General features: G+C 38.1%; 42 protein-coding genes (1 of these 42 only partly in view). 28 read left to right on the top strand and 14 right to left on the bottom strand.

The features are described from left to right. A partial coding sequence (locus tag HHL23_RS22485; protein ID WP_228464675.1) for a hypothetical protein occupies positions 1-184 on the top strand: 184 nt, incomplete at its 5' end. Between the two features lie 13 nt (positions 185-197). Beyond that, a complete protein-coding gene (locus HHL23_RS08910; RefSeq protein ID WP_169234460.1) occupies positions 198-1,577 on the top strand; it encodes an aspartate kinase in 1,380 nt (459 codons plus the stop codon). 185 nt (positions 1,578-1,762) lie between these two features. Here HHL23_RS08910 and HHL23_RS08905 read toward each other — a convergent pair whose 3' ends face one another. After that, positions 1,763-3,454: a DUF6909 family protein gene (locus HHL23_RS08905; protein WP_169234459.1), complete on the bottom strand. Its 1,692-nt coding sequence runs from the start codon at positions 3,452-3,454 to the stop codon at positions 1,763-1,765. Between the two features lie 290 nt (positions 3,455-3,744). Here HHL23_RS08905 and HHL23_RS08900 point away from each other — a divergent pair, with 290 nt between their 5' ends. Together HHL23_RS08900 and HHL23_RS08895 are read left to right on the top strand one after the other, a co-directional pair. After that, positions 3,745-5,940: a glutamine synthetase III family protein gene (locus HHL23_RS08900; RefSeq protein ID WP_169234458.1), complete on the top strand. Its 2,196-nt coding sequence runs from the start codon at positions 3,745-3,747 to the stop codon at positions 5,938-5,940. A 339-nt stretch (positions 5,941-6,279) separates the two neighbouring features. After that, positions 6,280-6,990, top strand: coding sequence for a C40 family peptidase (locus tag HHL23_RS08895; protein ID WP_169234457.1), 711 nt, complete (start codon positions 6,280-6,282; stop codon positions 6,988-6,990). Positions 6,991-7,354: 364 nt separating this feature from the next. On the opposite strand, the gene HHL23_RS08890 is transcribed toward HHL23_RS08895, so the two are convergent. The 6 genes from HHL23_RS08890 to HHL23_RS08865 all read right to left on the bottom strand — a co-directional run bounded on the left by HHL23_RS08890 (position 7,355) and on the right by HHL23_RS08865 (position 13,682). After that, on the bottom strand, positions 7,355-7,933 hold the full coding sequence (locus tag HHL23_RS08890) for a pentapeptide repeat-containing protein (RefSeq protein WP_169234456.1): 579 nt from the start codon (positions 7,931-7,933) through the stop codon (positions 7,355-7,357). Positions 7,934-8,045: 112 nt separating this feature from the next. After that, positions 8,046-9,275 carry a rod shape-determining protein RodA gene (rodA, locus tag HHL23_RS08885; protein WP_169234455.1) on the bottom strand — a complete coding sequence of 410 codons (1,230 nt, stop codon included), beginning with the start codon at positions 9,273-9,275 and terminating at the stop codon, positions 8,046-8,048. Further along, positions 9,272-11,278 carry a penicillin-binding transpeptidase domain-containing protein gene (locus HHL23_RS08880; protein ID WP_169234454.1) on the bottom strand — a complete coding sequence of 669 codons (2,007 nt, stop codon included), beginning with the start codon at positions 11,276-11,278 and terminating at the stop codon, positions 9,272-9,274. Before HHL23_RS08880 ends, rodA begins: the two co-directional genes overlap by 4 nt. Beyond that, positions 11,275-11,781, bottom strand: coding sequence for a rod shape-determining protein MreD (gene mreD / locus HHL23_RS08875; RefSeq protein WP_169234453.1), 507 nt, complete (start codon positions 11,779-11,781; stop codon positions 11,275-11,277). Before mreD ends, HHL23_RS08880 begins: the two co-directional genes overlap by 4 nt. Then, positions 11,774-12,628 carry a rod shape-determining protein MreC gene (gene mreC / locus HHL23_RS08870; protein WP_169234452.1) on the bottom strand — a complete coding sequence of 285 codons (855 nt, stop codon included), beginning with the start codon at positions 12,626-12,628 and terminating at the stop codon, positions 11,774-11,776. Before mreC ends, mreD begins: the two co-directional genes overlap by 8 nt. Positions 12,629-12,656: 28 nt before the next feature. Then, a complete protein-coding gene (locus HHL23_RS08865; RefSeq protein ID WP_034700899.1) occupies positions 12,657-13,682 on the bottom strand; it encodes a rod shape-determining protein in 1,026 nt (341 codons plus the stop codon). Between the two features lie 401 nt (positions 13,683-14,083). Between HHL23_RS08865 and hemA the strand changes: the two genes are divergently transcribed. The 6 genes from hemA (at position 14,084) to hemE (ending at position 19,316) form a co-directional block, all read left to right on the top strand. Further along, positions 14,084-15,358: a glutamyl-tRNA reductase gene (gene hemA, locus HHL23_RS08860; RefSeq protein ID WP_169234451.1), complete on the top strand. Its 1,275-nt coding sequence runs from the start codon at positions 14,084-14,086 to the stop codon at positions 15,356-15,358. Continuing rightward, positions 15,345-16,253 carry a hydroxymethylbilane synthase gene (gene hemC / locus HHL23_RS08855; RefSeq protein ID WP_169234450.1) on the top strand — a complete coding sequence of 303 codons (909 nt, stop codon included), beginning with the start codon at positions 15,345-15,347 and terminating at the stop codon, positions 16,251-16,253. Before hemA ends, hemC begins: the two co-directional genes overlap by 14 nt. Positions 16,254-16,298: 45 nt before the next feature. Beyond that, the gene (locus HHL23_RS08850; RefSeq protein WP_169234449.1) at positions 16,299-16,880 is read left to right on the top strand and encodes a DUF1287 domain-containing protein; all 582 of its coding nucleotides are present in this window, start codon (positions 16,299-16,301) and stop codon (positions 16,878-16,880) included. A 10-nt stretch (positions 16,881-16,890) separates the two neighbouring features. Beyond that, positions 16,891-17,547 carry a peptidoglycan recognition protein family protein gene (locus HHL23_RS08845; RefSeq protein ID WP_169234448.1) on the top strand — a complete coding sequence of 219 codons (657 nt, stop codon included), beginning with the start codon at positions 16,891-16,893 and terminating at the stop codon, positions 17,545-17,547. After that, positions 17,547-18,218: a uroporphyrinogen-III synthase gene (locus HHL23_RS08840; RefSeq protein WP_169234447.1), complete on the top strand. Its 672-nt coding sequence runs from the start codon at positions 17,547-17,549 to the stop codon at positions 18,216-18,218. The genes HHL23_RS08845 and HHL23_RS08840 overlap by 1 nt, the downstream gene beginning before the upstream one ends. Before the next feature lie 66 nt (positions 18,219-18,284). Next, positions 18,285-19,316, top strand: a complete 1,032-nt coding sequence (hemE, locus tag HHL23_RS08835; RefSeq protein WP_169234446.1) for a uroporphyrinogen decarboxylase — start codon at positions 18,285-18,287, stop codon at positions 19,314-19,316. Between the two features lie 71 nt (positions 19,317-19,387). Here the strand turns inward: hemE and HHL23_RS08830 are convergent, their stop codons facing one another. Further along, positions 19,388-20,020 carry an NAD(P)H-dependent oxidoreductase gene (locus tag HHL23_RS08830; RefSeq protein WP_169234445.1) on the bottom strand — a complete coding sequence of 211 codons (633 nt, stop codon included), beginning with the start codon at positions 20,018-20,020 and terminating at the stop codon, positions 19,388-19,390. A gap of 217 nt (positions 20,021-20,237) precedes the next feature. Between HHL23_RS08830 and HHL23_RS08825 the strand changes: the two genes are divergently transcribed. Next, positions 20,238-20,363 carry a GNAT family acetyltransferase gene (locus HHL23_RS08825; protein ID WP_169234444.1) on the top strand — a complete coding sequence of 42 codons (126 nt, stop codon included), beginning with the start codon at positions 20,238-20,240 and terminating at the stop codon, positions 20,361-20,363. A gap of 39 nt (positions 20,364-20,402) precedes the next feature. Here the strand turns inward: HHL23_RS08825 and HHL23_RS08820 are convergent, their stop codons facing one another. From HHL23_RS08820 to HHL23_RS08800, 5 genes are all read right to left on the bottom strand, one after another. Further along, positions 20,403-21,623, bottom strand: coding sequence for a cysteine desulfurase (locus tag HHL23_RS08820; protein ID WP_169234443.1), 1,221 nt, complete (start codon positions 21,621-21,623; stop codon positions 20,403-20,405). Between the two features lie 218 nt (positions 21,624-21,841). Further along, the gene (locus HHL23_RS08815; RefSeq protein WP_169234442.1) at positions 21,842-22,477 is read right to left on the bottom strand and encodes a 50S ribosomal protein L25/general stress protein Ctc; all 636 of its coding nucleotides are present in this window, start codon (positions 22,475-22,477) and stop codon (positions 21,842-21,844) included. Between the two features lie 55 nt (positions 22,478-22,532). Beyond that, positions 22,533-23,471, bottom strand: coding sequence for a ribose-phosphate pyrophosphokinase (locus HHL23_RS08810; protein ID WP_169234441.1), 939 nt, complete (start codon positions 23,469-23,471; stop codon positions 22,533-22,535). An 85-nt stretch (positions 23,472-23,556) separates the two neighbouring features. Then, complete coding sequence (locus HHL23_RS08805; RefSeq protein WP_169234440.1) at positions 23,557-25,119, bottom strand: SGNH/GDSL hydrolase family protein; 1,563 nt, start codon at positions 25,117-25,119, stop codon at positions 23,557-23,559. Between the two features lie 10 nt (positions 25,120-25,129). Beyond that, positions 25,130-26,371, bottom strand: coding sequence for an OmpP1/FadL family transporter (locus HHL23_RS08800; RefSeq protein ID WP_169234439.1), 1,242 nt, complete (start codon positions 26,369-26,371; stop codon positions 25,130-25,132). 280 nt (positions 26,372-26,651) lie between these two features. Here HHL23_RS08800 and HHL23_RS08795 point away from each other — a divergent pair, with 280 nt between their 5' ends. From HHL23_RS08795 to HHL23_RS08770, 6 genes are all read left to right on the top strand, one after another. Then, positions 26,652-28,052 carry a PSP1 domain-containing protein gene (locus tag HHL23_RS08795; RefSeq protein WP_169234438.1) on the top strand — a complete coding sequence of 467 codons (1,401 nt, stop codon included), beginning with the start codon at positions 26,652-26,654 and terminating at the stop codon, positions 28,050-28,052. Beyond that, on the top strand, positions 28,045-28,509 hold the full coding sequence (locus HHL23_RS08790) for a gliding motility lipoprotein GldH (RefSeq protein WP_169234437.1): 465 nt from the start codon (positions 28,045-28,047) through the stop codon (positions 28,507-28,509). The genes HHL23_RS08795 and HHL23_RS08790 overlap by 8 nt, the downstream gene beginning before the upstream one ends. Before the next feature lie 6 nt (positions 28,510-28,515). Further along, positions 28,516-30,894: a transglycosylase domain-containing protein gene (locus HHL23_RS08785; RefSeq protein ID WP_169234436.1), complete on the top strand. Its 2,379-nt coding sequence runs from the start codon at positions 28,516-28,518 to the stop codon at positions 30,892-30,894. Positions 30,895-30,969: 75 nt separating this feature from the next. After that, positions 30,970-32,511, top strand: a complete 1,542-nt coding sequence (locus tag HHL23_RS08780) for a protein adenylyltransferase SelO (protein ID WP_169234435.1) — start codon at positions 30,970-30,972, stop codon at positions 32,509-32,511. Between the two features lie 90 nt (positions 32,512-32,601). Further along, positions 32,602-33,561 (top strand): T9SS-dependent choice-of-anchor J family protein, encoded by a 960-nt coding sequence (locus HHL23_RS08775; RefSeq protein ID WP_169234434.1) that lies wholly within the window; start codon positions 32,602-32,604, stop codon positions 33,559-33,561. A gap of 74 nt (positions 33,562-33,635) precedes the next feature. Continuing rightward, entirely contained in the window at positions 33,636-34,913 is a 1,278-nt protein-coding gene (locus HHL23_RS08770) for a DUF6080 domain-containing protein (RefSeq protein WP_317174678.1), read from the top strand. A gap of 46 nt (positions 34,914-34,959) precedes the next feature. Here the strand turns inward: HHL23_RS08770 and HHL23_RS08765 are convergent, their stop codons facing one another. Beyond that, entirely contained in the window at positions 34,960-35,517 is a 558-nt protein-coding gene (locus HHL23_RS08765) for an SPOR domain-containing protein (protein ID WP_169234433.1), read from the bottom strand. 182 nt (positions 35,518-35,699) lie between these two features. Between HHL23_RS08765 and HHL23_RS08760 the strand changes: the two genes are divergently transcribed. From HHL23_RS08760 to ribH, 11 genes are all read left to right on the top strand, one after another. Continuing rightward, the gene (locus tag HHL23_RS08760) at positions 35,700-37,061 is read left to right on the top strand and encodes a c-type cytochrome (protein ID WP_169234432.1); all 1,362 of its coding nucleotides are present in this window, start codon (positions 35,700-35,702) and stop codon (positions 37,059-37,061) included. A gap of 23 nt (positions 37,062-37,084) precedes the next feature. Next, entirely contained in the window at positions 37,085-40,150 is a 3,066-nt protein-coding gene (locus tag HHL23_RS08755; RefSeq protein ID WP_169234431.1) for a TAT-variant-translocated molybdopterin oxidoreductase, read from the top strand. A 25-nt stretch (positions 40,151-40,175) separates the two neighbouring features. Beyond that, positions 40,176-41,573, top strand: a complete 1,398-nt coding sequence (gene nrfD / locus HHL23_RS08750) for an NrfD/PsrC family molybdoenzyme membrane anchor subunit (protein WP_073336711.1) — start codon at positions 40,176-40,178, stop codon at positions 41,571-41,573. Beyond that, positions 41,560-42,081 carry a DUF3341 domain-containing protein gene (locus tag HHL23_RS08745; protein ID WP_047398786.1) on the top strand — a complete coding sequence of 174 codons (522 nt, stop codon included), beginning with the start codon at positions 41,560-41,562 and terminating at the stop codon, positions 42,079-42,081. The genes nrfD and HHL23_RS08745 overlap by 14 nt, the downstream gene beginning before the upstream one ends. Before the next feature lies 1 nt (position 42,082). Continuing rightward, positions 42,083-42,784 carry a c-type cytochrome gene (locus tag HHL23_RS08740; protein ID WP_169234430.1) on the top strand — a complete coding sequence of 234 codons (702 nt, stop codon included), beginning with the start codon at positions 42,083-42,085 and terminating at the stop codon, positions 42,782-42,784. A gap of 8 nt (positions 42,785-42,792) precedes the next feature. After that, a complete protein-coding gene (locus tag HHL23_RS08735) occupies positions 42,793-44,124 on the top strand; it encodes a quinol:cytochrome C oxidoreductase (RefSeq protein ID WP_169234429.1) in 1,332 nt (443 codons plus the stop codon). A gap of 167 nt (positions 44,125-44,291) precedes the next feature. Beyond that, the gene (locus tag HHL23_RS08730) at positions 44,292-45,308 is read left to right on the top strand and encodes a hypothetical protein (protein WP_169234428.1); all 1,017 of its coding nucleotides are present in this window, start codon (positions 44,292-44,294) and stop codon (positions 45,306-45,308) included. A gap of 160 nt (positions 45,309-45,468) precedes the next feature. Further along, positions 45,469-46,665 carry a hypothetical protein gene (locus tag HHL23_RS08725; RefSeq protein WP_169234427.1) on the top strand — a complete coding sequence of 399 codons (1,197 nt, stop codon included), beginning with the start codon at positions 45,469-45,471 and terminating at the stop codon, positions 46,663-46,665. After that, a complete protein-coding gene (locus HHL23_RS08720) occupies positions 46,665-47,201 on the top strand; it encodes an adenine phosphoribosyltransferase (protein WP_169234426.1) in 537 nt (178 codons plus the stop codon). The genes HHL23_RS08725 and HHL23_RS08720 overlap by 1 nt, the downstream gene beginning before the upstream one ends. Positions 47,202-47,368: 167 nt before the next feature. Beyond that, positions 47,369-48,076, top strand: coding sequence for a YfgM family protein (locus tag HHL23_RS08715; RefSeq protein ID WP_169234425.1), 708 nt, complete (start codon positions 47,369-47,371; stop codon positions 48,074-48,076). A 3-nt stretch (positions 48,077-48,079) separates the two neighbouring features. After that, positions 48,080-48,256, top strand: partial view of a 6,7-dimethyl-8-ribityllumazine synthase gene (gene ribH / locus HHL23_RS08710; RefSeq protein ID WP_169234424.1) — the 5' portion only. 342 nt of this gene lie beyond the right edge of the window; the window shows 177 of its 519 coding nt (coding positions 1-177); it begins with the start codon at positions 48,080-48,082; the stop codon falls past the right edge of the window.

Genomic DNA, 48,256 nt, shown 5'->3' with positions numbered 1-48,256 from the left:
TCATAGTAATAATTCATTTAAATATTTGAATGTCAGAAACTTAAATATACGAATTATTACTTTTTCTTACAAATTTTTATCAGTTGCTTATCCCGAACTCAGGTTAATTTATGATGCGTTTGCCCTGGCCGACTTACAGATCAGTATCTCCAATCATCTTTATTTTCTTATTTTCGCAGATTAAATAAAGTTTTATAATGCTGACCGTAGAAAAAATAGGAGGAACTTCCATGTCTCAGTTTCATGATGTTCTTTACAATATAGTTATTGGAAAAAGAAAGGAAGGAGAATTTTATAATAGGGTTTTTGTAGTTTCAGCCTATAATAATGTCACCAACTGGCTATTGGAACACAAAAAAACAAATGAGCCTGGTGTGTATCAAAAATTTTTGAACAGTGAAGACTATAAAGCTGATCTCGATAAGGTATGCCAAAAACTGATTTCCATTAATGAAGGATTGGAAAATGTTGGCCTTCAGCTTTCTGAAGCTAATGAATTTATAACAAACAGAGTGGAGCAGGCAAAAACGATGCTTAGCAGCCTGAGTAAGGTTTTGGCATCGGGATATGTAAATGCACACGATATTCATCTTGCAGCAAGGGAAATTTTAGCTTCTATTGGGGAAGCGCATTCTGCGTGGAATTCTACTAATATTATCAACAATAAAGGAATTCATGCAAAATTTGTGGATTTATGCGGATTTGATGACAACGAAGCCCTTACTATTGATGAAAGAATTACAAAAGAATTCAGCGGAATAGATTTTAAAAATGTGATTTGTGTAGCAACCGGATACACTAAAGGAACTGAAGGAATTATGAGAGTTTTTGATCGTGGATATTCCGAAGTTACCTTCAGTAAGGCCGCTGTAGATATAAAGGCTGATGAGGCGGTTATCCATAAAGAATATCACTTATCAAGCGCAGACCCAAATATCGTGGGTGTGGAAAACTGTGTTCCAGTGGGACTGACCAATTATATCATTGCAGACCAGCTGGCTGATATAGGTATGGAAGCCATTCACCCAAAGGCAGCAAAACCATTAGAACTCTCCGGAATTAATATTCGTATTAAAAATACATTCGATCCGGATCATATCGGCACCTTGATTTCAAAGAATTATGTATCTCCTGACGCTCGTGTTGAGATTGTTTCCGGATCAAAAAAAATGCTGGCCATAGAAATTCATGATCCGCTTATGGTAAGTGAAGTGGGTTATGATGCCCAAATCATGACCTATTTCCAAAAGTATAATATAAGTTATGTGTTGAAATCTACAAACGCAAACTCAATAACAATGGTGATTTGGGAAAATAATGCCTCGGAAAAGCTTTTGGAAGAACTTAAACAAAATTTCTATCAGGTAACGGGAGTTCCGGTTGCATTAGTCTGTGCAATGGGAACCAATATTGCTACACCCGGATTCTTATATCGTGCGGCAAAAGCCCTGTATGAGAATAATATTAATATCGAATGCTATGCACAGTCCATCATGCAGGTTAACATGCAGTTTGTAGTAAAAAGGGAGCATTATGAGAAAGCTATTATAGCTTTGAACCAAGCATTATGCAATTAAGCATTTTCTGAGAACATATAAAAGCACCCCTAAACAGAGCGGTTTTAAGGCTTTTGGTCGCTTATGATAATTCCCTCAGATTTTAAGCACAATTTTTCCGTGAGACCTGTACAATCTGCGGGAAGTCTAAAATAAAAAACCTCAAATGCAATACATCTGAGGTTTCAATATGACTTAAAATCAAATTATTTTTTAGCCAGAATTTCTTTTTTTCCGCTTTGTAAGATCTTTTCAAGGATTCTCAAAGTAATCAGATAAGTAGGCTTTACTCCTGTAAGGCCTAAACCTCCTGAAGAAAGTGTACTTCCCGTTTCCAATGGATTATCTGAAGCATAGTAAGCGTAACATACAAACAGGTCCGGTGCAATGTGATGTCTGATCTTAGAAGCTACCTGAATCGCTTTCTGGTAATGCGCTCCTTCCATTTCAAGACCGATTGCCTTCCATGAAGTGTTCATAAAGTACGATAAGATATCTCTGTTCTGAAGTGATGTTCCTAATACAGTAATCATCGGGCCTTCAAATGCCTTCAGTTCGTCGTCTTTAAAATCATCCAGTTTCAAAGCATTTTCAAAAGGATAGTTATCTGCCGTTCCTTCAAAAAGATGGGATGTAGGGATCATAATATCTCCTTTTCCTCCGGCAAGAATTCCGGCTTTACCCATAATGGAAACAGATTTCACTTTCATCATATACACCTCTCCTTTGTGTTCGAAAGGTCTCAACAATTCGTCCATTACTTCAAAAGCCTGTTCTCCGAACGCATAGTCAAAAACCATGATCACATCGTCTCCACCGTATTTTATACCGTTGAATGGTGTGTTTTTAAGGTCTGTTTTGCTTAAATCAATAATCTGAACATCAATATTACTTCCGCTCTTATCATTAATATAAATCAATCCTTCTTCCAAAGCATATTTTGAAACTTTGTCGCGAAGTTCTTTTTTATCAGAAATCTCTCCGTAAAGTTTATAATCTACTTCTTTGTTGTCTTTTTTCTTTAAGGCATCATTTCCATACAGCATATTTTTCACGGAGTGCATGTTGGCAGAAATGATATGAAGCGGACGCATGTGAAGATTGTTTTCAAATAAAACCTCTTTCACTTTATTGGCCCATTTTTCGCCGAAGTAATGGTGTCCTACTCTTTCCTTTAATATAGCACTGAAATGAATTTCTCTTTCTCTCGTCTGTTTTGCGTCTTCAAGGCTTACTTTTCCTAAGTTGTAGATGATTTTAAATAAACGGTCAGGATTGTTGTCATCCCCGAAAGAATTATAAGCATTCAGTGTTTCTTCAAAAGTTCTTCCTATTAAAGAAGATAAATGAATAAGAGCAACCTCTTTTTCTTTTCTGCTGAATTTCTTTTCCCCTTTTACTACTTCTTCGATAATTTTGAAGGCACGTGTAGGCTTCCAGTTTTCATCCTGAATAAAAGCCAGATTTCTCACTTTATCGGCTTCTATAAATAAAAAGGTAAGGTGGGTAAGAATATCATAAATTTCAGAACGTCCCAAAAGAACTTCAATATTCATTTGGTGTTCGTCTATCCTGTAACAGTTTCTTCTTCTCTTTTTAGGGACAATGGGTTCGAAACTTCCTTTATCAAAACCCTCATCTGATGTAAGATGAATAAAAGCACATTCTTCAATTCCTTCCGGAAGTCTGTCTAAAACATACATCAAACCATCTAATTCCAATTTGTTAGGAATATTCATGGTACCATAAATCTCTGGATTGATCGTCTTTAACAAACTTCTGATACTTTCTCCAGAAACACCGGCAGGTTTAAAAAAACCTCTGTAAAAGAGGTGTCTCATAGAAATATACAATCTTTCAATTGCTTCCGTTGTTTCTCTAGCTCTAGAATTTGTCATAAAATAAATTTCACACAAATATACAAAATCTTTGCGCATTCTATTTTAAGTATCTTTTAACAAGCAGTTTAAATTTGTATCTTTAAAGATTGTGAATCGTACCTCATAAAATGAATTATGGTACTGTTATAAGGCCAAACATTACATTTCAAGAGTTACCTACCCCTATTAAAAAAGTTAAACCGCCGTTTATATTTATAAAACTTAACAATAACCCCTAAAAAAATTAGGGGTAAATCATTTTCAATTCATTTTTTTCGTAAATTTGCCCCACAAAATACAACCTTAATATGTCAACTTTAAGATTCAAAGCGTTAGAAACTTTACCATTTAAGGACTTCAGAAGAGATAATTCTGTTGAGGTTCCCGGAAAACTGTCAGAATTATTCTGCCAGAATGTTTTCTCAGAAGAGACCATGAGAGCATATCTGACAAAGGAAGCATTCCAGTCTATTATGGATGCTATTAAAAAAGGAACAAAAATCCAGAGACACATTGCAGACCAGGTAGCTGTAGCTATGAAAGACTGGGCAATGAGCAAAGGAGCCACTCACTACACTCACTGGTTTCAACCTTTGACAGGAACTACTGCAGAAAAGCATGATTCCTTCTTTACCCCTATTGAAGGAGGCAGAGCCATCGAAAGATTCAGCGGAAACTTATTGATCCAGCAGGAGCCTGATGCTTCTTCTTTCCCGAACGGAGGAATCAGAAATACTTTCGAAGCAAGAGGTTATACAGCATGGGATCCTACTTCTCCTGCATTTATCATGGGAACTACTTTATGTATTCCTTCTATCTTCATTTCTTATACAGGGGAAACTTTAGATTATAAAGCACCTCTTTTAAGAGCTTTGAACGCTGTAGATGAAGCTGCAACCAACGTAATGCAGTATTTTGACAAAAACGTAACGAAAGTAACTCCCACTTTGGGCTGGGAGCAAGAATATTTCTTAGTTGATTCCGCATTATTCCAATCTCGTCCAGACCTTGTTTTAACAGGAAAGACTTTATTAGGACATTCTCCTGCGAAAGGACAGCAGCTGGACGACCACTATTTCGGTTCTATCCCGACAAGGGTAATGAACTTCATGAAAGAGTTGGAAATCGAATGTATGAAACTGGGAATCCCTGTAACAACAAGACATAACGAGGTGGCACCTAACCAGTTTGAGCTTGCCCCAATGTTTGAAGAAGTAAACGTTGCCGTAGACCACAACTCTTTGTTGATGGACATCATGGCAAGAATTGCTCACAAACATCATTTCCACATTTTATTCCATGAGAAACCATTCGCAGGAGTTAATGGAAGCGGAAAGCACAACAACTGGTCTTTAGCAACCGATACAGGTGAAAACTTATTAAGCCCGGGAAAAAACCCTAAGAAAAACTTACAGTTCTTAACCTTCTTCGTTAATACCATTAAAGCAGTTTACGAATATGCTGATCTTTTAAGAGCAAGCATCGCTTCTGCGAGCAACGACCACAGACTGGGTGCCAACGAAGCTCCACCGGCAATTATCTCCGTTTTCATCGGAAGCCAGCTATTCAGAGTATTGGAAGAACTGGAAAAGGTAACAGAAGGGAAACTTTCTCCGGATGAAAAAACAGATCTAAAACTAAACGTTGTTGGAAAAATCCCTGAAATCCTTTTAGATAACACGGATAGAAACAGAACTTCTCCATTTGCATTTACAGGAAATAAATTTGAGATCAGAGCAGTAGGATCTTCTGCCAACTGTGCAGAGTCTATGACTGTAATGAACACGATCGCTGCAAAACAATTGATCGATTTCAAAAAAGAAGTTGATGCCCTTATCGAAACAGGACTGAAGAAAGATGAAGCGATCTTCAATGTATTGAGAGAGTACATCAAGCAGTGCAAGAGCATTATGTTTGAAGGTGACGGATATTCTGATGACTGGGCAAAAGAAGCTAAAAAGAGAGGTTTGAATAACTTAAAAACCACACCTGAAGCGCTTAAGCAGGAAATGGATAAAAAATTCGTTGCTCTTTATGAAGAAATCGGAGTATTCACTCACAGAGAGGTTGAGGCCAGAAACGAAATTAAATTAGAAAAATATTCTACTGTTATTGATATTGAAGCAAGAGTTTTAAGTGACATCGCAAGAAACCACATCATTCCTTCTGCTTTAAATTACCAAAACAGATTGATCGAGAACGTAAAAGGTCTTAAAGAAATATTCCCGGACAAAGAATTCAAAACATTGGCGAAAGAGCAAATGAGCTTAATCACTAATATCTCTGAGAATGTTTCCAAGATCAAACTTGGCGTTGAGGATCTTATTAAAGCGAGAGAAGCGGCGAAAGCCGTATCCAATAGTCAGAAGCAGGCAGAAACTTACTGCAGCAAAGTAATCCCTTTATTTGATGTGATCAGAGAAGCTTCTGATGATCTTGAAATGATGGTGGATGATGAGCTTTGGCCAATGACTAAATATAGAGAAATGTTATTTACAAAATAACATCTGTAAAGTTCCATATTAGTTAAGCTCCCTGGTTTTTCCGGGGAGTTTTTTTTGATTTATTAACAGCCTTGAAAATTAGAGTTGTGAATCTTAAAATCCGATAAATAAAGGAAACGCCTTTTATTTTGTTAAAGAATCATAATAAAAAAAACCGCGGACTCACCAAAAATAGGCGGTTGCGGTTTGTTTTTCTTTAACATACTTAAATAATATGTTAAAATGTGTTAAATAAAGAAGCTGACAATAATCATATCAGGGGTCTTTTGCTCGGAATCTCTACTTTTGTAATGCTTTGAGAAAATAAATATTCCTTTTAACACGGATAATCAAATATATATGAAGAAAAGAGTTTTGTTTTATTTAGTTGCTTTAGTGTCTACAGTATCAGTTCAATCATGCGCTACAAATTATGTAGTTTCACAACCAGCAACTTATGCTAAAGAATACAAAACAGATGCCAAACTAGCTTCTCTTGACAACAAGAAAATGGAGCAGGATAAGCAAAGACTTATCGATTCTTTTCTAGCTGAAAAGGCGGCATCTATAGCCAATGCAAAAAAATCCATTAAGAATTCTGAGATTGCAAAAGCAGTCAAATACAATAAAACGATCGATAATATCCTAACAGAAGCTGAAACATACCTTGGAACTCCATACAGATACGGAGGAATGACCAGAAGAGGTATTGATTGTTCAGCTTTCGTTCTTTCTGTATTCGGAGCAGCAGCAGGGCTTAGCTTACCAAGAGTAGCAGCATCTCAGGCTCAGGAAGGAGAAAGTATTGATAAAGGAGACCTTCAGAAAGGAGACCTGATCTTCTTTTCACACGGAAGAAGAATCTCTCACGTAGGTATCGTAGAAAGTGTAACTGAAGAAGGTGAAATCAAATTCATCCACGCAGCCACTTCTAAAGGGGTAATGATCTCATCGCTGAATGACTCTTACTGGGGACCGAAATTCAGGTTCGCAAAAAGAGTGATCAACGAGAACGGAGACGCTTATAACAATTTAGCTTCTTCTACTCCATCCGCAGCGACAAGTTTTTAATTTTAAATAATTGATTTAAATAATGAAGCCATCAGAATCTGATGGCTTTTTTATTTTCTGGCTGCTGTATATTTCTTGAGGAGTGTTTTACTACCCCGTCTTTTTTCTGAGCAAAAATCCACCCCTTCAGAGAAAGGGAATGGTCTGTACGTAACATGAATTTAGTCCCTTATTACAGAAGGGAGGGGCTAAGATCTGTTTAGTAGGCAGGAATAATAAGTTTTGGCTAAAGCCTTACTCTTGAACATTGAAATACAAAGGCGGGTTAAAACCCGCCTCTATTGAATTACTTAGTTATGAGTTTTCAGAATAAAAGAAGTTCTCACGACGTCCACCCTAACTTCTAATATCTAATATCTAATATCTAATCCCTATCAATTTCAATATCCAGCTTATACAGGAGTCCATGTACTTCGGAAAGTGAAAATTTAGCCTTTTTAAGACGATTTACGGAAGGATCTATAGAATAGTTGAAGGAAGTTCTCAGATCTGCTTTTTCAAGGTTTGTCCGGTCGAAAATAGCTCCGGAAAGATCGCAACCTTTGAGCACTGAATTGGAGAGATCACATTCTGCAAAATCGGTTTCAATCAATCTTGAATTTTTGAATATGGTCTTTTTAACCGATGTATTGTAGAACACAGAATTATTGAGGGCACAGTCGTCAAAAGTAAATGAAAGACCAAAACCGTTACAGTCATTAAACTGAAGTCCGAACATTTTACATTCTTTGAAACGGATACCTCGAAAAGCTGTTTTAAACAGTTTTGCCATACTCAGATTACACCCGATAAATTCACAGTCTGTGAAACTAAAATCAGAAAGGTCGGCATACTCAAAGCTGCAGTTCCTGAATGTACAGTTTTCGTATTCGCCTTTTTCAAAAGACTGGTCAGTAAAATTTATATTTTGAAAATCCTGGTCTGAAAGATAGGCTTGCTTCATACGTAGCTACATTCTTAATGATAATGATAATGATTATATTCTCCTTTATTAAGGAATATTGTAGGCTTTCAGGAAACATCAAAGATTTCGGCTTTCCTTTTCCCCTCACAACTTACACCAAGCTGTTTTTATCCGAATAATTAAGTTTAAAGAAAATAAAAGTCATCATAGAAAAGGCAAGCAACGAGCTTCCTCCATAACTGAAATAAGGAAGTGGAATACCCACGGTTGGGAAAAGCCCCATAACCATCCCTAAATTGATGGTAAAGTGCATCATCAGGATGGAAGCAAAGCAATATCCAAATACACGGTTAAAGGTGGATTTCTGTTGTTCCGCCAGATAATAGATCCGGCCGATATAAACCATATAGCATAACACGAGAACGGCACTTCCTACAAAGCCCCATTCTTCGCCTACCGTACAGAAAATATAGTCAGTTTCCTGTTCAGGAACAAATTTCCCCTGTGTTACAGAACCTTCCCGGTATCCTTTGCCTAAAACTCCGCCAGATCCGATGGCCGTTTTTGAATATAATAAGTTATACCCGGAAGTGTCTCTAAATGCTTTTTCTCCTTTAAAAAGAACCTCGATTCTTTCTCTCTGGTGTTTTGGAAGTTTTTCTAAAATATAAGGTGATGCAAAAGCTAACCCACATAATAGCAGAATAGATCCTACAATACTTCCGATAGAAATAACATTCCAGGACATTTTATAATAGTTAATGGCAATCCAGCCTCCTGTAACCAATCCAATAGCACCAACAACATAAAAAGGATCTATAGCTAATGAAATAAGAAAAACACCCGCAAAAAGGAATCCGATTCCAAAAAGCAAGCCACTTAATCCTTCTCTGTATAGCGCTATAAAAAATGCTGTAAAAACCAACAACGAACCAACATCAGGAATTGCCAATACAACAACTGCAGGAATCGCAATAATAGCTAATATGGTTAATAAGGGTTTCCTGTTACTTAAATTAAAATCCGGCCCCGACACATAGTTCGCCACCATCAACGCTGTGCCTATTTTTGCAAACTCTACAGGCTGCATGGTAAAGCTTCCGAATTTGTACCAGTTTTTCTGTCCCAGAATCTCCTTTCCAAAAGGAAAAAGCCCGATCAAAAGTAAAACACCACCGATATAAATAATACCCGCCATGTTTTCGAAGAATTTACTCCTTCCAACGAATATTATAAGTCCAACAAATAAAGAGATACAGAAGAAAACCAATTGCTTTTCTCCCAACTTCTGGTCAACACTGTAAATATTGGCGATTGCAAAGATACAAAGCGCAAAATACAGCCCAAGACCTAGCTTATCTATTCCTTCTGCCCATTTCATTGCTTTACCTTTTTAGTATTGTTCTTTGTTTCTTCTTCTATTTTTTTCTGCAGTTTTATTTTCTGCTCTTTAATAAAGTTCAGACTGTCCTGCTTTCTTTTTAGCTTAACAGAATCTTCTTTTGGGTCTTTATATAAACCTTTACGTTTAAGATCTGCTACCCATTGTCTTTTGTACTCAGGCATGAAGCTGGCACTGGTCATCTTCTTGTACAGGTTTTCTCTTTTCAGATCTCCGGTAATATATTTTTCGGCAATCACCGTACACGCAGGACCTGCCCATGTTGCACCGAATCCGGCATGCTCCATTACTGCAGCTACCACGATTCTAGGTTTATCTGCGGGAGCAATTAAAACAAAGATTGAGTTATCTTTCCCCTGAGGAACCTGTGCAGTACCTGTTTTTGCCAATTGAGTAAAGTCATTGGATTTCAAACTTCTTGCGGTACCTCGTAATACTACGGCTTCCATACCTTTCAGTACAGGCTCGAAGTGTTTAGGATCTACAAGCGTTTTATGTTTTGTTTTAAATCTTTTGTCCGGATTAGGTTTTCCATCAATAGATTTAACGATATGCGGAGTATAAAACCAACCTTTATTGGCAATGGCGGCAACATAATTTGCCAACTGAAGTGGAGTCACCAAAACATCTCCCTGTCCCATTCCATTGAAAATAGAACCATTCATGGTATAGTCACCCGTCCAGTCTTTCTTACCGCTTCTTTTTTCGTAAAACTTTCCGGTAGGAATTCTTCCCGGAGAACCTACAGCGATGTCATTATTCAGATATTCTCCTACGCCAAAGCTGCTCATGATTTTTTTCCATTCATCAACACCTCGGGAAGGATCTCCCGGATATTTGTTCATGATCGCAATAAATGCATGGGAAAAATAGCAGTTACTCGAAACCTGAATAGATGGAATCAAAGGATCGGCTCCTCCATGCCCTTTAATTCTCAAACCTCTGTAAAAAAAGCCGCCACCACAAGGGAAGACTGTATTTTCATCCATTACGCCCATCTGCATTCCCGCAAGAGCGGTCAGCAATTTAAAGGTAGACCCCGGAGGATAAGCTGCCTGAACAGATCTGTCAAAAGTAGGTTTGTTTTCGTATAAGGTATCTTTAGATAGAGCGTAAAGATTTTTTGATTTATAAGGTCCCGTGAATAAATTAGGGTCAATATCCGGACCAGTTGCCATGGTCAGAATTTCTCCGTTATTCGGATCGATGGCTACGATGGCTCCGTGTTTACCTACAAGCATTTCTTCGGCCATTCTTTGAAGGTCGTAGTCAATGGTTAAAGTAATATCCTTTCCGGTAACAACATCTTTATCTAAGGTTCCGTTTTTATAAGATCCAATATTCCGAAGTCTGATATCCTTTTGAATATATTTTATTCCTTTTATACCACGAAGTTCTTTTTCGTAAGATTTTTCAACCCCTGTTTTTCCGATAAAGTCTCCCGGAAGATAATAGGCTGAATCTTTCTTTATTTCTCTTTCATTAACCTCACTGGTATATCCTAAAAGGTTTCCGGAGGTTCCCACTTCATACTGACGCTGAGGTCTGGATACAATACTGAATGCCGGATATTTGAAAATAATTTCCTGTACTCTGGCAATGTCTTCTCTGCTGAGGTCCTTAAAAAAGGTCATAGGCGTCAGCTTCGAATAGTATTTTTCTTTCTTGATGAGGTCGATTCTTTTGATAAAATCAGATTTGCTGATCTGCATCAGATTACAGAATCCCAAAGTATCAAAATCTGGTTTCATTAAGGCCTGCGTAAAAGAGATTTCATAAGCGGGCTGGTTTCCTACGAGAATCTTACCATTTCTATCAAAAACAACACCCCTCTGTGGAATAACGTATTCTGTCTTAATGGAAGTATTCGCTGCATTTAAAGCATAACGGTCCGTCAGCAACTGTAAATAAGCAAGCCTCGCCACAAAAATAATGGCGATAACGACTAGTATGGAAAAGATTTTTAAATAACGTGTGTTCAAACTTTTTGTTTGATTTTAAATATTAATGCGTAAACAACGATAAATATAAAGGAAATTATACTTGTTATCACTACATTAAGTAATATTTCGAAAAAACGGCTCAATTTAAAAAATTCGATGTACTGCACTAAAAACTGGTGCAGAAAGATACTTGAAAACAGAAACAGTAAAAACTGCGCCCACTGAAGGGACTGAAAGGAGAAAAAGTCTGTGGAAGTATCTGTGGACGTCCTGAAAATCAATGTTCTGAAATAGGCGATCAGTGTTGTCGCAAAAGCATTGATTCCCCATGAGTACAGGAATGCATCAACGGAAAGTCCTATTAAAAAGCTTAAAGCTAAAAATTGATATTTATTTCTGAAGAAAGGATAAAACATGACAAACACCGGATAAAGAACCGGCGTATACTTTCCGAAAATGGTGATCCTGTTCAGTACAAAAATCTGTAATGCAACCAGAAAGATCATGATCAATATATCGGTAAATAAAGTCCTGCTAATCATTTTCTTTTTTTATTACGTTCTGCAATGTATCCTGGATTTTCTGAACTTCGGCTTTCTTAAGGTTTTTCACGACAAATACTTTGCTTAAAGCACCCATTTTTTCGCTCAGCTCTACTGAAATATCCCAGAAACCGGTTTTGTTGTCTACAGAATATCCTGCGATAGTCCCAATCATTACGCCTTTAGGGAAAATAGCTGATTTACCGTCTGTAACAACAGTATCACCTACTTTTAAAGCCACATATTTAGGAATGTCAGCAAGATGCATCACTCGGGAATTATCCCCGTTCCAGGTTAAAGTTCCGAAATATCCGGAGTTTTTCAACGAGGCATTGATTCTGATTCTATTAACACTCAGAACAGACTGCACCAAAGCATAGCTGTCTGTAGAGTTGATTACAATTCCGGCAATTCCTTTAGGAGCCATTACGCCCATCTGAGGAAAAACACCGTCTCTACGGCCACGGTTGATTGTAAAGTAATTATTTCTTCTGTTGATACTGTTGAATACGATTTCGCCGTCTACAAAAGTGTAGATCTGTCCGCCGCCTAAAGTATCATGAACTTTTTTGAATACAGGATTGTTCGCCCCTTCTTTTCCATAAAGCTGGATCATCAGAGACTTATTCTGAGCCACAAGATCTTCATTGATCTGTTTCAGTTTCAGATATGAAACTCCTTCATCAATATACCCCGAAATCCATGAATTCAGCGCAGCCGACTGGCCAGCTACCCATGATTTCTGCATGGCATTTTTAGAGAATACCAGAACCAGAGCAACAATCTGCAGGAATATAAAGAAGACAAAAAGAGCGTTCTTCGAAAATAGTCTCAGCAAAAATCCCATTCAGATATATTGTCGTAAAAGGTTAAAATTATTTAATTAAGAAATTGAATTTATCCATATTCTTAAGGGCAATACCGGTTCCGCGAACAACAGCTCTCAACGGATCTTCTGCTACAAATACAGGAAGACCAGTTTTTTTGTGCAATCTGTCTGCAAGACCTCTCAATAAAGCACCTCCTCCAGCAAGATAGATACCTGTTTTATAAATATCAGCAGCCAATTCCGGTGGTGTAAGAGAAAGCGTTTCCATCACAGCATCTTCGATTCTGATAATGGATTTGTCTAATGCACGTGCAATTTCTTTGTACCCTACCATGATCTCTTTTGGCTTTCCTGTAATAAGGTCTCTACCCTGTACCGGGATATCTTCAATATCAACGTCAAGATCTTCTACTGCAGAACCTACTTCAATTTTGATTCTTTCAGCTGTTCTCTCTCCGATGTAAAGGTTATGATGAGTTCTAAGATAGTAAGCGATATCGTTCGTAAATACGTCACCTGCAATTTTCACAGATTTGTCACACACGATACCTCCTAAAGCAACAACAGCAATTTCCGTAGTACCACCACCTATATCGATAATCATATTCCCTTCAGGTTTCTGTACATCAATTCCAACTCCTATTGCCGCAGCCATTGGTTCGTAGATCAACCTTACTTCCTTTGCATTAACTTTCTGAGCAGAGTCTCTAACGGCTCTTTTCTCAACTTCAGTAATACCAGAAGGGATACAGATCACGATTCTCAGTGCCGGCTGTATGAATCTACCTTTAATTCCAGGAATTTTTTTGATAAATTCTTTGATCATGTGTTCAGAAGCGTGGAAATCTGCAATTACCCCATCTTTCAATGGACGAATTGTCTTGATATCCTCATGAGTTTTACCCTGCATATGTTTGGCCTGCTCACCGACCGCAATGGGTCTACCCGTAGAACGTTCAATTGCAACAATTGACGGCTGATCTATAACAATTTTATTATTATGGATAATTAGGGTATTGGCAGTACCAAGGTCTATCGCAATTTCTTGCGTAAACATATCGAATAAACTCATATTTTCCTTCTGATTTTAAGTTTACAAAGATATGAATTTAACCCTACTAAAGAAATTTAACCTGCATATAATTTGGTTAAAATTTTATTAAAATTCACAATTGTTTATTAACTTTTGATTGAATCATTTAAAGAGCCTGATTTAAACCAAAATTAATGGGAGAGAGAAAGAAAGATAACAGATAAAAATATTCCCACCTGAAATAAAACAGGAAACCCTATTAAAAACATTTAAAGCTTTGATTTTTAATTATTTTTTAAAGAACAAATCCGCTTTTCAACCTGTTCCTAGGATCTTCATTAATTCTTTATTCCTGTCTTTCAACCATAGTTTTTCACGATAATTATCATATACATTATCAGAGGATGGTTAATTAAAAAAACCGTAAATTTGCAGCGATTATGTTACAATATTCCAACATCCATCAAACATCGAATTTTGCCGTACTTTCCATCAGCTACGAAAAAGCAGATGCAGAAACGAGGGGGAAATTTGCATTCTTTGACGAGAATATCAAAAACTTTGTCACCAGGATTCACAATGTGGATTTAGGAGATGCATTTGTGGTTTCCACATGTAACAGGACCGAGATCTATACCACTTCACCCAATTATCTTCTGGTAGCAGAAGAATATTGTAAAACCATCGGGGTACATCTAACCGATTTCCTTCAGTTTGCCAATATTCTTACCAAAGAAGAGGCCCTTATTCATCTGTTCAGGGTAGCAGCAGGACTTGAGAGCCAGATCATTGGAGATTTTGAGATCATCGGGCAGATCAAAAAAGCATACAGCCGGTTTAAAAAAGAAAGACAAAATTCTAATCCTTATCTGGAAAGAGCAATCAATGCTGCCATTCAGATCTCGAAAAGGATTAAAAATGAAACCGGAATTTCTACCGGTGCCGCGTCTGTTTCTTATGCAGCCGTTCATTATATTTTAAACAACCAGAAAAAAATTACGGAAAAGAACATTCTTCTTTTGGGCGTAGGTGAAATTGGACAAAATACGGTTGAAAACCTGGTAAAACATGTTTATCAGCCTAAAATTAAAATCGCCAACAGAACCCAGGAGAAAGCTGAAAAGATTTCCGAAAAATATAATATTCCTCATGTGGATTATTCTGATTTTGACCAGGAATTAAAAAATACCGACATTTTAATTGTTGCAACGGGAGCAAAACACCCTATTATCAACAAGTCTCATTTCCCGAACGGAAAAGAAACACTCGTGATTGATCTTTCTATTCCGCACAACGTTGAAAAGAACGTTACTGAAAATGAAAATGTAACCCTGATTGATGTAGATGAACTTTCCAAACAGATCCAGGAAACGATCCAGCAACGGGAAAAAGAGATCCCAAAAGCTGAAAAAATCATCAAAGAACTGATGAAAGAGTTTCTGGAGTGGGAAAAAAAGAGAAAGCTGGCACCGAATATTCACCATTTCAAGGCTGTTCTGAAGAACATGGAACGCAATGAAATGCATCAATTTTACAGAAAAAATAAATACATAAACATCACGGACATGGAGCTTTCTGACAAAATGATCCAGAAAATCACCAACCGTTTTGCAAAATTTATCATCGATAATCCTTTAAAAGCCGAAGAAATTAGTAAATTAATGCACGAAATATTAGTTGAACAACCAAACAACGAATTCAATGAAAAGCATTAGAATCGGAACAAGAAATTCCGCACTTGCACTTTGGCAGGCAAGAGAGGTTGCTAGGCATCTTCAAAACCGTAATTATTTAACGGACATCGTTCCTATCGTATCTTCTGGGGATAAGAACTTAAATCAACCACTTTATTCCTTAGGGATCACCGGGGTTTTCACAAGAGACCTTGATGTGGCTTTGCTGAATGATGAGATTGACATCGCTGTACATTCTTTAAAAGATGTTCCCACGCAACTTCCCCAAAACATTGAGATCATCACATACCTGGAAAGAGATTTCCCACAGGATGTCCTGATCAGAAAAGAATCTGCACGAAATAAAGAATTCCACGAGCTGAAACTGGCTACCAGCAGTTTGAGAAGAAGAGCTTTCTGGCTAAAGAATTACCCTCATGCTGAGTTTTCAGATATACGTGGGAATATCCAGACGCGTCTTCAAAAACTGGAGAACGGCGATTTTGATGCCACTATTTTATCTCTGGCAGGAATCAAGAGAATGAAAATGGATATCGATTACGAGATGCTTCCATTGATGATCCCGGCTGCTTCTCAGGGAGTAATTGCTGTTGCCGGACATTCTGACAAAACAGAGATCAATGAGATCTTAGCCCAAATCAATCATAAGAAGACTCACATCTGTGTAGAGATCGAAAGAAATTTCCTGAGCACACTGGAAGGCGGATGTACTGCCCCTATCGGAGCTTTTGCAGAAATCATCGAAAACCAGATTCGTTTCAAAGCGGTTCTTTGCTCTTTGGATGGCAAAAACTGCATCGCTACCGACGAAAGTTTTGAGTATAATGAAACCGAGAATTTTGGAGAAAAGTTCGCCAAGATTGTTCTTGAAAACGGAGGAAAAGAGCTGATGACTGAAATTAAAAATTCTTATTAAGAACTTTTAAGCCTATTTGTACTTTCATATTCTTACGTACAAACAATGAAAAAGTCCCTGTTTTTATTATTACTCACATTCTGTGTGTTTACCGCAAATGCACAGAATAAATTTGCACTCCAATTATCTGATTCTGCTTTGGGATTAATAGATCACACAGTTACCTATGATCCCACTTATTTCATACTTAAGTACCCCAATGGAGATGTCCCTGCCAATAAAGGAGTCTGCACAGACGTTGTTATAAGAGCCTACAGAAAACTGGGCATTGATCTGCAAAAGGAAGTGCATGAGGACATGGCAAAAAATTTCTCAAAATATCCAAAAATCTGGGGATTAAAAAAACCGGACACCAATATTGATCATCGGAGAGTTCCCAATCTTGCCGTCTTCTTTTCTACATTTGGAAAAGAAAAATCTATTGAAACCAATCCCGCACTTTATGTTCCGGGCGATGTTGTTACTTGGCTTTTACCAGGGAATTTAACGCATATTGGAATTGTCGTCAATAAAAAATCTGCTGACGGAAAGAGGTTTTTGATTGTCCATAATATAGGAGGCGGACAGGTGATGGAAGACGTGCTTTTTAAATATACGATTACAGGACATTATCAATACCAGAAATAAGCCCCCTTTTATGAAAAATCTTATTTATGCTTTCTTTGTATTGATGGCATGCTGTACGAAAGCTCAAACCAGCGAATTTAAAATCATTAATAAACCGATAGACTATTCTCCCGAAAGAGTGCGTTTAAGTTTAGAGTATCTTAAAAGTCATTATAATATCGTTCAGAATACGGTAACCATTTCGCCTAAGGTAATTGTCCTGCATTATACCGCTGGCGGAACTGTAGAAACAAATTACAAATATTTCAATAAGACCCATTTGGAATCTGCCCGAAATGTTTTAAAAAAACAGAGTACACTGAATGTTTCTTCGCAGTTCATCGTAGACAGGGACGGCACGATTTATCAGCTTATGGAGCCTAATAGGTTTGCAAGACACACCATTGGACTCAATTACTGCGCCATCGGTATTGAAAACATTGGAAGCAAAAGCCAGCCGCTTACAGAAAAACAAGCTGTAGCAAACGCACAATTAATTAGACACTTAACTAAAAAATACAGTATAGAATATCTGATAGGACACTCAGAATATGGTATATTTAGGAGTTCTAAACTTTGGAAAGAGACTGACCCAGATTATTTTACAGCAAAAGACGATCCGGGTAAAGATTTCATGAAAAAAGTAAGACTGCTCGTTACTGATTTACACTTAAAAGATAAGCCCTGATGACAATTCTATTTACCAAAACCATAGATGCCACCTTATTATCCAAAGAATTAGGATCGGATATCTCGGCTGAATGTATTGAGGTGATTAGGACTGAGCCTATAAAAATGGCGGCATTTGACTTAAAAAATCACTCATTGATTTTCACAAGTGTCAATGGGGTAAGATCATTTTTTAAAAATCAGTTTAAGCCCAACGAAGATTTTACCGCCAAAAACTACAATAAAATATACTGCGTTGGAGAAAAAACGAAGCGCGAGCTAAGAAAATACGGTTTCGGAACATTTAAGGTTCTGAAAAATGCCGATACCCTTTCGAGGTTTATCATCGGAAACTGCCAGCACGAACAGTTCTTTCACTTTTGTGGCAATCTGGCCATTGATGTCCTGGACAAGGACCTTCCTCTTCAGAATATCCGGTACAAAAAGATTACCATTTACAACACGGAAGAAATCCATCCTTCAGTACCTGAAAAATATCATGCTGCAGTTTTTTTTAGTCCAAGCGGAGTTCGTAGTTTTGCAAAACTCAACTCTTTAGAAGGAATGAAGATTTTTTCAATCGGAGAAACGACCTCCAATGAACTGCGAAAGCACACCACAGAAGAGATTTTCACCTCGGAAGAAAATAATCTGGCTTCTATTTTTGGGCTGATAAAAAAAGAACTTTGAGCAGCTACAAGTTTGGCTGGTAAAAATAATGAGTGCCGGGAACGGCCGTATTAGTTTAAATAAATTATGATTAAAAACGACTTATATTTAAAAGCACTCCGCGGAGAAACTGTAGAAAGACCGCCGGTATGGATGATGAGACAGGCCGGAAGATATCTGCCGGAATTCATTGCTCTTCGTGATAAATATGACTTCTTTACAAGATGCCAGACTCCTGAACTGGCTTCTGAGATCACTGTACAGCCTATCCGTAGGTTTCCTTTGGATGCAGCAATCTTGTTTTCTGACATTTTAGTAGTTCCCCAAGCCATGGGAATTGATTTTAAAATGAAAGAAAATGTAGGTCCGTGGCTTGACAATCCGATCAGAACAATGGAACAAGTTCAGAATGTGATAGTTCCTGATGTGGACGATACTTTAGGATACGTTTTTGATGCCATTGAGCTTACATTAATTAAATTAGACAACGAAATTCCATTGATCGGTTTCGCGGGTTCTCCTTGGACCATCCTATGTTATTGTATTGAAGGAAAAGGAAGTAAAGCTTTTGATATTGCGAAATCATTCTGTTTCCAGCAGCCTGAAGCGGCTCATTTACTACTTCAGAAGATCACAGATACTACGATTGCTTATTTAAAAAGAAAAGTTGAAAAAGGCGTTTCTGCTGTTCAGGTATTTGATTCCTGGGGAGGTATGCTTTCTCCTGCAGATTATCAGGAATTCTCATGGCAGTATATCAACCAGATCGTTGAAGCATTGAGCCCTCTTACCCATGTTGTGGTATTTGGAAAAGGATGCTGGTTTGCTCTCGAAGATATGACCATGTCTAAAGTGTCTGCTCTAGGTGTTGACTGGACCATTAAACCTGAGCTTGCAAGAACATTAACGAACCATACGATGACGCTTCAGGGGAATTTTGACCCTGCAAGATTGCATTCTACTCCGGAAACAATCAAAAAGATGGTGACCGAGATGATCAACCGTTTTGGAAAAGACAGATATATTGCGAATCTTGGACACGGAATCTTACCTAATATCCCTGTAGAAAATGCGGAAGCGTTCATCAGAGCAGTTGTAGATTGGAAACCGAATATTTAAGATTTATTTCATAAAAAACAAAAGCCCTTTCAATTGTTTGAAGGGGCTTTTCTATGAGAAAAAATTAGTATTTAATTCACTTCGGTAATGAAATCTTCTTTAGACTTTCTCACTTTGGTAAAATTCACCAACCAGTCCGATTCCGTATTTCTGTACCCGATTGGCAATAATAAAACACTCTTTAAACCTTTTTCTTTTAAGTTTAAAACTTCATCTACAGCCTCAGGTGAAAACCCTTCCATTGGGGTAGAATCTACTTCTTCAAAAGCTGCCGCGATAATAGCTGCTCCAAATGAAATATAAGCCTGTTTTGCAGCGTGGGTAAAGTTTTCTTCGGCAGATCTTTGAGGATAAGTTCCCAACAGCATCTGTCTGTAGTTTTCCCAACCTTCATTTTTAAAGCCTCTGATCTCGTTGGTAAGGTCAAACATACTGTTGATCCTTTCTTCCGTATAATTGTCCCAGGCAGCAAACACCAAAAGATGTGAACAGTCTGTGATCTGCGGCTGATTCCATGCATGAGGCTTGATCTGCTCTTTTACCTCCTGATTGGTGATCACAATAATCTCAAAAGGCTGAAGCCCGCTGGATGTAGGGGCTAGTCTTGCAGCTTCCAATATTTTATCCACTTTTTCCTGTGGTACTTTTTGACCGTTCATTGCTTTGGTTGCAAATCTCCAGTTCAGTTTTTCTATTAATTCCATTAAGTTAAATTTAGACAGAGCAAAATTACTTCAACAAGAAAGACAAGCAGGTATAAAAATTCCTATCTCAGAGATTGGCAAAGTCTATTATTTACAGGTTCTCTATAATATTCCATGAATTAAACTAATAAATCCTCCAAAATTGGAGGATTTATTAGTTTTCCAGTGATATTTTTAATTATCTTTATGTTACCATTAACATTTTAAATCATTGAATATGAAAAAATTAGACAAAGAAAAAATGAAAAAAATCGTAGCTGGCGGTGAAATCTGCCTTGAATGTGCAATTGGATATGTTCAAGTGATTGTTCAGGGAAGATGCTACTGTGTTTTTCAGGATTAATTTATCACAAAAAGCAGTTAACCAACTGCTTTTTCATTTTTATCCCAACATTTTCTGAGCTTTCTTCACGCCTTCTATAAGCTTGTCAATTTCTTCAAACGTATTGTAAACAGCAAAACTAGCTCTTACTGTTCCGGCTATATTGAAAAAGTCCATGATCGGCTGCGTACAGTGATGTCCTGTTCTTACTGCGATACCCATTTTATCAAGGATCATGCCTACATCAGAAGAAATCCCCACCCCTTCCAGATTAAAGGAAACTACGCCCGTTCTCTTGGCTTTTTCACCGTAGATCTTTATGTTTTCCAGTTCTAAAAGCTGTCTTTGAGCATAGTCCAGCAAGGCGTTTTCATGATTCTGAATATTCTGTCTGCCTGTTTTTTCAATAAAATCGACAGCAGCACCCAGTGCAATGTTTCCTCCTACATTCGGTGTTCCTGCTTCATATTTAAAAGGAAGCTCCGCGTAAGTCGTTCCGTCAAAAGAACAGGTTGCGATCATCTCTCCTCCCCCATGGAATGGTGGTAATTCTTCCAGTATTTCCTGTTTTCCGTAAAGGATTCCGGTTCCCATAGGAGCATACATTTTATGCCCTGAAAACACAAAGAAATCACAGTCCATCTTTTGTACATCGATCTCAAAGTGAGGAGCAGACTGTGCCCCATCGATCACGATATACGCATCTGAATTTTTCCTTGTTTTTGAAATGATCTCCTCAATAGGATTCACAATTCCCAATGCATTGGACACCTGATTTACAGAAACTACTTTGGTTTTTTCACTTAAAAACTCATCCAGATAGTCCAGTTGAAGAATACCATTTGTATCAATCGGGATCACTCTAAGCTTTGCTCCTGTTCTTTCACAAAGCAATTGCCACGGAACAATATTGGAGTGATGCTCCAGATAGGAAATAATAATCTCATCGTCTTTTTTAAGCTTCTGTGTTAAAATATAGGCGATGAGGTTCAGTCCTTCTGTAGTTCCTTTTGTAAAAATGACTTCAAAATCATGTTTAGCATTAATGAATTTCTGGATCTTTCTTCTTGAAAGTTCCATTTCTTCGGTAGCCAGCTGGCTTAAGGTGTGGATTCCTCTATGAACATTGGCATTAAGCTCGGTATAATAATCATTCCAGACCTTTAAAACAGAATCCGGTTTCTGAGATGTTGCTGCATTATCTAAGTAAACCAAAAGCTTCCCATTCACTTCGCGGTTTAATATAGTAAACTGACTTCTTATTTCCTGAATGTCAAACATTTATTAAAATTTTAAATTAGATCGCTCTTATTTAGAACACTTCAAATTTACGTCTTTTTTTCTTAAAGGACGCATAGGGCTGCAGGCTGATACTTATCAGCTGATAGAAAGATTCGATTGACATAATGGTAAGAAGGATCATTTATCCTTTTAGCTTTACAATAAAAAACCTGCCAATAAATTGACAGGTTTTATATGATTTGTTGAATCAGCAAATATTATTCTGCTGCAGTTTCTTCTGCTGGAGCTGCTCCTTCTTCAGTTGCTCCTTCTTCATCCTCATCTTCTGCTACTGCACCACCTTTCATTGCATTTCTAGACATCTTAACAGCTACTACAACTGCATTGTCCGGGTGCACGAAAGAGAATCCTTCAGTCTTGATTCCACCTACATAAAGTTTGTTACCAATTTTCAATGAAGTAACGTCTACAACTACCTCGTCTGGTAAGTTTGCAGGAATTGCTTTCACTTTTAATTTTCTGAAAGACTGACGTAAAACACCACCAGCCACAACACCTTTAGAACGTCCGGTAAGTCTTACAGGAACTTCCATAACCACTGGCTTATCGTCAGATAATTGGTAGAAGTCTACGTGTAAAATTTTGTCCGTAATTGGGTGGAACTGAATATCCTGAAGAACTGCTGGAATTGTTTCTCCGTTTAGTTCAATAGATACCGTGTGTGCTTCAGGAGTGTATACTAAACCTTTAAAAGCTTTCTCTTCAGCAGAGAAGTTTAAAGGAGCTTCACCTCCATAAACAACACAAGGAACTAATTCAGCATCACGTAAAGCTTTTGTAGACTTTTTGCCCACGCTTTCTCTTTTTGTACCTTGAATTGTAATAGATTTCATTTATAAAAAATTTAAAAATTTGTTCAGTTTAAATTTGCAATATGCTAAAAATCAATTAGATAATAAACTTACTACTAATCGATTGGTGCTCATGGACCATGGTCATAACATCCGCAAATAATGGGGCGCAAGATAGCACTTTTATTTTAGTTGACAAATTATTTTTAACAGGAATTGAGTCAGTTACAATAACTTCCAGCAATTTAGAGTTCTCAATATTTTCGTATGCTTTTCCGGAAAGTACTCCGTGAGTTGCCATCGCTCTTACTGATTTTGCTCCTTTTTCCATCAAAATATCTGCAGCTTTACAAAGTGTCCCCGCAGTATCAATCATATCATCAATAAGGATGACATTTTTCCCTTCTACATCACCGATAAGGAACATCTCTTCTATAACATTGGCTTTTTTTCTTTCTTTGTAAGCAATTACTACTTCAGCACCCAGGTGACCTGCATAATTTTTTGCTCTTTTTGCACCTCCCATATCCGGTGAAGCAATAGTAAGATTATCCAGGTTTAAGGCTCTGATATAATCCACAAAAATACTTGAAGCATAAAGATGATCTACCGGAATCTCGAAGAATCCCTGAATCTGGTCTGCATGAAGATCCATGGTCATAATTCTCGTTGCTCCAGCTGCTGTTAATAGATTAGCAACCAGTTTTGCACCTATCGGCGCTCTTGGCTTGTCTTTCCTGTCCTGTCTTGCAAGTCCGAAATAAGGAATCACAACAGTAATGCTTTTTGCGGAAGCTCTTTTCGCTGCATCAATCATCAATAGAAGTTCTAAAAGATTGTCTGCTGGCGGGAAGGTAGATCCGATTAAGAAAACTCTTCCACCTCTTACAGATTCATCCAAAACAGGCTCAAATTCCCCGTCGCTGAACTCCTGAAAGTTGATTTTCCCTAACTCTTTCCCATAATGTTGGGCAATGTTTTCTGCCAAGTCCTTACTGGTTCTTGTACAAAATAGATAACTTAACTGATCGGCCATTTTTACTTTTTAAAGATTTTGCAAATTTAAAAAAAAACCACAAGAATTACTCTTGTGGTTTCTAAGTTTTTATTTTCCTGTATTATTACGGGAATTTTATTCCTGAATATTTATTAGGATCTACCTGTGGCAGCGTAGATTTATACTTTAAGTTGATCGATTTGATAAACTCGTTGGCAATAACGGCATATCCTCTTCCTGTAAGGTGAACCCCATCAAGAGAGAAAGCTCCTCCGGTCACGAATTTGGCAGTATATCTTACCCCATCAAATAAAATACCTGACTTTCCATTAAGCTCAACCATTTTAGCATTACCATCTACAAAAGCTAATCCATAAGAATCAGCAAGTGATTTTATAGAAGTATTATAAGCATCTACTGCTGTCTTCACATAAGAAGCTTCTGTTTTTGTTAATACATGTTGGTTTTGTAACGGATAAGAAATTCCGTAAACATTTACAGGAGCCGGTACTCCAGCTGCAGTAGTCCCAATCAGAGAACTTGATGTAAGAAGGATATAGTCATCTGATGTAGCTTGTCTTGCCTGTCCAAAGATTTGTCCAAATGCAGCTGCTGTAAGCGGTCCTAAAGAAGGTGTCAAGGCAGCAGTAAGCTGTGCCGACAGATCTGTAAGAGCAACATCTTTAATTAATACAGGATTGGAAGAAGTGGAAGAAAGTAAATTAATTCTGTCTCCAGCTCCAAAAGCAGTCAATGCCTGCTTTAACGGCCCGTACAAGCTTGCATTAAGAGTTGCTAAATTTGCCCCTAAAGTTGTTGGCGTTAAAGGATTGTAGGGAACTGTCGTAAAGAAAGGAATAGAAGTAACATAAGGAATGTTTCCAATAACTCCTTTTGTTGTTCCAACACTTTTAAGACCATCCAATACATTTTTAATAGATCCTGCTACAAGATTAGGATCAGAAATATCATTTGATTTATAAGTTAGTGGATTTACATTACCACTCTGAACCGTTGCCGGAGTATAAGTAGTAACCCCACCTACCGTCTGAGAATTTGTTCCTCCGTTAGTAGCATAAGATAATACGTCATTGTTTCCAATCCAAAGAGAGAAAAATGTAGGTTTCTGAGCCATTGCATCCTGTAAAACAGAAGTTGTTGCAGAAGTTGCAAATCGCACAAAATATGGATTGGCAGCTCCTATGGCAAGATTGGCAGCACTTCCGTAACCAGGTGCAACCAAGTGGAAAGATTTTGCTCCAGGAACTCCCATATTTTGGTAAGGTCCACCAGCTGTCACATTATCTAATGCTGCTGCAGGGCTACTGGCAACAGGACCTAAACTCCCGTTTGCAGCCACCTGAAGATTTAATTTACCAGGAAAGCCAGGTAGTCCAATAAATCCTCCTACATCATTGGGCATCAAAGGCTGTTTAAATGCCCCGCCACCTGCAAGTTTCATCTGCATTGCAATGATACTTGGATATGATTCATTTTGTCCACTGCTGTAAAGTGCTCCATCCCTATAACCCGAAGTCAAAGAGTTCCCCAAAGAAACATAATTAGAAAAGTTGGCCTCCCCGCTTGTTACCTGGATATCTTTTACATCAGTATCAAAATCATTATTACAACTTGTTGTAAAAAGAAGTGCAGACACGGCAAGTGTTGATATTATAATTTTTTTCATAGTCTTTCAATTAAAAAGGGTTGTACGATAAACCTAAACCAAAGTAAAATGCTTTAGCTTTTGCCTGTCCGTTAAAGCCAAGAGCGGCATTTCTTACGTCTCTGGCCTGAGGAAGTGCATATCCTCCTGCTACATCAACTCCAAACTGTTTTAGTTTGAAACCCAAACCTCCCGTAATTACATACGTGTTAAATGAAGGTGTTTCTGCAATAAAATGATCATCAGAATATGGAGATTCATCATAATATGCCCCCAAACGTCCAAAGATCATATCAGTGAATGCATACTGAGTACCTAACCTGAACGTTTTTGAATTTTTGAAGTTTTTAGGAGCCACAAGTATAGTAGGATCGCCCGGCGTATTTCCAATTGGAGCATTTGCAAAATCTAACGTCAATTTACTGTATCTTTCCCATCCATGGTAGTTGAAATCTGCTGAAACCAACCACTTTGGTGTTACTTTATAAGTTAAACCAATCGTATATTCTTCAACTAAAGGAAGCGTTGCTGTAAATTTATCCTGTCCTGTACTAGGATCTAGCCCTAATAGCGGGTAAATAGATGCAGATGGGAACTGGAATGTGGCCGTCCCTTTTTTAGCCTTCATGTCCACAGGCGAACGGTACGCAATACTAACGTCTAATTTCGGGTCAGGTCTGAAATAGAATCCGAAACTATAACCGCTACCACTAGCTTTTTCGTCTTTAATATTTAGCTCACCACCAAACTGCGTTACAGCTTTATCCCAGTTTACTTTGCCTTTTGCGTAAATATAGCTTGCCCCGAATGACACCCAAGGCGCTAATTTCACAGAGACCATAGGCTGAAAATAGAAGCTCTTAAGCTCCAGTTTCTGTACCATTTCTTTCCCTTCCCAGTCACTAGGCCATTGGACGGTACTTCCGAAAGGTGTTGTAAAACTGAAACCAACAGATAGGTTCTCTATCGGTCTGTAAGCAACGGCAGCATATAACGGAGTCCCGATAGGGTTATCTGTTTCTGTACTCTGTAAAGTATTCAAGTTTTGAAAAGTAATTTTATTACTTGCACCAAACCCTCCTGCTACTATACTCAGTTTAGAAGGAATGAATGACATACCCGCTGGGTTAAAGAATGCCACACTTGCGTCTTCGGCATGAGCACTAGTATGCGCCATTGCCAATTGTTTTACTCCCTGCAGAGATACCCTGAAGCCTCCTGCGTAAGATAAAACACCCGCCAATAAAGCAGTTGATACTAATATTTTTTTCATAGACTGTTATTATATAACCCAAATATAAAATTAATTTGAATACACCTGTTAATATTTCTTAATATTTTAAACAATATACGAAAAGAAAATTATGTTTGAAATAACACTTTAAAAATATATCAGGCTAAACACATATACACTAGTAACTTATAAGCTTTTAACCTATTATATATTTTCTATGTTTAATGTTAAACGACGCCTATATTGAATATTTAAGTATTTTAGAATTGCATAAAGATAAATTTACATAAATTTGCAAGATTATAAAAAATAGTTATATATGAGTTGTGGATGCAAAACATCCGGCGATTCTGCCCATTCTTGCGGACCAAAAAAAACCGCGAATGGCTGTGAAAGTGTAAATACCTGTGGTAATAGTTATAAATTAAGTGTTTTCGACTGGCTTTCTAACATTAACAATCCTGCATCGAACAGGTGCGATCTTGTAGAAGTTAGATTTAAAAATGACAGAAAATCGTTTTATAAAAATGTAAATAATATTCCTTTACATATAGGTAGCGTAGTAACAGTAGAATCAAGCCCGGGACACGATGTAGGCGTTGTAAGCCTTACCGGAGAATTAGTAAAGATTCAGATAAAAAAGAAAAAATTTCCTGAAGAATCAATACTTAAAATATACAGACAAGCTAACCAAAAGGACCTTGAAGTCTGGCAGGAAGCAAGAAATAAAGAAGATGCTGTAAAGCTTGAAGCGAGAAAAATCGCACACAGAATAGGTCTTGAAATGAAGGTCACTGACGTAGAATATCAAGGGGATTCTTCAAAGATCACCTTTTACTACACAGCTGATAACCGAGTGGATTTCAGACAGCTGATAAAAGAATATGCCGGTGCTTTCCGAACTAAGATCGATATGAAACAGATCGGGTTCAGACAGGAAGCTGCAAAAGTTGGCGGTATAGGATCATGCGGAAGAGAACTTTGCTGTTCGACCTGGCTTACCGATTTCAGATCTGTCAATACGAATGTAGCCAGATACCAGCAGTTAAGCATCAACCCGCAAAAACTTGCAGGACAGTGTGGTAAGCTAAAATGCTGCCTTAATTATGAACTGGACAGCTACCTTGATACATTGAGCCACTTCCCTTCTTCATCAACAACGTTGGACACTGAAAAAGGAAGAGCGTTTTGTATCAAAATCGACGTTTTCAAAAAGAAAATGTGGTTTGCTTATGTTGACAGTTCAATGGCATGGTATGATTTTGATATTGAACTTGTTAAGAAATTAATCGCAAAAAATAAAAAAGGCGAAAAAATCCTTCCTCTGGAAGATCTGAAACAACCTGATACTCCTGTTCAAACCATCGACCTAATCCAGGAAAACAATATGGACAGGTTCGAAAAAAAGAACAGAGGGAACAATAACAGGAATAGAAACCAGAACAAACCGAACAGCGGCGGGCAAGGACAACAGGCACAAGGCCAGAGCCAGGGACCAAAGCAAAGCAGACCAGAAAGATCCGAAAGACCGGAAAACCCTAACGCTAATTCCGGAAACCAGCCAAGACCGCAACAGAAACCGCAGCCAAAGCCGCAACAGCAGCCAAAAGCACAAACGGAAAAAACGGATGCACCTTCTAACCCGGAAGCAAAACAGCCGAACCCGAACAAGAAAAATTTTAAAAAGAAATATCCTCCAAAAAAAGATAAAAATGCGTAAAATTTTAGGATTATTACCTCTCATCCTTTTCTTTAGCTGTCAATCTTCTTCGGGAGAAAACGTTATCATGAACTCTGTTAACAACAAATGGAGCAAGAAAAGCGAGCAAAAATTTAATCTTGAAGTTTCAGATCCGCAGAATCCTAAAAATATTATATTTGTCGTAAGAAATAACAACAGTTATCCTTACAGCAATATAAGGTTTATTGTAAACTTCACCAATCTCCAGAACAAAAAGAAGGAAACAGATACCCTGAATTATGTACTGGCAAAACCAAACGGAGAATGGCTTGGTACAGGTTTTGGTGATACGAAGGAAGCTTTATTTCAGTATAAACTGAACTATAAATTTCCGGAAAAAGGAAAGTATGAAATCAGCCTGATCCAGGCGATGAGAAATGACAACCTTCCGGGAATTGAAGATGTTGGAGTAAAAATAGAAACGGCTAAACCGTAACCATAAATGGAAGACAACAGACAAAACGCAGGAAATAAGGGGAAAACCTTCCCTCTTCCTCCCAAAAAAAAGAAAGATACCTCTTGGAAAAAGTGGGTTAAATTTATTTGGATTGGACTCATTGCAGTCGTTTTAGGTATTTCAGGACTTTTCTTTTCTGTTTCCCAGGGCTTTCTTGGAGAAATGCCGGATGTAAAGGAACTTGAAAACCCCGATATTTATGTCGCTTCTGAAATTATTTCTTCGGACGGTGTTACTTTAGGCAGGTTTGAAAAGGAAAAAACACAGCCTATTGTTTATAAAGACCTTCCCCCTTATCTTATTTATGCCCTTCAGGCTAAAGAAGATGAGCGTTTCAAAGAACACTCAGGAATTGACCTTCAGTCTATTGCCAGAGCTGTAGTCTATGGAGGGGGACGAGGTGGAGGTTCTACCATTACTCAACAGTTAGCGAAGCTTCTTTTCACAGGATCGGCTTCTCAGAATAAAATCGAAAGAGCATTTCAGAAACTGAAAGAATGGGTCGTTGCGGTAAGTCTTGAAAAAAGATATACCAAAGAAGAGATCATTACATTGTATTTCAATAAGTTTGACTTTCTTTTCAATGCAAACGGTGTAGAAATGGCATCCAAAGTTTACTTTAACAAAAAAACTTCGGAGCTTACCCTCCCTGAGGCTGCAACTTTCGTAGCCATGCTTGAAAACCCAAGAAAGAACAACCCATACAGATATCCTGAAAAAGCAAAAGAAAGAAGAAATGTAGTATTGGATCAGATGCAGAAAACAGGATATATTGATCAGGCTACGTATGAAAAAGCTATCAGTACCCCTATAGCTGTAGACTTCCACCCTATTAAAAACATTACAGACGGATATTCGGCTTATTATAAGTTCTATTTAAGAAAAGAAATAGACAGGTATCTTGAAGGTTATGAAAAGGAAACAGGCAAGAAGCTTAACCTTTACAAAGACGGGTTAAAAATATATGTTACCCTGGATTCCAAAATGCAGAAGTACGCAGAAGAATCTATCAAAGAACACCTTACTGATGTTCAGAAAAGATTTGATGCAGAACAGAGAGGAAGAAAGAACTGGCCATTTTATTATCTTAATGATAAACAGATCAAAGATGTAATGATGCAGGCGGTAAGAAGAACTGGCCGTTATAAGCTATTAAAAGCGGACGGTATGCCTGAAGACTCTATTATTATGGAGTTTAAAAAACCTACCAAAACTTCCCGTTTCACATGGAGCGGAGAAGAAGAAGTGGAAATGTCTCCGTGGGATTCCATCAGATGGCACAAAAAAGTGGCACAGGCCGGCTTAATGTCGATGGTTCCGGGAAGTGGAGAGATCAAAGCATGGGTAGGAGGTATAGACTGGCAACATTTCCAGTATGACCACATCAAACAGGGTAAAAGACAGGTAGGATCTACCTTCAAACCTTTCGTATATGCAACCGCTATTATGAAACTGGGTATGACACCATGCTCTACCGTTTCTAATGCTTCTTACAGCCATAACGGATGGAATGTTCCGGGAAGAGGAGGAATGCTGACGTTGAAAGACGGTTTAGCACACTCTCAAAACCCGATTGCTGCGAGACTTATTGAAATGACTGGTGTAGATGCCGTTATCCAGACAGCAAGAGACCTGGGAGTTACAGAAGATATTCCTAGAAACAATACCATTGCTTTAGGTTCATCAGATATTACCATCTATGAAATGCTAGGTGCTTACAGTACTTTCGCCAACTATGGAAACCACAATAAACCGGAAATGATCTGGAGAATTGAAGATGCCAATGGAAGGGTGATCAAAGAAGTAAACGTAGAGCCGAAAGAAGTCATGAACCCAATGTATGCCTACACCATGATTGAATTAATGAAAGGTGTTGCACAATATGGTACCGCTTCCGGAGAATTGGGAAGAAGAGGAATCTCTAAAGGTGTGGAAATTGCTGCCAAAACAGGGACTACACAGAACAACTCTGACGGTTGGTTTATGGGAATCACTCCAAAACTGGCAACAGGAGCCTGGGTAGGATGGGAAGACAGAGCCACCCACTTCCTTGGGACCGGTGAAGGTCAGGGTGCGAAAATGGCATTACCGATCTGGGCTATCTTCATGAAGAAAGTTTGGGCTGATAAATCTCTGGGAATCACACCTGATGACAAATTCACCAGACCATCTGACTGGAAAGACGGATGTTCAAACCTAAAAGGCCTGGGTGAAGGCTACGGAGACGATGGAGGACTTCAGACCATGGATGAGATCAAGAATCCAAAGCCTGTAAATACTACCCCTAAAAACAATACAGAAAAAAAAGAAGAAAATATCAACGACAATCTTCACTCAACCGATGAGGTAGATTTCAATAAATAAATTCTCTTTTAAAAATACACAAGACCTTTCAATAATCTGGAAGGTCTTTTCTTTTATAATTAATACCTTTGATCTATGAATATTGAACAGATCAAACAGCCCTTCACCGATATATTTCTAGGAGATTTTTCTGACAATCCAATGCAGAGAAACACCCCGAAAGTTCTATTTGCAACCGTAAAGCCGGCAGGTTTTGACGGACCAAAACTGATTGCCTTTAACGAAACCCTGGCAGAAGAAACGGGTCTTGGACCATATGAAGAAAAGGATCTGGATTTTCTCGTAGGAAATAACCTTCCTGAAAACGTAAAAACATATGCCACAGCCTATGCAGGACACCAGTTCGGAAACTGGGCGGGACAGCTTGGGGACGGAAGGGCAATCCTTGCAGGAGAAATCATCAGTAAGGACGGGAAAAAGACAGAAATCCAGTGGAAAGGTTCCGGCGCCACTCCTTATTCAAGACATGCAGACGGAAGAGCGGTATTGAGATCCTCAGTACGTGAATATCTGATGAGTGAAGCCATGTATCATCTGGGAGTTCCTACCACCAGAGCTTTAAGTCTTGCTTTCACCGGTGAAGATGTGGTAAGGGATATGATGTATAACGGAAATCCACAACTGGAAAAGGGAGCTGTAGTCATCAGGACCGCTGAAAGCTTTCTCCGTTTTGGACATTTTGAACTGATCTCTGCACAGCAGGAATATAAAACCCTGCAGGACCTCGTTGATTTCACTATTAAAAATTACTATCCGGAAATCACTACCGATGGTATCGAAAAATACAAACACTTTTTTGAAAGTTTATGTACAAGAACAGCCAATCTCATGACCGAATGGTTCAGAGTAGGATTCGTTCATGGTGTTATGAATACCGATAACATGTCTGTTTTGGGATTAACTGTAGACTACGGTCCTTATTCAATGATGGATGAATACGATCTGAATTTCACGCCAAACACAACCGATCTTCCGGGAAGAAGATATGCTTTTGGGAAGCAGGGTCAGATCTCACAATGGAATCTATGGCAGCTTGCGAATGCCCTTCATCCGCTCATCAAAGACGAAAAATTTTTAGAAAACACTCTCAATCATTATGGGTCGTATTTTTGGGAAGCTCACGACAAAATGCTCTGCAAAAAATTTGGATTCGATGAACTCAGAGAGAGTGATGAAGAATTTTTCACCAATTGGCAGGGGCTGATGCAGGAACTTCAATTGGATTACACTCTCTTTTTTAATCAGCTGGAAAAATTAAATCCTGAAAGTGACGTGAAGTCTCTTTTTGAAAATGTATCCTATGTCGTTTTAACAGATCAGAGAGTTCGAAAACTGGAGGACTTCGCCAAAAAATATGAAGCAAGACTGATATCCAACACGATTTCAAGAGAAAAGTCATTATCCCTAATGAAACAGTCAAATCCAAAGTTTACCTTGAGAAATTATCTTCTTTATGAATGTATCGAAGAGATCAATGCCGGGAAAACTGAAATGCTTGAAAAACTCACCCGTGCTTTAGAAAATCCTTATGAAGAATTATATCCTGAATTTTCAGCAAAAAGACCATCTGCCTATGATGATACGACAGGCTGTTCTACACTTTCATGCAGTTCCTAAAAGCTAAAACCCACTTAGTGAGCAATTTAAAATATATTTTTCAACATCAAAATAATAATTTTTCACTACTTTTGGAAAAATCTTATTATTATGAAAAAAATTCTCTTTTCTCTAAGTGTATTGCTTGGCATTACAGCATCGAATGCTCAGACGGTGCTTCTTGATGAAAATTTTGACTCTTACGGTAACTTCATTACTACAGGTTTTGGAAGCTGGCTCACTCTGGACCTTGACGGCAGACCTACCTACACAGGTGGTGGTCCTACAGAAGATGATTCCTGGACGGCAAACTGGGCAAATGCCAATGCACCAATGGCTTTTCAAATCTTTAACCCTTCTGCTTCAAATGTAACTAATAATGCTACGCCAATTCCAGGAGTGGATGAAGAAGTAAGAAACTTCTCTCCTCACAGCGGAGCTAAATACGCTGCCTGCTGGAATGCTACTCCACCAACAGGAGGTACAGTAGTTAACAATGACTGGCTGATCTCACCCCCGATAACTCTGGGTGCTGCTGCAAATACATTATCCCTATGGACAAAGTCATTGTCAAATTCTTATGGGCTTGAAAAATACAGGATAGGAATCTATGTGGGATCAGGTACCCCTACTGCTGCTGCTAACTTTACGATCATTGCAGGAGCAGGAGCACAACCACTGCTTGCACCATACCCCAATTGGGGACAAGGATCTTACAGCTTGGACACCTATGCAGGTCAAACCATCAGAATAGGCATTCAATGTGTATCAAATGACATTTACATGTTCATGGTAGACGATATAAAAGTTACAACTGGAACTTTGAGTACAAGTGAAACAGCAAAAACTAAAAATTCAGCAGCATTCTATCCTAATCCAACAAAAGGAGCGATCAACATCAAGACTGATAAAAAAGTAAAAATGGTCTCTGTTATGGATATGTCCGGAAGAACAGTAATGAAAACGGAGTCTGACAAAACAGATATTTCATCGCTTTCAAAAGGAACCTATATCATCAAAGCGGAATTTAACGACGGTACATCTGCTATCGAAAAAGTGATCAAGCAGTAATGACATGATCATAATCTTTAAAACTCACCACACAAGGTGAGTTTTTTTATTTTATTTTTGCAAAAAACTGACACGTGTCTCTTATTAAAACAAAACTCATTAATCTTTTAAAGCAGGTATTCCCTTCTACCTACACCGAGCTGGCAGTATTTCTGTTCTTCCTGACCTGTTACGGTATTCTGGGCTCTTACATTGCGCTTCATTACAGAATTATTTTTGACAGTAGAATTCCTTGGGACGCCTATTTCAGTTTTGACAATAAAGCGATTGTGATGACCGGTGGAAGTTTTGAGAGACATCCTTTGGCTTACTATTTTTTCAACTGGGTCAGAGAGTTTTCCTTACTGATTTCAGGTGGAAAAATGGACACCACCTTTAGACTTACGCTTGCCTGGCTCAGCAATACAGCGATAAGTTTGTGTATGGTTCAGATTTTCAAGTATCTTAAGAACATCACCGGACTTCCACTTACAATCAGCTTGCTAATCATTCTGTTTTTCGGTGCTTTTTCAACAAATATTATTCTTTCTTTCACCCCTGAAAATTTCACATATACGCTGCTTCTGCTCAGTATTTACAATTATTATGCTGCTGTAAAGATAAAAAGAGACGAAAAAATGCCCGGATCGGCACTTACGCTTGCCGGAATTACCATCGGAGGCCTTACCATTACCAATCTTGTTAAAGTTTTTATTCCCGTATTATTTGAAAAAGATCTTTTCAGAAGCTGGAAAAAATTTGGAAATGCCGTTTTCCGTGTAGCCCTTACCATGGTATGTTTTGTATTTCTTTATCTGTTGAGAATTGATTTTAAGTATGAAAACATCTTCTCCAAAACCAACCAACAGTATGAAAAGTTCTCCAATGTAGAATCAATTCCGGATTGGGATATGATGCTTTCTTATTTTTTTGGCGGCAGTGTTTTGTTTCCAAGCTTCATGACAACGGACAAACATAACATGAAAGGTTTTGACTTCAAAGGCCTTTTAATGGAACCTTATTCTTCTTCATTCTGTTATGCTTTTATCATTGGATTATTAGCTCTTATTTTGTGGAGTTATTTTAAAAATTTTAAAAACAAACTGATGCAAATCCTGGCCATTTCATTCCTGATTGACATTGTCATTCACTGCATTATGAGGTTTGGACTTCACACTTCGTATATCTATGGAGGACATTTTGTTTTTGTCTATCCATTGCTTCTGGGATGGCTTTTTAACAGCTACAGATCACACCAGAAAACCTTATCATTTTTAATGGCAACAATGGTTATTTTATTAGCTTTTCTATTGGCTAACAACCTGTTCCGAATGTCTGATTTTTTCCAGTTCCTGGAAACCTATTATCAGTAAAAAAGCTGAGAAAATTCTCAGCTTTAGTTTTATAATCTTTTCGTCTTTATCTCGCTTCAGCACAGAAAATCCTGTACTGTACAGCAACCGCCGATTTAAAGTATTCTCTTATTTTTGACAGATCTGAAGCTGCACTCTGTTTGGTAAAGTAGCTTCCTGCTAAAATCTTATAGTTGGGTCTTAAAGAAGCATCCGTTTCCACTTTAAGATTCGGGAATCTTTTTCTGAAATAAGATTTCACCTCATTCGCTTCCTCGTTACTCTTTACCGTTGTGATCTGAATTTTAAATCCTAAAATTCTCGGATTTTTTCTACAAATCTCTGCATTGCTCAATTCTCTGCTCGGAACATAGATTTTTGGAGGTTTTGGAGCCGTCACAATTCCATTGTCTGTATTATTTTCTCTTACCGAAGAACCCGAAGGACCTCCGGCAGTCCTCGAACATTTATCTTCAATTCCTCCTAAAGCAGCGCTTACTTTGGGGTCCATCGTCATTATTAGCTCCGTACCAGACAGAGTATCCTTTTTAACAACCTGTTGGGCTTCAACACTATAAAACCCAAATAAAGATATTATTGAAAATATTTTGATTAAATTTCTCATTTAAACTTGTTTCTGCAAATCTATTAAAATTAAAAAATTATACCAAACAACACTATTTAGAATCAATACAAATTAAACGTAAATGATATTTTCCCTTTTCCATATACCGTTAAATTCCTGTTAAAAATATTATTTTTGCGGAATTGATTGGTTCAATATTTTACTAACATAAGATAATTTAAATGATTAGTTGGAGAAAGCATTATAAACAAACGTTGATCGCAATAGGCTTATTGCTATCGACAAGTGCTTCAATTTACGGGCAAGACGGCGATCCTAAAAATGGAGAGAAACTTTTCAAAGCGAATTGTACTGCATGTCACGCGCTGGACAAACAGGTAATAGGACCACCTCTTAAGGGTGTTGTAGAACGTGTAAAGACAGAGGGTGGTGTAGACAGAGATTGGCTTCACAAGTGGATCAAAGACAACAAAGCTCTGAGAGCTTCTGGGGATAAATACGCCAATGAGATTTTCGAAAAATTTAATAAAACTGAAATGTTGCAGTTTCCTAATCTTACGGAGAAGGATATAGACGACATTTTAGCATTCACCACTAATCCTCCGGCTCCGGAAGAGAAGAAACCGGCAGCAGGAACAGCTACAGCAGACGGTGCCGCTGCAGCTCCAGCAAATAATACTACAACAAGCGTAGTTATTATTTCACTTCTGGCCATTGCAGCTCTATTGGTTTGGATCTTAATTAAACTGAGACAATTGGTTAAATTAGGTCAATCCGAAGACTTAGCAGGACTTAACGAAACGAGAGTTAAATCTTTCAGCGAAATTTATGAGAAGTACCACTACATAGGTAAAGCAGCATTGGGTATCCTTGCCCTTCTGGCCGCTTATGGAGTTTGGAACTGGATTATGTGGATCGGTGTTTACAAAGGGTATAAGCCTGAACAGCCTATCTACTTCTCTCACAAAATTCACGCTGGAGAACAAAAAATTGACTGTCAGTTATGTCACTCAAGTGCCAAATATGGTAAAGTATCCGAAATTCCATCGATGAACGTTTGTATGAACTGTCACAGAACTATTTCTGAGTACAATGCAGACCACTACATGGAGCCAGGAAAAGATAAAGCATTCTACGACGGTGAGATCCAGAAGATCTATGCAGCTACAGGCTGGGATCCTGCCAAACAGCAGTACACTGGAAAAACACAGCCGGTTGAATGGACCAGAATCCACAACATGCCAGACTTCGTGTACTTCAACCACTCTCAGCACGTAGTAGCAGGTGAACAAGCGATCATCAATTCTTTCAACAAAAAGAATCCAAACAACAAAATTGATGTTGTATGTAAAGCTTGTCACGGAAAAATTGATACAATGAATGTTGTTCAAATGGCTAACGACTTCACCATGGGATGGTGTATCGAATGTCACAGAACTACTGAGGTTGATATGAACAACGGTTATAATAAAGAATACTTCAAGAATCTACATGACAAGTTGAAAAAACAATATCCTCAGGATGGCGGTAAGATCACTGTAGATGCAATTGGAGGTCTTGAGTGTGGTAAATGTCATTATTAATAACTAAAAAATTAGAAGTATAAATGGCTTCAAACAAAATACAATTTAGAAGTATTCATGAACTTAGAGATCCGGCTTTAAACAATAAGCTGGCTCAGAAAGAGTTTCAGGAAGAAATTCCGGTAGAAAATTTCCTTGGAGATGCTGAACAAAACGGATCCAGTACTTCAAGAAGAGATTTCTTAAAAATATTAGGATTCTCTACAGCAGCCGTAACATTGGCTGCCTGTGAAGCACCGGTGATCAAAACGATTCCTTATGTGGTAAAGCCACATGACATTATTCCAGGGGTTCCGAATTATTACGCTTCAACATATTTTGACGGATTCGACTTCGCCAGTGTTTTAGTAAAGACCCGTGAAGGAAGACCGATCAAAATCGATCCAAACCCGGCAGCAGGTGATTTAGGAACAACCAATGCAAGAGCTCAGGCAAGTGTACTTTCTCTTTATGATAATGATAAAGTAAAGCAGCCTAAACTGGATGGTAAAGACGAAACTTTCGATAAAGTAGACAGTTTTATCCTTAAAGGTTTGGCAGATGCCAATGCAGTAGGTAAAAAGATTGTGCTTTTGTCACACTCTTTCCCTTCTCCTACTTTCAAAAAGTTGTTTGCTGAATTCAAAGCTAAATATCCTACTGCTGAACTGGTAACTTATGATGCTTATCCTCACTCTGCAGCTTTAGATGCAGCTCAGGAAGTATTCGGACAAAGAGCATTACCGGTTTATGACCTTAAAGGTTCAGAATTGGTAGTTTCTTTCCAGGCAGATTTCTTAGGAGATTACAACGGAGCAAGTTTAGAAACATCTTTCGCAGCAGCAAGAAAGCCAGGACCAAACATGTTGAGACACATTCAGGTGGAATCCAACATGTCATTGACTGGTGCTAACGCTGACTCAAGATACAGATTAAAGCCAAGTGCTGTAAACAAAACTCTAGTTGAAGTTTACAATGCAATCGTAGGTGCTGGTACTTCTGATAAGACGGCTACTGAAATTGCAACCGAACTTAAAGCGAAAGGCAGCAAAGCTGTTGTTTTAGCAGACGGTTCTAAAGGAGCACAGGTTTTAGCCCACTTAATCAACCAAAAATTAGGTTCAGTTGCTTTCACAGGTAAAGCGAACTTCCTTAAAGAATTTGATAAAGCAAGATACCAGGAATTCTTAGGGTGGGTAAATGCAGGTCAGGTTGGTGTATTGATTGCCAACAATGTAGACCCTATCTATTCTCATCCAAAAGGAGAAGATTTCAAAAAATCTTTAGCTAAAGTTGCTTGTGTAGTCGCTGTAGCTGACAAGAAAAATGAAATGTACAAAGCAGCGAAAGCTGTAATCCCGGTTGCTAACTGGCTAGAGTCTTGGGGAGATATCGAACCTCAGACTGGAGTATATTCATTAATGCAGCCAACGATCCAGAAGATCTATAAATCAAGACAGATTGAAGAATCTTTATTGGTTTGGAAAAATGGAAAGAACAATGCGACTAATAATTACTATGACTATCTAAAAGGAAGCGCCGCTTCTATCTTAGGAGCTACTTCTTTCAACAAAGCTTTATACAACGGTATCACGACTTCAAATAATGCAACTGCATTATCATATTCAGGAGGAAATGCTGCTCAGGCTATTGCTGAATTAGGAAACTTCAAAGCTTCTGAATTAGAATTGGTACTATACACCAAGCCTTCAATGGGTGACGGTACTCAGGCCAACAACCCTTGGCTTCAGGAATTACCGGATCCTATCACAAGAATGTCTTGGGATAACTACTTGACAATTTCTCCTAAAGACGCAGAAAAGTTCGCAATTGACAATGATCTTAACGCAAGAATGCAGCTGGACGGTTCTATCGTAAACCTTACTGTAAACGGAGTAACCATAAAAGACGTTCCTGTATTCATTCAACCGGGACAGGCAGAAGGATCTGTAGGTCTTGCGCTTGGATACGGTAAAAAAGATTCCGGAACAACTGCTGATACAGGAGTAAACGCTTATCCATTATTTGACGGTTCTAACTTAACTGTTTCAGGAGTTAAGATCGAAAAAACAGGAGAAGACCACGAATTTGCAGGTATCCAGCTTCAGAATACGTTAATGGGACGTTATGAAATCGCGAAGGAAGTTCCTTTGGCAGAATTCATCAACGTAGCTTTCGATGACGAACATAAAGGATGGAACAAACCTTTGGAATATCATACGATTAGTGGAGCTCTTCCGGCAAGAAAGATTGACCTTTGGGATGCTTTCGATGATACGGACGGACCTCACTTCAACTTATCAATCGACTTGAACTCTTGTACTGGTTGTGGAGCATGTATTATTGCTTGTCAGGCAGAAAACAACGTTCCTGTAGTAGGTAAAGAAGAAATCAGAATGTCTAGAGATATGTATTGGTTAAGAATTGACCGTTACTATTCTTCAAGACAGAAAGTAGAAGTATACGAAGGATTGAAAGAAGGAATGGCAGTACCTGAATTGTACGGTACAGCATTCGGAGACGGAGGTGCATTAAACCACCCTGCAGACAATCCAGATGTGATCTTCCAGCCGGTAATGTGTCAGCACTGTAACCACGCTCCTTGTGAAACTGTATGTCCGGTAGCGGCTACTTCACACGGTAAGCAAGGTCAAAACCATATGGCTTACAACAGATGTATCGGTACCAGATATTGTGCAAACAACTGTCCGTACAAAGTAAGACGTTTCAACTGGTTCACGTATAACTTAAATGACAAGTTCGATTTCAATATGAATAACGATCTTGGAAGAATGGTACTAAACCCTGACGTAGTAGTAAGAACTAGAGGGGTTATGGAGAAATGTTCAATGTGTATCCAGGAAACTCAGGCTACTATTTTAGCAGCTAAGAGAGATAATAGAAAAGTAACAGATACTGAATTCAAGAATTCTTGTGCATGTGCTGCTGCTTGTTCTACCGGAGCAATGACGTTTGGAGACATGAATGACAAAGAATCTGAAGTGAGAGAATTATATTCTAGCAACAGAAGATATTATTTACTTGAAGAGATCGGCACAAAACCAAACGTGTTCTATCACACTAAAGTAAGAAACAGAGTAGAAAAATAAAGTTTAAATAATAAATAGGTAAAAAATGTCAGGACATTACGAAGCTCCGATAAGGGAACCTCTAATTATTGGTCACAAAACTTATCACGATATTACAGAAGATATCGCACGACCTATCGAAGAAAGAGCAGGTAAATTATGGTGGATCTCACTATATGCAGCCTTAGTTCTATTCATCTATGGATTCGGGTGTATCGCTTATACTATCGGGACAGGTATTGGAGCATGGGGGCTTAACAGAACTATTAACTGGGGTTGGGATATTACCAACTTCGTATGGTGGGTAGGTATCGGTCACGCCGGGACCCTAATCTCCGCAGTATTATTATTATTTAGACAGCGTTGGAGAATGTCTGTAAACAGATCTGCAGAGGCGATGACGATCTTTGCGGTTGTACAGGCAGCAATCTTCCCTGTAATCCACATGGGTAGAGTTTGGGTAGGATACTGGGTTTTCCCATTACCAAACCAATTCGGTTCTCTTTGGGGGAACTTTAACTCTCCTCTACTTTGGGACGTATTTGCTATCTCAACGTATTTCTCAGTATCAACTGTATTCTGGTTTATGGGACTAATCCCTGACTTTGCAATGATCAGAGATAGAGCTAAAACACCTTGGACTAAGAAAATTTATACATTCCTAGCATTCGGATGGGGTGGAAAAGCAAAACACTGGCAGAGATTCGAAGAACTTTCTTTGGTTCTTGCAGGTTTAGCAACTCCACTTGTATTCTCGGTACACACCACGGTATCTTTTGACTTCGCAACTTCAGTTATTAAAGGATGGCACTCTACAATTTACCCTCCTTACTTCGTAGCTGGTGCGATCTTCTCAGGATTCGCAATGGTACAGACCCTATTGTTGATCGCTAGAAAAGTATGTCACTTAGAAGAATATATTACTATGTATCATATCGAAATTATGAACATTGTAATCGTTCTTACAGGTGGTATGGTAACCGTAGCTTATGCTACTGAATATTTCATCGGATGGTATTCCGGATCAAGATTCGAAGACTTTACATACCTTTCTCCAGGTGCTGCAGTAGGGCCCTACTGGTGGGCATTCTGGGCACTAATCACGTGTAACTTAATTGTTCCGGCTTTATTCTGGTTCAAGAGAGTAAGAACAAACATTATTGCAACATTTATTATTGCTTTAATTATTAACATCGGTATGTGGTTTGAGCGTTTTGATATCATCGTTATCAACCTTTCAAGAGATTACTTACCAGGATCTTGGACTATGTTTAAGCCAACGATTATTGATGTGGGTGTATACTTAGGAACAATCGGATTCTTCTCTGTATTATTCTTACTATACGCAAGAACGTTCCCTGTAATTGCACAGGCTGAATTAAAATCGATTCTGAAAATTTCAGGTGAAACTTATAAAGCAAAAGAAGGAGATGAGCACCACTAAAATTGTATACGGACTTTATGCTGACGACGACGATTTAATGAACGGCGTTAAAGCATTCAACGATAAAGGAATTGCGATCAACGAAGTGTATACTCCGTTTCCGGTTCACGGACTTGACAAAGCTCTAGGATTAAAGAAAACCAGAATTTCTGATGCCGCATTCTTCTATGCTCTTTATGGGGTTACCATCGGTGCTACTGTAACTTGGTATGTGATGAATCATGACTGGCCTCAAAATATTGGTGGTAAACCTGCTTTTGACTGGGCACACAACATGCCTGCATTCGTAGTTCCAATGTTCGAATTAATGGTTTTCTGTGCCGCTCACATGATGTCTTTAACCTTCTTGGTTAGAAACAAAATGTATCCCGGAGCTCCGGCTCAGAATCCAGATCCTAGAACTACTGATGATAAATTCATGATGGAATTTGTAACTGAAGACGTAGAGTCTGTAAAACAGTTACTTATTGAAACGGGAGTTGAAGAAATAACTGTTAAAGACGCTTAAAATGAAAAAGAATGTATTAAAAATTACAGCAGTTTTAGGTTTAACAACAGTTTTACTTAATTCTTGCGGACCAAAAGAAAATACACCCCTAGTCTATTTTCCGGATATGTACTTTCCGGTAGCTTACGATCCATTGATGAAAGCTCAGGATGCTTATTCAGATCATGAAAATGAAATTCCTGCTTTCGTTAAAAATAGTTTTGCTACAGGTCTTGCACCAGTAGAAGGATCAGTGGCTCAAAACAAAGACGGAGTTTTCGAAGAAAGTCTTCTTCCTAAAAATGTAGATGAGTATAATGCAGGTTATGATGCTTCTAAAAAAATGACAGGATCCCCTCTTAATCCGGCTAATGCAGCTAAAGATATTGAAAGAGGAAAAATGTTATTTGATCATACTTGTGCAGCATGCCACGGAACTGGTGGTGATGGACAAGGTCCAATTGTACAAACCGGAGCTTTCTCTGGGGTACCAAACTATGCTGACAGAGAACTTACTGTAGGATCTGTTCATTATGTATTAACTAACGGTAGAAATGCAATGGGATCTTATGCTGGCCAGCTGAATGCTGGTGACAGATGGAGAGTAGCCATGTATGTGATGAGCGCCTTCAAAAAAGGAGCTGCAGCACCCGCAGCAGCTACAACGGCTACAGCTACACCAGCTGCAGCGGCAACAGAGACTACTACCGAAACTAAAAAATAAGAAAAGAAATGTATAGTTTTTCACCAAAATTAAAATCAACTTCTCTAATACTTCTTGTTGTAGGTTTAGTTCTGTTTGGTATTGGTTTTTTCATGAATCATGGAATCAGTACAGAGAGAATTAAAGAAATGATGGAGGCAGTTCATTCTGCAGGTCATAATGCACCTACTCACTCCAGTGAAATGGTAGGACCTCAAGATGAAGCTTCTCATTTAGAGCATGCGACAATGCAGATTCACAATTCGCCTTTAGCATCCATACATTTCGTAGCTGTATTCTTCTTTGGACTTAGTTGTGCAGTATTATTTTTCTACTGTATTCAGCATGCAGCCCATGCAGGATGGCCAATCATTATTACAAGAGTAATGGAAGCTATTGCTTCTTATATTCCTTATGGAGGTGCTATTCTAGTAATATTAATGCTATTGAATATCTTCCACCAAGGTCATATATTCCACTGGATGGATCCGGATTTGACAGACCCTACGTCTGCCCATTTCGATGTAATCTTATTTGAAAAGAAAAGATTCTTAAACATCCCTTTCTATGCGATAAGAACATTTATCTACGTAATAGGGGCTTCATTCTTTGCCTGGAAACTGAAAGCTCAGTCTAAAAAAGTAGATGATACAAAATCTTTAGTTGAGTATCAATTCCTTTACAGATGGGCTGTTGGATATATCGCATTTTTCGGATTTGCTTCTGCCGCTTGGGCTTGGGACTGGTTGATGTCTATTGACCCTCACTGGTATTCTACAATGTATATCTGGTATTCAATGGTAAGCTGCCTTTCAAGTGGAATCGCTATGATTATCCTTCTAAGTGTTTACTTAAAGAAAAACGGATTCTTACCACAGTTCAATGACAATCACTTACACGATTTAGGAGTATTCCTTTTCGCTACAAGTATGCTTTGGACATATACATGGTTTGCACAGTTCATGCTTTACTGGTATGCGAACGTTCCAGAAGAAGTTAACTACTTCTTTGGACGATTCCAGCACTATGGTATTACATTCTTACCAATGCTGATCGTTAACTTCTTATTACCATTATTGGTATTAGTGAGCAGCAGCATCAAGAGAAACTACAAAGTAGTAACTGTTATGGCTGTAGTGGTTATTTTAGGACACATCTTAGATTACTTCAACATGGTAATGCCGGGAACGGTAGGTCCATACTGGAAAACTCCTGAAGTATTCATCTTAATATTAGGTGCTCTCCTTTTTGTAGTTGGATTATTTATGTTCACAGTATTAACAGCATTGTCTAAACTGAAACTGATCCCTACAGGTAACCCATACCTTCACGAATCTGAAATTTATGAGTATCCTTTCTAAGGATTTGTAACAGAAATAAAATAAAAAAGACTGATTGTAATGATCAGTCTTTTTTTGTGCAGACAAGTGAACATTTTGACTTGTTCAGGCAACCATTTTGAATTTTGTGTGTCTTTATAATAAGACTGATCGATTATTATTTCAATAAACAAAAACAAGCTATCATTATGAAAAGAAATTATCTGCTCTTTACGCTGTTCGTTTTCTTATTCAGCTTTATTCAGGCACAAACCGTAGCCTTTGTTTCTGAACAAACGAATAAACCGCTTCCCAAAGTTTCTGTCTTCGGAAAAGACGGAAGCATTCTTGCCTATTCTGATATTGACGGTAAAATTGATAAACAGGCAATCACCCCTTCACAGGAAAAGTTCCAATTGGTTTACAATAATTTCCGTGTTGCCACACTCTCCTATTCCGACTTCAGTCAGGACGTGATTAAAATTAATGATCAGGTCAAAGAAATAGAAACCGTGGTCATCAAAAACTCAAAACCTGCGAAATATATTTTCATCAAAGGAAATTTTAATGCTTACGTTACCGTAAACAGTAAGCTGAACAGTTATACCGACGGAATTGTCACTTACATTTTCGACAATAAAACCAAAAAACTGAAAAGCGCAAATGTTGAACAATACAGGGTTTTTAGATTAACGGGTCCGAAAAGTGAGAAAAAAGAAACTTCATCATGGGATTATGGTAATTCTTTACAGCTTCCAAAACTTAAAAATGTAGGAAACCCCGAAGAATATAAAACAAAAAGAAATACCATTAAAGAACTAAAAGGAGACCGTAAAGATCAGATAGAAGTGACCGGTGCTGCTCTTCAGGAGAAAGAGTTTTCTCTATTCGGATTCAGATTTTTTGATATCAGAACCATTCTGAATATGTCTTTCGAAAAAGGATCTGAAAAAACCCTGAAGGATTTCCTTGAATATAACGAAGTGGCTTTTGTAAAACTTAAACATAAAAGCGAACCTGATTACAACCAGATCATCCTGTACAATAATTTTTATCCTACAGAACTCAATTTCAGTAATGATGACGATATAGAAAAAGTGAAATTTAACAAGGAAAACAGCAATTATAAGACTCAGTTTTGGCAGGACTCCTCATTCCCCAATATGCAGACGATCTTCAGTTCATTTTTCAAAGATGATTTAAAAGAGCAGGAGAACAAAAAATAAGATAAAAAATAAATAGCTGGTCTATTGAAGAACTTGTTACAGAAAAAAGACTGACTGTATTGATCAGTCTTTTTTATGGAAAAAACCTGAAAACACAAAACAAAAAGAAAAACAAGCTATTATTAATAGGTTTTACTAAATTTGCAACAAACAAAATAAAATGAAAAAGTTTTCTTTTCTACTTGTTCTCAGTCTGTTGCTTTTTACAGCATGCAGGAAGGATCATGTAGATGCTACGAATACTAAAACGCTGCAGTCAAGTATTAATGATATGACTTCAAGCCTTTCAACAATTAAACAAATTAAATTCAGTGAAGCTCTTTATATTCTAAAGACTTTCGGTGTAGAAGCAGAAGGTGATGTAGAAGAATTGAAAGCTCTTGGAAAGCTGATCGACGGGAAAAAAGTTCCTGAAATCCTGACTCTGGCTGACCAGGTTGCCCAGAAAAACGGAATCGAATGGGCGAGCACATCTCCTCCTTCACTTGGAGAAATGAATATCTTCGGAGATGATAAAGCTAAAGAAACCGATCCGAATGATGTAAAAGCAAGCTCACTAAGCATTATCACCAGACCTACAGGTGATGACGGAACGGGTGCGCCTACAGCTATTCAAATTCTTCCTAGGCTTGTAGACACAGCAGGAAATCCTGTTTCATTTACCGGTGCAGGTTTAGAAGCTACTTTAGAAGTCTTCAGTAATGGAGTAAAGCTTTCAACCGCTAAAAACCTGATGCAGGATAATAATTTCAAAGGATTTAATTTAAAATTCTCTTCAATTTCTGCCGCAAAAGTGGTAGACGGCAAGATCGACATTACGGTTTCAGTAAAAACGACAGCGAAGACATTCAAAATGTCTAAAATCGGACTTGATGTCAATCCATCAGCGCTGAGAGTTCCTACAGTACCAAAAACGGATTCAACAGTTGTAACACAAGATCCTGCTGCAATTGATCCAAACAACCCTACTGCAACTCCAACAACACCTACAGATCCAAACGCGGCTACTCCTACACCAACCGCTCCTAAACAACCGGCAGCAGACCCAAAAAATACAGTCAGCAAGTTTCTGAACAGCGTAAGTTCTCAGAACCTTAAAGCAGCATACGATACTTCCAGTAACCCAAGTTGGGGAAGCTATGAATCCTTCTCCAATCCTACTTCAGGTTTTGGATCTGTGAAAAATGTAAATGTTAAGAACATTACAACCAATGCGAACAACTCCAGTGGTGCCAGTGTAAACGCCACCTATGATGTAACAGATAAGAACGGAAAAACAACTTCTCTGAAGGTAACTTTCGGACTTAAAAATGTAAATGGAGACTGGAAAATTTCCAGCTATAAAATAAACCCATAATGGCTTCACAAGAACTGATCAAAAGACTCGAAGAAACCATAGAAAATTTCCCTGATTTTCCCATCCCGGGAATCCAGTTCAAGGATATTTCCCCTATTTTTCTCGATCCGAAGCTTTATGAAGAGGTCATCGCAGATTTGGCTGCTTTCAGCAAAGGAAAAGTAGATGCCGTATGCGGAATAGAAAGCCGTGGGTATCTTTTCGGAATTGCCATTGCTGTCACTTTGGAAGTTCCGTTCATTTTAATCAGAAAAGCAGGAAAGCTTCCTCCACCGATTATTTCAGAAAAATATGATCTGGAATACGGAAGTGCCATCATTGAAACCCGTGACGGACAAATCAAAAAAGGACAGAGAATCCTTATCCATGATGATTTATTGGCAACGGGAGGAACTACAGAAGCTGCCGCAAAGCTTGTAGAAAAACAAGGGGCAACAGTTTCCCAGTTCAGTTTCCTTATTGGTCTAAAAGATCTTAATGGCGATGAAAAGCTGAAGAAATTCGGGGCAGAGGTTTATAACATCCTTGAATATTAAACTTTTTTGATATAAAAATATAGGTACTAGAGATGTAACGCTGAGCGGAGTTGAAGCGTTTTTACCATTAACATCTGACAATTCACAACATTTTCACAATAATACTTCAAAGTATTTTGTAAATCATTCAGAAACAATTAAATTTGCATTTCAATTTTTAAGAATTTATGGCAAAATTGGGTAAGAATGCTCCAAATGAGCAAGAAGGTAAAGAAACGGTTGAGTTCTTTAAAGACCTTGACAGAGAGGCTTTAAACACTGAAAGATTTCTTGAGAAATATTCAAAGCAATTGGGTATTGTATTCGGAGTATTGATTTTAGGTGTTTTAGGGTTCTTCGCTTACAAACAGTTTGTAGTAGCTCCTCAAAACGTTGAAGCTGTAAAAAGTTTCCTTGCTGCTCAAAAGAAACAGACTGAAGGTAAAGATAAAGAAGCTTTAGGCGGAAAATCTGCTGCAAATCCAGGTTTTGTAGGAACATATAACGAATATTCAGGTACGAATGTGGGTAAACTTTCTGCTTACAATGCAGGTTTATTGAAATTCAAAGAAGGAAAATTCCAGGAAGCTTACGATCTTTTAGACAAATTTTCATCTGACAACAAAACATTGATGGCATTGAAATTCGGTGCTATGGCAGATGCAAAATCAGGTCTTAACAAAAATGATGAGGCTCTATCTTTATTAGACAAAGCATCAACTGCTTCTGATGATCCTTACACGACTTACTATTTCACAAGAAAAGCAGGTATCGTAGCATTAGGATTAAAGAAAAATGCAGAGGCTAAGAAATACTTCTCTGCTATTGACGAGAAATATCAGGACTACGATAACGGAATGTCTGATTCTTATATTGAAATGACTAAATACTTTTAAAAAATGGCAACAGTTAATCTTTCTGATTACAAGCCACTTCATATAACAAATGCCGAAGATTTTTCTATCGGCATTGTTTTTTCTGAGTGGAATGATTTTGTAACGTACAATCTTCGTGATGCAGCCTTGGAAATCCTTGAAAAAGAAGGCGTAAAACCAGAAAACATCAGATTATTCCCG

This window comes from Chryseobacterium antibioticum, from assembly GCF_012927325.1.
In the GTDB taxonomy this organism is placed as follows: Bacteria; Bacteroidota; Bacteroidia; order Flavobacteriales; family Weeksellaceae; genus Chryseobacterium; species Chryseobacterium antibioticum.
The sequence above is the reverse complement of the archived record's forward strand: the minus strand, read 5'-3'. Positions and strand labels throughout refer to the sequence as shown.

What these genes read in the sequence shown, in the direction of transcription:
- HHL23_RS08815 (WP_169234442.1), bottom strand. Translation starts at nt 22,477, where the DNA reads ATGAAATCTATTACAATTCAAGGTACAAAAAGAGAAAGCGTGGGCAAA.
- HHL23_RS08755 (WP_169234431.1), top strand. Translation starts at nt 37,085, where the DNA reads ATGGCTTCAAACAAAATACAATTTAGAAGTATTCATGAACTTAGAGAT.
- hemA (WP_169234451.1), top strand. Translation starts at nt 14,084, where the DNA reads ATGTTACAATATTCCAACATCCATCAAACATCGAATTTTGCCGTACTT.
- HHL23_RS08760 (WP_169234432.1), top strand. Translation starts at nt 35,700, where the DNA reads ATGATTAGTTGGAGAAAGCATTATAAACAAACGTTGATCGCAATAGGC.
- HHL23_RS08735 (WP_169234429.1), top strand. Translation starts at nt 42,793, where the DNA reads ATGTATAGTTTTTCACCAAAATTAAAATCAACTTCTCTAATACTTCTT.
- mreC (WP_169234452.1), bottom strand. Translation starts at nt 12,628, where the DNA reads ATGGGATTTTTGCTGAGACTATTTTCGAAGAACGCTCTTTTTGTCTTC.
- HHL23_RS08850 (WP_169234449.1), top strand. Translation starts at nt 16,299, where the DNA reads ATGAAAAAGTCCCTGTTTTTATTATTACTCACATTCTGTGTGTTTACC.
- HHL23_RS08775 (WP_169234434.1), top strand. Translation starts at nt 32,602, where the DNA reads ATGAAAAAAATTCTCTTTTCTCTAAGTGTATTGCTTGGCATTACAGCA.
- HHL23_RS08865 (WP_034700899.1), bottom strand. Translation starts at nt 13,682, where the DNA reads ATGAGTTTATTCGATATGTTTACGCAAGAAATTGCGATAGACCTTGGT.
- HHL23_RS08910 (WP_169234460.1), top strand. Translation starts at nt 198, where the DNA reads ATGCTGACCGTAGAAAAAATAGGAGGAACTTCCATGTCTCAGTTTCAT.
- HHL23_RS08795 (WP_169234438.1), top strand. Translation starts at nt 26,652, where the DNA reads ATGAGTTGTGGATGCAAAACATCCGGCGATTCTGCCCATTCTTGCGGA.
- HHL23_RS08745 (WP_047398786.1), top strand. Translation starts at nt 41,560, where the DNA reads ATGAGCACCACTAAAATTGTATACGGACTTTATGCTGACGACGACGAT.
- HHL23_RS08725 (WP_169234427.1), top strand. Translation starts at nt 45,469, where the DNA reads ATGAAAAAGTTTTCTTTTCTACTTGTTCTCAGTCTGTTGCTTTTTACA.
- HHL23_RS08840 (WP_169234447.1), top strand. Translation starts at nt 17,547, where the DNA reads ATGACAATTCTATTTACCAAAACCATAGATGCCACCTTATTATCCAAA.
- HHL23_RS08820 (WP_169234443.1), bottom strand. Translation starts at nt 21,623, where the DNA reads ATGTTTGACATTCAGGAAATAAGAAGTCAGTTTACTATATTAAACCGC.
- nrfD (WP_073336711.1), top strand. Translation starts at nt 40,176, where the DNA reads ATGTCAGGACATTACGAAGCTCCGATAAGGGAACCTCTAATTATTGGT.
- HHL23_RS08900 (WP_169234458.1), top strand. Translation starts at nt 3,745, where the DNA reads ATGTCAACTTTAAGATTCAAAGCGTTAGAAACTTTACCATTTAAGGAC.
- HHL23_RS08785 (WP_169234436.1), top strand. Translation starts at nt 28,516, where the DNA reads ATGGAAGACAACAGACAAAACGCAGGAAATAAGGGGAAAACCTTCCCT.
- hemE (WP_169234446.1), top strand. Translation starts at nt 18,285, where the DNA reads ATGATTAAAAACGACTTATATTTAAAAGCACTCCGCGGAGAAACTGTA.
- HHL23_RS08810 (WP_169234441.1), bottom strand. Translation starts at nt 23,471, where the DNA reads ATGGCCGATCAGTTAAGTTATCTATTTTGTACAAGAACCAGTAAGGAC.
- HHL23_RS08790 (WP_169234437.1), top strand. Translation starts at nt 28,045, where the DNA reads ATGCGTAAAATTTTAGGATTATTACCTCTCATCCTTTTCTTTAGCTGT.
- mreD (WP_169234453.1), bottom strand. Translation starts at nt 11,781, where the DNA reads ATGATTAGCAGGACTTTATTTACCGATATATTGATCATGATCTTTCTG.
- rodA (WP_169234455.1), bottom strand. Translation starts at nt 9,275, where the DNA reads ATGAAATGGGCAGAAGGAATAGATAAGCTAGGTCTTGGGCTGTATTTT.
- HHL23_RS08800 (WP_169234439.1), bottom strand. Translation starts at nt 26,371, where the DNA reads ATGAAAAAAATATTAGTATCAACTGCTTTATTGGCGGGTGTTTTATCT.
- HHL23_RS08765 (WP_169234433.1), bottom strand. Translation starts at nt 35,517, where the DNA reads ATGAGAAATTTAATCAAAATATTTTCAATAATATCTTTATTTGGGTTT.
- HHL23_RS08780 (WP_169234435.1), top strand. Translation starts at nt 30,970, where the DNA reads ATGAATATTGAACAGATCAAACAGCCCTTCACCGATATATTTCTAGGA.
- HHL23_RS08730 (WP_169234428.1), top strand. Translation starts at nt 44,292, where the DNA reads ATGAAAAGAAATTATCTGCTCTTTACGCTGTTCGTTTTCTTATTCAGC.
- HHL23_RS08830 (WP_169234445.1), bottom strand. Translation starts at nt 20,020, where the DNA reads ATGGAATTAATAGAAAAACTGAACTGGAGATTTGCAACCAAAGCAATG.
- HHL23_RS08715 (WP_169234425.1), top strand. Translation starts at nt 47,369, where the DNA reads ATGGCAAAATTGGGTAAGAATGCTCCAAATGAGCAAGAAGGTAAAGAA.
- HHL23_RS08890 (WP_169234456.1), bottom strand. Translation starts at nt 7,933, where the DNA reads ATGAAGCAAGCCTATCTTTCAGACCAGGATTTTCAAAATATAAATTTT.
- HHL23_RS08805 (WP_169234440.1), bottom strand. Translation starts at nt 25,119, where the DNA reads ATGAAAAAAATTATAATATCAACACTTGCCGTGTCTGCACTTCTTTTT.
- HHL23_RS08845 (WP_169234448.1), top strand. Translation starts at nt 16,891, where the DNA reads ATGAAAAATCTTATTTATGCTTTCTTTGTATTGATGGCATGCTGTACG.
- HHL23_RS08895 (WP_169234457.1), top strand. Translation starts at nt 6,280, where the DNA reads ATGAAGAAAAGAGTTTTGTTTTATTTAGTTGCTTTAGTGTCTACAGTA.
- HHL23_RS08825 (WP_169234444.1), top strand. Translation starts at nt 20,238, where the DNA reads ATGAAAAAATTAGACAAAGAAAAAATGAAAAAAATCGTAGCTGGCGGT.
- HHL23_RS08740 (WP_169234430.1), top strand. Translation starts at nt 42,083, where the DNA reads ATGAAAAAGAATGTATTAAAAATTACAGCAGTTTTAGGTTTAACAACA.
- HHL23_RS08905 (WP_169234459.1), bottom strand. Translation starts at nt 3,454, where the DNA reads ATGACAAATTCTAGAGCTAGAGAAACAACGGAAGCAATTGAAAGATTG.
- HHL23_RS08720 (WP_169234426.1), top strand. Translation starts at nt 46,665, where the DNA reads ATGGCTTCACAAGAACTGATCAAAAGACTCGAAGAAACCATAGAAAAT.
- hemC (WP_169234450.1), top strand. Translation starts at nt 15,345, where the DNA reads ATGAAAAGCATTAGAATCGGAACAAGAAATTCCGCACTTGCACTTTGG.